This is a genomic window from Mucilaginibacter sp. Mucisp73, from assembly GCF_059491465.1.
In genome coordinates this window covers 4786597-4844267 of sequence record NZ_CP168507.1, presented here as the reverse complement: position 1 = coordinate 4844267, position 57671 = coordinate 4786597, and the positions used below count along the sequence as shown (strand labels likewise).

General features: G+C 44.3%; 31 protein-coding genes (1 of these 31 running past the window's edge). 16 read left to right on the top strand and 15 right to left on the bottom strand.

Annotated features, from left to right (window positions below; translation table 11 throughout):
* The first annotated feature begins 12 nt into the window (after window positions 1-12).
* The 4 genes from ACEN82_RS19905 to crtD all read left to right on the top strand — a co-directional run bounded on the left by ACEN82_RS19905 (window position 13) and on the right by crtD (window position 4116).
* Entirely contained in the window at window positions 13-795 is a 783-nt protein-coding gene (locus ACEN82_RS19905; RefSeq protein ID WP_176622324.1) for a hypothetical protein, read from the top strand.
* Window positions 796-804: 9 nt separating this feature from the next.
* A complete protein-coding gene (locus ACEN82_RS19900; protein ID WP_413320695.1) occupies window positions 805-1713 on the top strand; it encodes a LysR substrate-binding domain-containing protein in 909 nt (302 codons plus the stop codon).
* Between the two features lie 195 nt (window positions 1714-1908).
* Window positions 1909-2460, top strand: a complete 552-nt coding sequence (locus ACEN82_RS19895) for a type 1 glutamine amidotransferase domain-containing protein (protein ID WP_413320693.1) — start codon at window positions 1909-1911, stop codon at window positions 2458-2460.
* A gap of 180 nt (window positions 2461-2640) precedes the next feature.
* Complete coding sequence (gene crtD / locus ACEN82_RS19890; protein ID WP_413320691.1) at window positions 2641-4116, top strand: 1-hydroxycarotenoid 3,4-desaturase CrtD; 1476 nt, start codon at window positions 2641-2643, stop codon at window positions 4114-4116.
* A 103-nt stretch (window positions 4117-4219) separates the two neighbouring features.
* Here the strand turns inward: crtD and ACEN82_RS19885 are convergent, their stop codons facing one another.
* The gene (locus tag ACEN82_RS19885) at window positions 4220-7777 is read right to left on the bottom strand and encodes a VCBS repeat-containing protein (protein ID WP_413320689.1); all 3558 of its coding nucleotides are present in this window, start codon (window positions 7775-7777) and stop codon (window positions 4220-4222) included.
* 241 nt (window positions 7778-8018) lie between these two features.
* Here ACEN82_RS19885 and ACEN82_RS19880 point away from each other — a divergent pair, with 241 nt between their 5' ends.
* From ACEN82_RS19880 to ACEN82_RS19870, 3 genes are all read left to right on the top strand, one after another.
* Window positions 8019-9338 carry a vanadium-dependent haloperoxidase gene (locus ACEN82_RS19880; protein ID WP_413320687.1) on the top strand — a complete coding sequence of 440 codons (1320 nt, stop codon included), beginning with the start codon at window positions 8019-8021 and terminating at the stop codon, window positions 9336-9338.
* 385 nt (window positions 9339-9723) lie between these two features.
* Entirely contained in the window at window positions 9724-10455 is a 732-nt protein-coding gene (locus ACEN82_RS19875; protein ID WP_413320685.1) for a GntR family transcriptional regulator, read from the top strand.
* 396 nt (window positions 10456-10851) lie between these two features.
* Window positions 10852-11859: an IS110 family RNA-guided transposase gene (locus tag ACEN82_RS19870; protein ID WP_495644001.1), complete on the top strand. Its 1008-nt coding sequence runs from the start codon at window positions 10852-10854 to the stop codon at window positions 11857-11859.
* 624 nt (window positions 11860-12483) lie between these two features.
* On the opposite strand, the gene ACEN82_RS19865 is transcribed toward ACEN82_RS19870, so the two are convergent.
* A complete protein-coding gene (locus ACEN82_RS19865; protein WP_413321984.1) occupies window positions 12484-13749 on the bottom strand; it encodes a formylglycine-generating enzyme family protein in 1266 nt (421 codons plus the stop codon).
* 155 nt (window positions 13750-13904) lie between these two features.
* Here ACEN82_RS19865 and ACEN82_RS19860 point away from each other — a divergent pair, with 155 nt between their 5' ends.
* Window positions 13905-14933 (top strand): S66 peptidase family protein, encoded by a 1029-nt coding sequence (locus ACEN82_RS19860; protein WP_413321985.1) that lies wholly within the window; start codon window positions 13905-13907, stop codon window positions 14931-14933.
* Between the two features lie 3 nt (window positions 14934-14936).
* Here the strand turns inward: ACEN82_RS19860 and ACEN82_RS19855 are convergent, their stop codons facing one another.
* Entirely contained in the window at window positions 14937-16100 is a 1164-nt protein-coding gene (locus tag ACEN82_RS19855) for a hypothetical protein (protein WP_413321986.1), read from the bottom strand.
* 226 nt (window positions 16101-16326) lie between these two features.
* Between ACEN82_RS19855 and ACEN82_RS19850 the strand changes: the two genes are divergently transcribed.
* Window positions 16327-17106, top strand: a complete 780-nt coding sequence (locus tag ACEN82_RS19850; protein WP_413321987.1) for an SDR family NAD(P)-dependent oxidoreductase — start codon at window positions 16327-16329, stop codon at window positions 17104-17106.
* A gap of 263 nt (window positions 17107-17369) precedes the next feature.
* Entirely contained in the window at window positions 17370-18176 is an 807-nt protein-coding gene (locus ACEN82_RS19845; RefSeq protein WP_413321988.1) for a phytanoyl-CoA dioxygenase family protein, read from the top strand.
* Window positions 18177-18423: 247 nt separating this feature from the next.
* Here ACEN82_RS19845 and ACEN82_RS19840 read toward each other — a convergent pair whose 3' ends face one another.
* The 10 genes from ACEN82_RS19840 to ACEN82_RS19795 form a co-directional block, all read right to left on the bottom strand.
* Window positions 18424-20514: a CehA/McbA family metallohydrolase domain-containing protein gene (locus tag ACEN82_RS19840; protein WP_413321989.1), complete on the bottom strand. Its 2091-nt coding sequence runs from the start codon at window positions 20512-20514 to the stop codon at window positions 18424-18426.
* A 7-nt stretch (window positions 20515-20521) separates the two neighbouring features.
* Window positions 20522-21532 (bottom strand): glycoside hydrolase family 43 protein, encoded by a 1011-nt coding sequence (locus ACEN82_RS19835; protein ID WP_413321990.1) that lies wholly within the window; start codon window positions 21530-21532, stop codon window positions 20522-20524.
* 216 nt (window positions 21533-21748) lie between these two features.
* Window positions 21749-22819 (bottom strand): cellulase family glycosylhydrolase, encoded by a 1071-nt coding sequence (locus ACEN82_RS19830; protein WP_413321991.1) that lies wholly within the window; start codon window positions 22817-22819, stop codon window positions 21749-21751.
* A 199-nt stretch (window positions 22820-23018) separates the two neighbouring features.
* On the bottom strand, window positions 23019-24158 hold the full coding sequence (locus ACEN82_RS19825; RefSeq protein WP_413321992.1) for a sialidase family protein: 1140 nt from the start codon (window positions 24156-24158) through the stop codon (window positions 23019-23021).
* A gap of 34 nt (window positions 24159-24192) precedes the next feature.
* The gene (locus ACEN82_RS19820) at window positions 24193-24336 is read right to left on the bottom strand and encodes a hypothetical protein (protein ID WP_413321993.1); all 144 of its coding nucleotides are present in this window, start codon (window positions 24334-24336) and stop codon (window positions 24193-24195) included.
* The gene (locus ACEN82_RS19815) at window positions 24336-26408 is read right to left on the bottom strand and encodes a beta-L-arabinofuranosidase domain-containing protein (protein WP_413321994.1); all 2073 of its coding nucleotides are present in this window, start codon (window positions 26406-26408) and stop codon (window positions 24336-24338) included. The genes ACEN82_RS19820 and ACEN82_RS19815 overlap by 1 nt, the downstream gene beginning before the upstream one ends.
* Window positions 26409-26419: 11 nt before the next feature.
* Window positions 26420-28261 (bottom strand): glycoside hydrolase family 2 protein, encoded by a 1842-nt coding sequence (locus tag ACEN82_RS19810; RefSeq protein ID WP_413321995.1) that lies wholly within the window; start codon window positions 28259-28261, stop codon window positions 26420-26422.
* 92 nt (window positions 28262-28353) lie between these two features.
* The gene (locus ACEN82_RS19805) at window positions 28354-29052 is read right to left on the bottom strand and encodes a DUF3823 domain-containing protein (protein ID WP_413321996.1); all 699 of its coding nucleotides are present in this window, start codon (window positions 29050-29052) and stop codon (window positions 28354-28356) included.
* A 20-nt stretch (window positions 29053-29072) separates the two neighbouring features.
* Complete coding sequence (locus ACEN82_RS19800) at window positions 29073-31016, bottom strand: RagB/SusD family nutrient uptake outer membrane protein (RefSeq protein ID WP_413321997.1); 1944 nt, start codon at window positions 31014-31016, stop codon at window positions 29073-29075.
* A gap of 24 nt (window positions 31017-31040) precedes the next feature.
* Window positions 31041-34265, bottom strand: coding sequence for a SusC/RagA family TonB-linked outer membrane protein (locus ACEN82_RS19795; protein ID WP_413321998.1), 3225 nt, complete (start codon window positions 34263-34265; stop codon window positions 31041-31043).
* A gap of 194 nt (window positions 34266-34459) precedes the next feature.
* Between ACEN82_RS19795 and ACEN82_RS19790 the strand changes: the two genes are divergently transcribed.
* Both ACEN82_RS19790 and ACEN82_RS19785 read left to right on the top strand, forming a co-directional pair.
* A complete protein-coding gene (locus tag ACEN82_RS19790; RefSeq protein WP_413321999.1) occupies window positions 34460-38449 on the top strand; it encodes a hybrid sensor histidine kinase/response regulator transcription factor in 3990 nt (1329 codons plus the stop codon).
* A gap of 307 nt (window positions 38450-38756) precedes the next feature.
* A complete protein-coding gene (locus tag ACEN82_RS19785) occupies window positions 38757-40136 on the top strand; it encodes a right-handed parallel beta-helix repeat-containing protein (protein WP_413322000.1) in 1380 nt (459 codons plus the stop codon).
* A 135-nt stretch (window positions 40137-40271) separates the two neighbouring features.
* Here ACEN82_RS19785 and ACEN82_RS19780 read toward each other — a convergent pair whose 3' ends face one another.
* Both ACEN82_RS19780 and ACEN82_RS19775 read right to left on the bottom strand, forming a co-directional pair.
* Window positions 40272-47441 (bottom strand): cellulose binding domain-containing protein, encoded by a 7170-nt coding sequence (locus ACEN82_RS19780; RefSeq protein ID WP_413322001.1) that lies wholly within the window; start codon window positions 47439-47441, stop codon window positions 40272-40274.
* A 574-nt stretch (window positions 47442-48015) separates the two neighbouring features.
* Window positions 48016-49500: a glycosyl hydrolase family 28 protein gene (locus tag ACEN82_RS19775; protein ID WP_413322002.1), complete on the bottom strand. Its 1485-nt coding sequence runs from the start codon at window positions 49498-49500 to the stop codon at window positions 48016-48018.
* A 206-nt stretch (window positions 49501-49706) separates the two neighbouring features.
* On the opposite strand from ACEN82_RS19775, the gene ACEN82_RS19770 reads away from it, so the two are divergent.
* From ACEN82_RS19770 to ACEN82_RS19755, 4 genes are all read left to right on the top strand, one after another.
* Entirely contained in the window at window positions 49707-51587 is a 1881-nt protein-coding gene (locus ACEN82_RS19770; protein ID WP_413322003.1) for a glycoside hydrolase family 97 protein, read from the top strand.
* Between the two features lie 76 nt (window positions 51588-51663).
* Window positions 51664-52686: a substrate-binding domain-containing protein gene (locus ACEN82_RS19765; protein WP_413322004.1), complete on the top strand. Its 1023-nt coding sequence runs from the start codon at window positions 51664-51666 to the stop codon at window positions 52684-52686.
* A 483-nt stretch (window positions 52687-53169) separates the two neighbouring features.
* Complete coding sequence (locus ACEN82_RS19760) at window positions 53170-57309, top strand: hybrid sensor histidine kinase/response regulator (RefSeq protein WP_413322005.1); 4140 nt, start codon at window positions 53170-53172, stop codon at window positions 57307-57309.
* A 252-nt stretch (window positions 57310-57561) separates the two neighbouring features.
* A protein-coding gene (locus ACEN82_RS19755) for an RNA polymerase sigma factor (RefSeq protein ID WP_090534056.1) crosses the window boundary here: on the top strand, window positions 57562-57671 show its beginning. Its footprint extends 475 nt past the window's final position; only the first 110 of its 585 coding nucleotides appear in the window; its start codon is at window positions 57562-57564; the stop codon falls past the right edge of the window.

Genomic DNA, 57671 nt, shown 5'->3' with positions numbered 1-57671 from the left:
TCTTGTTTACCGATGAAAACCTTTAAGTTAATAATTGTTTTCTGCTGCTGTTTTTACTCAGCAAATTTGTTTGCCCAGAGTCCGCAGGCCATTGAAGCCGACCTGTTACGGATTTTTAAAAGGGTAAACTATTACGGTACTCACAAAAAAGAGTGGAAAGCAATTGATTCATTAGAAAAAATGAACAAGATCTTTGGCTTTAAGCTGAAGTACTATACCTCCAAATATCCCGGAACAATTAACTATCCCTTTACCGAACTGGTGAAAGAGCGGGTAGTGATAGCCACATCTGCCGATGGCTTGTTCCGTACTTATTCGTGGGATACCAGGCTGGGCAGCACCGGCTATGATTTTGACAATGTTTTGCAGTATAAGGTTAGCGGCAAAGTATCGTCATCGCTTAAAATGGATTCCGTTGGCAAAAAACATAACCCGGTTTACTGGTACTCCAAAATTTATACGCTTAAGGCGAATGCCAAAGTTTACTACCTGGCAGCGTATAATTCAGTCCGTTCAAGTATTGATGCTACCCAGGGCATCCAGTTTTTTACTATCGAAAATGGGAAGTTAAACGGTACCGTGTTACTGGTTAAAACCCCAACCGGGATGCATAGCAAGCTTTATTTTGATTATAACTTCCTTTCGGTAGTTAATATGAAAGTGATCCCGACTATTTATTATGATGCTAAAACACAAAGCATCCATAGTCCGTTAGTTAATGCAAAACGAGAGGTTACCCGCGACTATATCGTATATAAATTTACAGGTAAGTACTTTGAACGGGTAAAAAATTAACTTTGCCCCATGATCTCTTTCGCCCATCGTGTATTTATGGAAGTTGCTGCCAACCTGAGTTTCAGTAAGGCTGCCCAGGTGCTGTTTATTACGCAGCCGGCCATCAGTAAACATGTTAAAGCGCTTGAAGATCAATATAAAGTGCCCTTGTTTGAACGCAAAGGCAACAGTATTTTACTCACCGAAGCCGGCAACAAACTAAACGAATACCTGCAGCAGGCAACGGAGATAGAGCGGAAGGTGGAGTATGACCTTTCGGTATTAAGTAACCTGTCACAAGCTGCCGGGCATTTGCGTTTGGGCGCAAGTACAACTATTGCCCTGTATATTTTACCTTCGATACTTTCTGGCTTTCAGCGCGAATACGCCAATGTGGATGTACAGCTTGTAAACCGTAACAGCGAGTACATCCTGAACGCTTTGCTAAACCATGAGGTGGATATCGGCATTATCGAAGTTGATAACAAACTCACTACCGTATCATACAAACCATTTATGAGTGATGAGGTGATCCCGGTTTGCTCGGCTAAAAGTCCGCTGGCAGGCAAGTCATTAACATTAAAGCAGTTTGTAAAAACGCCCCTCGCCGTGAGAGAGCGTGGTTCGGGCACGTTGAATGCCGTATTAAAAGCCTTGTCTGCTTTGCATATTAAACCGGCCGATCTGTCGGTAAAGATCCGCCTTGGTGGTACCGAGGCTTTGAAAAACTTCCTGCTGGCCGATCAATGCCTTGGCTTTATGCCGCGCCCGTCAATTATCCGGCAACTGGCCGAAGGTGATTTGGTTGAAGTGCCTATTGATGGTTTGAAAATTAAGCGTGATTTCTTTTTTATCCGTCGTAAGGGGACAGAGGATTATGGGCTGACAAGTAACTTTATAAACTACGCGTTGCAGCATATTGGACACTCATCTGAATAATAAGTACACAAAATCGGCAGGAAAAAACTTTGTGTTTTCGCCTCTCTGCGAGAAAACTATTTAAGAAGCCTAATTCAAGATTGGTACTAATCAAGTTGTTATAGTCTCTTTTAAAATTCCTAAAACCATCCTTATTTTTGCCTGTATTTATATTGTATTTAATTTTTATAATCATTAATTAATAAATTATAAATTATGGCAAGTTTAAATGGTCGTAAGGTGGCAATCCTTACCGAAGAAGGATTTGAGCAGGTTGAATTAACAAGCCCAAAACAAGCCCTTGAGCAGGCAGGTGCAACAGTACACGTAATATCACCCAAAAGCGGGAAGATCAAAGCCTGGGATAAAACCAATTGGGGTATTGAGATCAATGTTGATAAACAGCTTAATGAAGTAAGCCCTGATGATTACGATGCGCTGGTTTTACCGGGCGGCGTACTTAACCCCGATAAGTTGAGACAAAATAAAGACGCGGTTGCCTTTGCATCTGCGTTTCTGGATGAGGGCAAACCGGTAGCGGCAATATGCCACGGGCCGCAATTGCTGATAGAAACAGGTATGATCAACGGGAGACGGTTAACTTCATACCCATCGTTAAAAACCGATCTTAAAAACGCCGGCGCCGATTGGGTTGATGAAGAGGTGGTGGTTGATAATGGCCTGGTGACAAGTCGCCGGCCGGATGATTTGGAAGCATTTAATCGCAAAACTATTGAAGAGATAGGCGAAGGCGTTCATCATGTGTAGTTTCTGAACCGGGATTTTTATAGGATTTTTTGGAGTACAGGATTTTTCTCTGGTTTAAAGAGATCTGATCAATGTGATTGGAATTTTATAAGATTTGACATTAGTTGGATTTTTCTAATAGGGTCAGAAAAAATCCTGTTAATCCTAAAAATCCCCCGAATCCCGGTTATCTTTACCCCCATGCCTCTTCCCAAAAAAGCTTTGATTATTGGCGCCGGTATAGCGGGTATTGCGACAGCTATCCGCCTGGCGGTAAAAGGATATCAGGTTGAAGTTTATGAGGCTAATAGTTACCCCGGTGGTAAGTTGAGCCGGTTTGAGCAGGATGGTTACCGCTTTGATGCCGGGCCGAGCCTGTTTACCATGCCGCAATATGTCGACGAGCTTTTTAAGCTGGCCGGAAAAACCCCGTCTGATTATTTCAGGTATAAAAAGCTGGATGTTGTTTGCAGATATTTTTATGAAGATGGTACGCGTTTAACCGCTTACGCTAATGCAGGCAAGTTTAGTGATGAGATACAGGAAAAGACAGGAGAACCTGCCGCAGCTGTAAAGCATTACCTTGATAACAGCAGTACGGTCTATAACGTTACCAACCACGTTTTTTTAGAGCGCTCCCTACATCGGCTTAAAACCTATCTGCGCTGGGATACATTTAAATCAATATTAAGGTTTGGTAAGATAGATGCCTTTCGCACTATGCACAAGGCCAATGAGGTCTTTTTCAAGGATAAAAGAATAGTGCAATTTTTCGACAGGTATGCAACCTATAATGGTTCAAACCCTTATAGCGCACCGGCCACGCTGAACGTAATCCCGCACCTGGAGCAGCATTTTGGCGCTTATTTTCCGGAGGGTGGGATGTATAACATAACTTCTTGCTTAGTGGCGCTGGCCGAATCATTAGGTATAAAATTTCACTACAATAACCCGGTAGCAGAAATTGTATTGCAAGGATACAAAGTAAAAGGGATCAAGACGAATGATGGAGTAGTTGAAGGGGATCTTGTGGTATCCAATATGGATATCTGGTTCACCTATCACAAGCTGCTAAGCAGTCATCCCAAACTTCATCCTCAAAAAATATTAAACCAGGAACGAAGCAGCTCGGCCCTGATATTTTATTGGGGGATCCGGGATCAGTTTAGGGAACTTGACCTTCATAATATTTTTTTCAGTGCTGATTACGAGGCCGAGTTTAATCACATTTGGCGGGAAAAGGAGATTTATCATGACCCTACCGTTTACCTTAACATCAGCTCCAAATATAAAGCAGACGATGCTCCCGAAGGCTGCGAAAACTGGTTTGTGATGATCAACGTACCTGCTAATACCGGGCAGGATTGGGATGCACTGATAGCCGGGGCGAGGGAAAATGTATTAAATAAGTTAAGCCGTTTGCTAAGTAAAGACATCCGTAAACTTATTGCTAATGAAAGCATTCTTGATCCGCGGAGTATCGAAAGCCGTACATCCTCATACCAGGGCTCGCTTTATGGCACCAGCTCCAACAGCCGGTTTGCCGCATTTTTACGGCATGCCAATAAATCCTCAAAAATAAAAGGTTTATATTTTTGCGGGGGAAGCGTACACCCGGGAGGAGGGATCCCGTTGTGTTTGCTGTCGGCAAAAATTGTGAGTGAGTTGGTTGGTTAAGGGAGGAAGATTGGAGTTTAAGTTACCAATATCCCCTCCTTTTGGCTATCGGGCACCCAGGGTTTAGCATGGCATGACGAATGTGTGCATGGATTTACAATTATTAACTCCCTTTCCTTTTCCTCCCGTTATAGCTTGTTATGATTACCTCTGCTGTATTAGCATCCAATTCCAATATCCTTGACGATTGCGATAGATAGGTTGATCCATAATAAAATTCGAGATGCTTTTTGCCTCCGTTCTTGAGCGTAATATCAGCATAAAAATCATCGGCCTTTAATTTAATATATCGTCTGGCAGAATTAGCGCCCGTTTTCCGGAATACTTTAATGCTATCCTGATTTTGGGTGGCTATTAAAACCTCGCCTCCTTTAGCCGATTGTACACTTGCCAGCCCTTTACCGTCGCCCGCAATATAAATGCCGCTATTAGCTACTGATAGCGGAGCAAAGCTGCCTTTTCCATTGCCTTTCATATATAAACCCATAAAGGCATCATGCCTGCCGGTAAAAGGTTCCATGCCAAAGTCGTTACCAGTCATTATCAGGTCGAGATTGCCATCGTGGTCAACATCTTCAGCTATCATGCCGTACACCGGGGCCATTTGTGCATCTTGCGGTAATGCACTGATACTAAAAGTACCAGTGCCTTTGCCGGTGATAAGGCTGGTGTTCATATCGGTTGCCTTAAGGATTACGGCACCTGCTTTGTCTTTTTCGCTCCAAAGATCATTCATGGTAGCATGACCAAAGCCGCGATAGCTTGGATATTTTTTGCGGATGGAGATCACCTGGCTGATGAGGTCATCGCGGGTATGCATGGGGAAGGGTTTCTGTGAGCCGTCCTCATCCTTCATAAAGCAAAATATCATGGCATCGAAGGAGCCGTTACCATCCAGGTCTTTACCCATAATGGTCATGGGTTGCTCAAATGATGCTTTGTAGTTTGAGTTTTGGCCCAGGTTACCGGCCACATAATCGATATTACCATCATTGTTGAAGTCGCCTGCAACTATGCTGTTCCACCAGCCCACATGATCATCAATGCCCGATTTGATCTTGCTAAGGCCATGGCCGGTGTTTTTGTAAAAGGTAACCGGCATCCATTCGCCAACCACCACCAGGTCCGCCCTGCCATCCTTGTCAAAATCCGACCAAAGCGCGTCGGTGATCATGCCGCCATGTATCAGGTCGGGGCAAAGCTGGCTGGTAACATCGGTAAATTTACCGCCATCGTTCCTGAGCAAATGGCTAACGGGTGATGAAGGGTAAGCCCCTGAAACCGACCTTGAACCTACAAAAAGGTCCAAATCGCCATCGCCGTCAAAATCAGCAGCACGTACACATGAACCGTTATCATATTCCACGGGCACCGCCGCAAGGTCGCGGGTAAAATGGCCTTTTTTATCGTTGATGTAAAGCCTGTCCTGCGCTGTGGTATGCCCTTTCTGAAATTCGTAACTACCACTTGCGATATACAGATCGGGGAAGCCATCGCCATTGGCATCAAACAATAATGCACCCATGTCTTCCTCTTCTTTAAAATCTTCGTGCACAAAACGGTTGTTATCCATAGCGAAATGACCGTTTGCATCCTGCACGAAAAATACCCCTTTGTTACCGGCGGAGCCTCCTATAAAAAGGTCATCATAGCCATTGCCATCCACATCGCCAACGGCAATAGCCGGGCCGTACTGGCTTAGCTTGTGCGGCAGGGTAGGCTGTATATTATAATCGATAGCGTCTTTTTCCTGGTGCACGTATTTTATGCCTGTTTGGTTGTTAGCCTCCTGAAACACCGGGATGATTTTGCCGGATGCCTCTGGCGGGAAATAGCCCGACGCGTTTTTATATTGTAATGTAAGTGTTTGGTTTCCCTTAACATTGGTAAGCAACTGGGTTTTACCATCGGGCCAGCGTACTCGCAATGAATCGACAAATGTAGTGGCCCCTATGCCAAAATGCCCGCGGGCATCATCCGTACTCATATAGCCGCGACAGGGTTGCTGGTCATAAAACTGCTGCTTGCCTTTGTAATAGATACGGATGGTAGCACCAATACCGTCAATATTTTTGCTGTCGCCCTGTAGTGCAACAGTTAGGTAGTGGTGATCTTTGGCTACCTGCGTTTTGCTGTTAGCCGTGTTTTCATAAATAAAAGCATCGTCGTCGATATTATTGATCACGAGGTCAAGATCGCCGTCATTATCCAGATCGGCATAAACGCCGCCGGTTGAAAAGGTAGGTTTCACAATTCCCCAATCTTTCGATTGATCTTTAAACAAATACCCGCCCGCATTCCTGAAAGCATAGCTCGGCGTTTTTACAACCGGAAATGAATCGGCAGCAGCTAAAGTAGTATTCTCTTTAACGGTACGGCCCTGATCGTTACTGTATAAGGCATGGTCAAGGTCCGTAACGTCGCGGGGATAACCGTTGGTGATCATCATGTCACGATAACCGTCGTTATCAAAATCGGCCACGAGCGGTGTCCAGCTCCAGTCGGTTTGATAAACACCGGCCTGGTAAGCTATTTCGCTGTATTGCGGATGACCAGCGGGTGTTTGCCCCTGATTAAGCTGCAACACATTGCGGATGTACTGGTGCTCGTATTTAAATTTGTTATTGTTGATATAGGTGATATAATTATCGCCTACAAGCATGGTTTTTTTACGCACATTTTCTTCGGGCAGCATCTCTAATGATATCAGGTCAACCTTGCCATCGTTATTGATATCAACCATATCCGATCCCATTACCGACCAGCCCGTGTGTTTAAAATACTCGCCCGCGCGGTTGCTGAACGTGCCGTTTTTATTGTTCACCCACAATACATCGTTCGATATAAAGTCGTTACCTACATAAACATCCGACCAGCCATCGTTATTCACATCGCATATAGAAACCGAGTTGCCAAAGCCCTCTATCAATATCCCGGCTTCTTTGGTTACATTGGTGAAGGTGCCATTTCCGTTGTTGCGGTAAAGGCGGTCGTTATTCTGGGCGCTGCCATCGGTTAATTTGGGGCGATAGGCCACCGGAGTTTCTTTACCTAAAAAGTTGGTGAGCAGGTACATGTCAAGGTCTCCGTCATGATCGTAGTCGAAAAATACGGCTTGGGTGCTGTAGCCGGTATCCTGCAGGCCATAGGCTGCTGCCGATTCTTTGAAGGTTGGCACGCCATCTTTATTAGTTGCCTGATTGATGAAAAGCAGGTTTTTGCGATGATTGGGATCGCTTTTAAATGATGAGCAGACGTATATGTCCGGCCAGCCATCGTTATTGATATCAACTACTGATACACCTGCGTACCAGTCGCCATTACCGGCTACACCCGCCGCGTCTGTAACATCTTTAAAAGTAAGTAAGCCTTTGTTAATGTATAATTTATTGGCAACCATGTTACCGGCAAAGTAAACATCGGGCAGGCCATCACGGTTAAAATCGCCGATACCAACACCGGCGCCATTGTACAGGTAGGGGTGGTTAAGGATGTTGATGCTGTCACTTTCGGTAATGGTATTTTTAAAATCGATACCTGTTTGTGAAGCATCGAGCAGCTTAAAGAGCGTTGGGCTTGATGACTTTTTTGAACATCCGGCACCTAAAAAAAATAACAATAAGGTAGATAGTTTAAACGCCTTGGGTAAACTTTTTATCATGCAAATATGGTTAATAATTGATTGATGGTTTATGCTTTGGTTAAGCTTTAACTTATTGGTTATAATGCAATAAGCCACCGTAAAGAAAACGGATTTTACAATTCCTGTTTCTGCAAATTGTATCAAAAGTTAGTTAATTACTATCGGGCCATACTTAAATATTGATTAACTGTTAGCTTTGATCTGAACCCCTGATTTGAGGGTTAGACCAATTAAACTGATCAAGCCGTTGCTGTTCATCATGATGAAGAGACTATATTTTGCATTTATCGTTATTATAACCTGCTCATCATGCGGTAAGAAAAGCTGGGAAAAACCGGCCGAAACCCCGGATTTTATCCACCGGTCTATCAAAGATGTTACTGATGTGGTAAGGCATGATATTTATTCGCCGCCGGTTGCCAGTCGTATTTATGCCTATATTAGTGTGGCTGCATATGAGGCTGCGCGAAATGGCGATGATCATTACCAATCGCTTGAAGGGCAACTGAAAGGGCTCGACTCGGTGCCTAAGCCTATAGCCGGTAAAAAATATTGCTTCACGTTATCGGCATCTCATGCTATTTTAACCGTTGGCAAGATCCTGGTGATGAGTGAGGGCAGGATAGAGGGTTTTCATGACAAACTGATGCAGGAATTTAAAAATACCGGCATGCCCGATAGTGTTTATGATAACTCGATAGCGTACGGTAAACTTATTGCCGACAGGATCATAAAATGGGCGGGTAAGGATAACTATAAACATACCCGCTCATTATCAAAATATGATGTGCAAACAGATGACGCAAGCTGGAAGCCCACCCCACCGGCCTACATGAAAGGTATTGAACCGCACTGGAACGAGATCCGCCCATTTTTGCTTGATTCGGCACAGCAATTTAAACCGGCTCATCCCTTTACCTTCAGCAACATCCCCGGTAGTAATTTTTACAAGCTGGCTATGGAAGTATATGATACCGGCAAGCACCTCACCGATGATGAGGCAACTATCGCCACCTTTTGGGATGATAACCCCTTTAAGGTGAATATCAACGGGCACACTATGTTTGCCACAAAAAAGATCTCGCCGGGAGGGCATTGGATCAATATCACGGCGCTGGCTTGTCGTAAGGCTAAGGCCGGTTACGTGAAAAGCGCCGAAGCTTATGCTTGTATAGCTGTAGTTATTGCAGATAGTTTTATAAACTGCTGGGACGAAAAATATCGGAGCAAGGTGATCAGGCCCGAAACTTACATTAACCAGTATATTGATCAAAGCTGGATGCCATTGCTGCAAACGCCGCCTTTCCCCGAGTATACCAGCGGGCATAGTGTTGTATCTACCGCATCAGCAGCCGTGTTAGGCAAATTATTTGGCGATGAATTTTCGTTCGTCGACTCGACAGAAATGGAGTTTGCCATCCCCGCGCGGAGTTTCAGATCCTTTAAAGCCGCGGCCGAAGAGGCTGCTATCAGCAGGTTTTACGGCGGTATCCATTATATGCCATCAATAACTAACGGTGTAGATGAGGGCGATAGGATAGGGCAATTTGCATTAACTAAACTGCATACTAAGAAGTAGCCGGAAGTATGGGGAGTAACTCTTTTAGCAAATTCATAAGGCATAATCAAGGCGAATTTATAAGTAATTAAAAGGTTATTTTCCATCAGTTGAACCTTTAGTCGAGGGGTAATTATGGGACAATTTATCATATTAAACAATGAAATAACCATTTGTATGAACATTTAAGCTATGAAGATCTGAAAGTAAATAATCGATACCAATAACTGCTGCATAGTTAGGTTATTAAAAATAGAGTAAGTCACTGCATCATTAAAGTTCCATACAATCTATAAATATCCTGTACGGCGAATTAAAACACTCGCTTAAACCATGTAAATACATAATTAACCTTTTTACTATCTTTACCCGTACTTATTCCTCATTAAGGTTAGTAAAAGCCGTTATGAAATTAGCCATCGACCATAAAAGCCCTATTCCACTCCATATACAGGCCGAGCAATTGCTTCGCGAACTGATCAAAGACCCGGTTTACCAGGCGGGTAAATTATTACCTAACGAGGTAGAGCTGGCAAAAAAGTTGGCTATATCCCGCACAACACTGCGCCAGGCTATTAATAAACTGGTTTATGAAGAACTGTTGATCCGCAAAAAGGGTTTTGGTACTAAAGTTGCCAACTCCAGGATCAGTTCAAAATCGATGAACTGGCTCAGTTTTTCGCAGGAAATGAAAGCGAGAGGTATTACCGTAAAAAATTATGAGCTGCATGTAAGCTGGGTATTTCCTGATGAAAGCACCGCCAGCTTTTTCGGTATCAGTACAGAGAAAAAAATTGTGAAAATGGAGCGGCTACGGGGTAGCAGCGACAACCCTTTTGTTTATTTCATATCTTATTTTCACCCGCGCATAGGCCTTACAGGTGAAGAAGATTTTAAACGCCCGCTTTATGAAATGCTGGAGGACGAATATTCTACGATAGCAAACCTGTCAAAAGAAGAAATCAGTGCGCTGGAAGCTAATAAGTTCATAGCCGGCAAGCTTGAAATTGAAACCGGCAGCCCCGTATTATTCAGAAAAAGATTTGTTTACGATCAGGGCGAACGCCCCATGGAGTATAACCTTGGCTATTACAAAGCCGAAAGCTTCATATACACTGTTGAAAGCCGCAGGACCTGATCCTGAATACTTATTGGCAGTGACATACAACCAGGAAACCCTCTTTAGAATCAGTTGATGTATGTATATCTTTTAGATATTAATTGAGAATCGAAGAAGATGTCATTTCCTTTAGATTAGCTTCAACAAAATAATAAGGGTTATTATTATTGTTGAAGCTTTCTTTTTGCTTCTTTTTCTTTGTTAATAACCTTAGATTTTGTGGATAAAGTTAACAGCGGTAAAGGCGCATTATTGTCATTTCCAGGCTTGTAGGCCTATCGTTCGATTTACTCCTTTACCGCTTGTTTTAAACTGTGGCATCAAATAGAAATTAGAGTTTACGAGGCTCATTAGTAAGGAATTGATGTAGTTTAAAACATGTTAACTGTTTACTAACATAAACAGGGTAAAGATATGGAATTTGAATTTTTCATTGGCATCGATGTGTCCAAAAACGAATTGGACTTTGCTGTCCAGCAAGGCAGCCGGTTTTTATTCCACCAGGAAATTGCTAACGCTCCGGCAGCAATCAATACATTTCTCAAGGAGTTGGGAAAGCTTCTTGGGTTCAGCTTAAGCAAAGCTATTTTCTGCATGGAGCATACTGGTATTTATAACAACCATGCTTTGGCTTGCCTACATAAAAAGAAGGCACACATTTGCTTAGAAGCAGCTACCCAGATCAAGAACTCATTAGGGAATATCCGGGGCAAGAATGACAAGGTAGATGCCATGCGCATCGCCTGGTATGCTTATAAGGAGCGGGAAGGACTGCGTTTATGGGAGCCTAAGCGCGAAGCTGTGCAGCAACTTGCCCATCTTGCAGCTACCCGGTTACGGTTAATAACTGTTAAAAAACAGTTGAAAGTGCCACTAAAAGAGCATGTATCTTTTAGTACCAGCAAAACCAGCAAGCAGAACATACAAGCCTGTAGCCATTCCTTAAAGGCGATCGAAGGGGACATAGCCAGGACAGAGCGGGCTATTGAGGAAATTATTAAAGCGGACAAAGAATTAACCCGGATATTCAAACTGGCAACTTCAGTAAGTGGCATTGGCAAAGTAACCGCCGTACAGGTCATTGTTACTACCAACGAATTCAAGGATATTAGCGACCCTAAAAAGTTCGCTTGCTATTCAGGCGTAGCACCGTTTACAGATGACTCCGGTAAGCTTATTAAAAAGGCAAGGGTATCGCATATGGCCAACAAAAAAGTCAAAACGCTCCTACATCTTGCCGCTATAGTTGCCATACAGCATAACCAAGATCTAAAACGCTTTTACGAACGTAAGGTATTGCAGGAGAAAAAGAATAAAATGAGTGTCATTAATGCAGTTAGGAACAAACTCATATTACGCCTTTTCGCCTGCGTCAACCAAAACAGACCTTACGAAAAAAATTATCAAAAATTAGTTGCTTAAATCATAGAAATCGAAGCGAACACTGGTGGGGCAGCGCGCAAGAGTGAGGAGAAATCTTCTACATTGTGCTAAGCTGCCATGCAAAAGTTTATCGCTCGTATAAGATTTCTCACTCGTTCCTCGTTTTGAAATGACAATTGTTTTTATTAGACGAATTCAATAGCCAGGACGGGTATAGCCACCTGTCACTTAAATTTAACAGCATTGGCATACTAACTAAACGGAAGAGACGTTAGAGCTGTACCATATTTTGCAAAAAAAACGGCAGTTTTTAAATTATTGCAATTCATTGCCAATTATCTATAAACCAATCGTTATCTATAAAAATATACCAATGAAAATAAAATTTTCATATTAAGATGACAATAAATGTAAATATTACACGTATATTTGTAACATCATGTGAATGGCTGACAGGCAGCGCCACCGGTTCGACTCCGGGTTTACATCTCTTCTCATAATTTAGGTTTATAATTGGTTAGAACGCATTCCTGCCCATCAGGAGTGCTTCTTTTTTTTATGCCCTTTTTGAAGCGGAGGGTGGAATGTTTAAAGCAGAAAGCTTTTGAACGTGTTAACCATTGGTCCCGATAAACTCTGATATATAAAATATCACGAAAAATATTAAAGTGCTTTTTGGGCGTCCTGTGTCGTATTATTACCATGCTTAACATCCTTTACACATCTAAAGCCAACGTGGTTTGTTGCCGAGCGATATTCGCCTTTACCTCTTGAGCCTACCATATAGCGGGTGCAGTACTGGTCGGTACATAAAAATGAACCTCCTCTTTGAACTTTCTTTTTTTGCCTCGGCTCCTGCGGATCTGAAGAATCAGAAGGCCCTTTAGGATTGCGCGCAACCATATTAGAATTAAAACTATTGTAATAATCATTGCGGTACCAGTCGGCACACCATTCCCATGCGTTGCCGGCCATATCATACAAACCGTAAGCATTCGCCGGGTATTTTTTTACCGGTCCCAGGCCGGTTTCACCATCTTCGGCATTATCATGATCAGGAAAAGATCCCTGGAAAGTGTTAGCCATCCAGCGTCCGTTCTGTTTTAACTGGTTGCCCCAGGGATATAGCTCACCGGCTTTACCTCCTCTTGCGGCAAACTCCCATTCGGCCTCTGTGGGCAGGCGTTTTCCGGCCCATTTGGCATAGGCAGCAGCATCTTCCCAGGCCACCTGTACTACCGGGTAATTTTCTTTACCTATCAAGTCAGAACCCGGCCCAAGCGGGTATTTCCAGTCGGCCCCGTTTTGGTATGACCACCATTGCGAAATATCATCTAATTGCACTTTCTGATGCGGAGGGGTAAAAACCACCGATCCGGCAACCAGTTTTTCGGCCGGTACACCCGGAAATTCAGCCTCGGTGGGTTTTTGTTCAGCCACGGTTATATAACCGGTAGCTTTTACAAATTTGGCAAACTGGTTATTGGTTACCTCGGTTTTATCCATGTAAAAACCATCAACAAATACCCGGTGAACAGGCCTGGCATCGTCCATGGCTTCCATACCGCCATCGGTCATACCCCTTGGATTAACCCCACCCATGCTAAAAGTTCCCCCGGGGATCCAGGCCATATCTGCATTGGTTTTGCCTAACGTTGTGTTAGCCACATTAATTATGGTAGGTTTAAATGCCTCACCTCCCTGGCGCATATATAAAATACTGTCTTCCCTGATCATCCCGTTTTTGGTACAGGAAATGGCCGCTTTAACTTTAAATCCGGCAGATGATGCAACAAGCCTTGAGTTTGTGGTATCAGTTTCATTTTTATGGCCGGAGGTGTGGCAAGCCTGGAAAACGAGAGACAATAGCATTAGGGTTAACCCTGTAAATAATTTAAGTCCGGTAAATGGGATATGCTTTATCTTCATCAAATTCAAATTTACTTATCTTTAGGTAAAAGCAGCTGAGGGGTTATGTAAAGATTATAGGATAATGAATTTTCCCTGCGAGGTATTCATTACTTATACTCCCGTTTTTTCATACTTTTATAAACGCTGTTGCATCAAAATGCAGCAGGTATAAAATGAACCGAAAACGCTTCATATCCTCCTTAGTCACGGCCGGCGCCGCTTTATCAACCTCAGGGGCATGGTCGGTTACTCCACCAAATCCCTATACTAAAGCCCGTCACAAAATCCCTCCTTATTTGCAACCCGGAGATACCATCGGCATTATTAGTCCATCGGGATATATGAGCCTTGCCGAAATCATGCCCGCTGTACAACTTATACAAAGCTGGGGTTTCAACGTAACAATAGGCAATAACACCGGCAAAAAGGATTTTATATACGGAGGAACAGATGAAGAGCGCACGGCCGACCTGCAGGAAATGCTTGATAACCCCGAGATTAAAGCCATTATGTGCGCAAGGGGCGGCTACGGACTGGTTAGGATCATTGACCGGTTAAATTTCAGGCAGTTTAAGAAGAACCCTAAATGGATTATCGGCTTCAGCGACATTACCGCCCTGCATTGCCATATCAACCGGAATTTTGGTATTGCAACACTGCATTCAAAAATGTGCAACAGTTTTCCTGATGACTGGGCAAAGGCCGACGCTATGCAGATAGCCACTATTCAATCCATAAGGCAGGCTCTTACCGGCGAAAGCCTTAATTATTCGTCACCTGCTTGCCCCCAAAACCGCTCCGGAAAAACCGAAGCCCTATTGGTTGGCGGTAACCTGAGCCTGATCGCGACGCTTTCGGGTACGCCGTCTGACCTTGATACGAATGGAAAAATCTTATTTGTTGAAGATACCCATGAACGCCTTTACAATATCGACCGCATGTTCTGGAACCTAAAGCAATGCGGTAAACTTTCGCACCTGGCCGGGCTAATTATAGGAGGCTTTCAACTAACGCCCGATATTGAAGGCGAAGAATTTGGCCACAGCATTTATGATATCGTTACCGAAAAAGTAAAAGACTATGACTATCCAGTTTGCTTTGATTTTCCGGTGGGTCATCAAAGAAACAATTTCGCCCTTACATGCGGGTTAAGGCACATACTTGAGGTTGGAACGGAAGGAAGTGTGCTTAAATCTGTTTAACCTTTATTTCAGATTTTCATCAAAATCAATAAAAAGATCGGCTTTATCATTATCATAAATACCACCTGCTATAATGCTTTGCCCGGTTGTTCCGGGATTGTTTCCCTGGCCCAGCGGCCATGAGCCTTTTGAGTTGGTAACCCCAAATCCGGCATAGGAAGCTGCCTGTAAAGCAAAATCGGTACAGTTATTTTTTGACAGGTGATACTCCAACCCATCGTATAAACGGGTGAGCTTCAGGATTCTTTTAAACCGGCGTTCGGTTATAAACTTGCCCATTACTTCATCCCACTTGTGCGCCTCATCATTTTTGAAAGTGCCCGAGGTTTCCGGCTCCCATGGAGTGGCTGAAAATATATTGTCCTTTTTAGGATAAAATCCGAAGGAAACAGAAACCGAGCTTGAATCGGTGTTGTACTTGATGAGGGTGATAAAAGTATGACCGGTGTTAGCCCGTACAAATACGGTCGGTTTACCTGGTTTTGGCTGTTTTACATGAAATAACAGCGCGTAAGCAGCCGCTTTTTTACCATCGTTAAAGGTATTCAGAATGCGGTTATAAGTGATAGACTTGCTCTTCTTTTCTTTTTTATCTTTTAATTGAACCGGGGTGTTTACAAATACTGAATCGTCATTTGCACTGATAGCCAACAATCCGCTGTTTAAATGTAACTGCCGGCTGGTTGTATCAGAAATAAGAGAATCCGGAGCAGCGGGTACAAGATCATTTCCATCCTTTTTAGATACCATCGCTTTAAAAAAACATTTCATAGCTAAAGGGTATAAATGCAGCCTGGCAAATACATTGGCAAGCTTGTAATATGATTTAACCTTCGCCTGGTTATAATTACTTTCGCTGGTATTATTGGCCGATAGCTCTTTTAAATAGCTCAAAACCTTTTTACGGCCGGCATGGGTATCCAACTCACTTTCCAGGTCTGTCTCAAAAGCGGCATCGGCTTTATCAATAACAGGTTTGTTTGATACCCCCGCAAGCAGCTTGGACGAATAACTGTCATCTATTATACTATGGGCAGATGTATCGGGCCGCAGGTTGAGCTTATATCTTACCGAAGCCGAGAGCTGGGCCGATGCAGGAAGTACAGATAACATAGAACCAATGACTACAAAGGCGCTGAATAAATATTTTGTACGATAAGCGGTCATGATCAATTTTAAGCTTGTGACAATTGTTGTGTTACAGATATAATAGCGGGGTAGGGGGCGGTTACGATTTACCGGCAACAACAATAACCTTGCTGGCTATAGCTTAAAAAACGAAAACGGGGCGGTATAGTTTTCATATCAATACAAACGTAATAATATTTTAAATAGTCTACAAGTTTAGTAGATTATTTTTATTTAAACTTGCAGTGCAGATATACTTATAAAAATGATGGATCAGTACGCTTTAGTTACGGGAGCAGGTAAAGGCATTGGGCGGTCAATGGCTATATTGCTGGCTCAAAAAGGATATAACCTACTGCTGGTTTCCCGGTCGGAGAATGACCTCATTGCCGTATCCGCCCAAATAAAAGCCAACTTTCATGTTAAGACTGATTATCTCGCGATTGATCTTTCGGGTGCAGGTGCGGCCCTCCGGATCTTTGACTGGGCTAAAAACTTAAATGTATCTGTATCGATATTAATAAATAACGCGGGACATGGCGCATGGGGAAATTTCGATGAATTGGATCTGGCCGCGCAAACCCGGATGATGCAGGTTAATATGAATGCCCTTGCCGAAATCTCTTATCATTTTATCCCTCTTTTAAAATTGCAGCAAAAGGCTTTTATCCTCAATGTAGCCAGTACCGCGGCTTACCAGGCGGTACCAACGCTGGCTGTATATGCAGCCACGAAAGCATTTGTTTTATCCTTTAGCCGGGCTGTAAGATATGAGCTTAAGGAGACGCCGGTATCAGTAAGCTGCCTTTGCCCCGGCCCTACAGACACGGGCTTTGCCCACACCGCAGGGATGGATGCCCTGGCCGAACTGGCAGCAAAGTTCAACATGACTGCTGATGAAGTTGCAGCCATCGGGATAAAGGGAATGTTCAACAAAAAGGCTGAAATAGTCCCTGGATTTTTAAATAAGCTTTCGGCTGCAGTTGCAACATACAGCCCTAAAAGCCTGATTGAACGCGTAATCGCCGGACTTTACAAGCATTAAAAAAATATTTTTATAAATATTTGGTATGATTAACAATTTGTTTACATTTGTATTGTCTACTAAAAAGATAGATTTAATATACATTGAACAATACGCGCAACATATTATTTGCATCTCCAATGCGAATGCCCTTGATAACAAGGGTCATGTGCAGCTGTTGTTGTTAATTTTCCCTTAAAGGATCCGCTCCTTTCTTCCACCGCCCGGGCGGTACCCAGCGTTTACAAATTCATTTCCAGGTACAATAATATCTTTTCCACCACATGGCAGCGTCATATCAAAAATTCACCTTAGGCTCAACAATTACGCCCGAACAACAAGCTTTTTTTAATCAGCACGGTTTTATCCATTTTAAAAATTTCATTAAGCCCGAAACTGTTACCGACATCATCAACGCATCAAAACAGGTTGAAAATACCTGGATCAGCAACAAAACTGAGAAGGTGAATGGCGTACCTATTAAATATGGTAAAGATCTTGACGGGTCGCCTATTGTACAGCGCTTTGCTTTTATTAATCAGCATAATAGCCTGTTAGATGAATTTACTAAAGATCCGCGTTTCCAGGTATTACTTAACCTTATAGGTGAAGGATCCCGGCTGGGAACTGATGAAAAAGACGGCATGGTTTTTAACCACTACGTTAACGGCCCCGAAAGCAGTTTTACCAAAATGGGATGGCATACCGATGGCCTGCGCGATATTTTTCACGGCCAAAAGTTAAACCCGATGCTGAATGTTGGGATTCACCTGAGCACTTTAAAACCGGAGAACGGCGGTTTACGCATCCTGCCCGGCACACATAAGCAAAACCTTTACCAGATGCTTTTCCGTAAAAAATATTTCCTTGATCATGATACCGACGAAAATGAGGTAGCTATTATCCCAACTGCCGGCGACCTGACCATACATGATGGCCGCTTATGGCACCGCGTAGCCCAATCAACCGTTATTGGTGAGGAAAGCCGCCGCAGGGTAATATATATCCCCATTATTGCAGGCAAATATGAGCCCAAGCATGCCGACAGCCCTACCGCTTTTTATCAACGTTTTGCAAGTATTGTTAAGTAAAAATTTATGTTAATTGCCTTATTCATCAGCTATCTCATCCGCACCGGGAAAATTACTGCCTTTAAAAGTTTTTTTACAGACCGGGCTTTGGTTAAAGTTCCTGTAAAATAGAAACCATGTCTTTGCGAGGAGCCGCATGGGTGAGAGCATCTGGCGCGACGCGGCAATCTCGTAGCTATACAGATCGGATACGCATGGCTACGAGATTGCCACGCTGTGCTCGCAATGACATTTTTTATTAGATTCTTTATTTCAACCAAACCGTTTGTGTATAAGCACCATCAACGGCAGCATCCCATACTTCAAGTCGTACCCATTTGCGGCCTTTCATGTTTAACACTTTACTAAATGTTTTTGTGCCGAAAGCCTGGGTTGATGTAAGATCGATGTGCTCACGATAAACCCGCTTCCCATCTCCCGAAATGATTTCGGCAAAATTGAGCGGGAATGTCCAATTGGTTTTAAAATTGACGGTACATTTACCATTGACAGGGAGGGCGATGGTTTCGCCGGAAGAATGGCCGTTTACCGTAAAATCTTCTATCAAAACTTCGCCGGTAGTGGAAAAGAATTTTCCCTGTTCCAGTACATCAAGCACAGGTTGCCAGCCATTTTTATATTGCGGCTGTTTGGCAAGTTTCAGGTAGTTTACATTGAGGTGTGCGTACATTTCATTTTCAGGTTCGATGCTGAACAGGTCGGCTTCAGAGAGTACTTTCTTTTTCAGCCCCCAATTATTCATATCATCCATCAGGTCAAATACACGTTTGCCCAAGCGAGGCTCTGAAAGATCAGCAGGTAAAGCTTTCCAGGCAGCTCCTAAAAATCTGTCGGACAGGTAAAAATCTTCCTTCTTATAAGCATCCGGGAAACCGGTTGATCCCTTTGTACGGGCATGCGCTGTCCAGGCCAAACCATTTTCGGCTTTAAGCAGGTTCAGCATATCGGCTTTGTCACCAATGTGGTAAACTTTGCCATGTTCGGCATCGGTACTTTCAAAAGGCGTACCCGCCTTGCGCGACATGATCCAGTAAACCGGCTTAGGGAAAAATGCCAGCCAGTGCCCGCCGAAAAATTCATTAGGCTCTTCGCCGGGCAGCAGTAAAAAATTAGAATCAGACAAGCGGTTACACTGATCAAACAGCGCTTTTAATTCTTTAAGGCGCTGCTCGTCCGGTCCTTTAGGGTGCGCTGTGTAATGAAACTCAGCCAAATGAACTATGTTGATGCCTTGACGCTTTAAAATCTTCACAAAGAAGGGACTATCAGGCACAGGCTTACCCGCCAGTACAACGCTCATGATAAACTCGTTATGAAAATGACTTGCCATGGTTTTATAACCCGGCAAAGGTTTGTAACTGTCATCATGGGTGAATTGCTTTACGTTATTCAGCAAAGCGTCTGCTCCATCATTACCCAGCAGGCAAAAAAAGTTAAACCGTTGTTTGGTTCCCGGAGGGGCGTTAAACCAGGGCACGAAACGTTTATCGCCCTGTAATTCCTGCCTGATACCAAGCCCAAAACCAGGAAGCAAACTGCAGTAATTGTTACCGTACCATACAAACTTGAGATTGAAAGCTTCATCCAACGGATAAAAATACTGGTGCGGTGCAGGGAATATGGCTATTGCGGCATTATCATTTGCGCCTATGATGGTGCGGTATTTTACAGCGAGGTTTTTAGCTGTATCAGGCCGTTCAATCTGATCTGTTTGCAGGTGTTCATACACATCGCTGTAATTGACAGCTTTAACCGGGTTGGTTTTCGCTACCAAACCTGCATCATACAAAATGGCAGTTGAGTCAATTGGTGTTGATACAACCGCAGCCACATTAAATAGGGGCTGGCCGTTATAGAGGGTTATCTCCAGGTCGCCTTTAAAATTGGGGGCTTCTAATCCGGGCAGTGTAATTATAGTGCGCGAGCCTTTACTACTTACGCTGATGCCCTTTTTCTGAAAATTCACCTTATAGGAATGGTGCGGCTTCAGCGGTACTTTATCAAAAAAGATGTTCCAGCCGTTTTGAGAGATAAGGTCGCGCTTGCCTTCTGTGAGGATAAACTGCGGATCGATATTTTCAATTACCGGCTTGTAAATACCTCCTTTACTTAACTGTACGCTGGTAAATAGCGGTTGGCCATTTTTTAAATTTAAAACAAGTTTAGCCTTGCTGTTAATCCCTGCCGGCCAGGTTACCGTTACGTTTGCGGTATTTGCCATTACACTTACGCCGGCCGCCGGTTTATAGTTTTTATAGCCTGATACCTGCGCCTCGGCATTTAAAAAAGTCAGCAATAGCAATCCGTAAAGTGCCAGATGTTTTAATTGATAAACCATATTATTACTATTTAGTTACTACCGGCCAGCCATTTTGATATTTGATAGGGCTGATACACATTACCCTTCCCTTTTCCTTATGGGCTATTTCAATTGCATGATAAGCTATAAGTTTGTTTCCCTTTTCGTCGGTAAAAATAGAATTATGACCAGGAGCCGTGTAAACAACATCTTTAACCAATATAGCGCTATTGAGGGTTTTATCACTTTCACCCAACCTTAAAAACGGACCAAGTGGATTATCTGCTTTAGCAATCATTACAGCATAGTTGGCTCCGGTACCACAGCAGTTATCGCCCGAATAATACAGGTAATAGGTTCCGTTATCATAATCAAGCCATGATCCTTCAACCAAATTACTGTAGCTTTTATCCTTGCCCGGTTCAACTACAACTGTTGGCTGTGAACCTTCTTTAAAGTCCGACCAGTCATCTTTCATTTCCTGTACCCGCAATGGCTGAAAGTCCGATCCCCAGTAAAGAAAATGCTTCCCGGTTTTAGGATCAACAAAAGCTTTAGGATCTATACAGTGAAAACTCGGGCCCCTCATAAATGGTGTGCCCCTATCGGTAAAAGGCCCAAGCGGGTTGTCAGCATAAGCTATCCCCATCCATTTGCCGGTCAACTCATTTGGATCGGCAGAAAAAAACATGACAAATTTGTTGAGTTTGGCGTCGAAGAAAACATCCGGCGCCCAAAAGTTTTGAGTATTAGTAGCCCATGAAGGTTTTTGAGGCAAAGCGTCACCCGCATATGTCCAGTGTTCATGATCGGTTGACCAGGCCACCTGGATATTGATCATCTTTCCATCACCTCCCGGCGATTGAGTTGCGTAAGCATAATACTTGCCATTATAACTGATCACCGTAGGATCGGGGAAATTCCTGTCAAGCACAACATGGATAAGGCCACTATAGGGCGTTGGCTGCTTAGTTGGCTCAATTTGCTGTGCATGGCTGCGACAGGCGGTTATAGTGCCGAACAGGCCCAGCATCAGGTAACTAAAAAACTTCTTCATAGGTGTAATTGGTTTGAGGATGATATTGGCGAGAAACAAGACTTACGAAGTTTTTAAAACTTCGTAAGTCTGCAATAAAACTGCATTTCAGATGATAAGCAGATTTGTGTGATAGGTTAACGCAGGAGACGAACAGGAATGGATGCATCTCTATTTAAAACGGCGGTTTCAGCATTCGAAAATTCATCTGCACATCTGAAATCCGTACATCTAAAACTATCTTCCGGTCAATTTCTTGATCAGGTTTGTTTCTTCCGGGATGTAGGCAGTACCATCCTTACGGAAAATATCATGGAACCACAGTTTAGGTTCTTTACCATCAGGCATGGGAGTATCCCAGGCGTAAATGGTATTGGTTTTACCGCTTACAAAACCCCAGTTTATAGCGCCTACATTTTCTTTTTTAAGCATTGGCAATACCGTGCCGAACAGACTGTTCCGCGGGCGTGCCATATACTCAGTACAAATCAACGGGCGACCGTTCATTTTCAGGAACTGTACAGTTTTCAGGTGTTCAGCTTCCGGGGTATAGTCATGATAAGTAATAACGTCTGAGTTAGCTATCTGGAATTTGTTCAGGTCTTCCAGGTCCCAGCGCCAAACACCGGCACTAATTGGCTGACTTGGATTTACCTGCCTTGCCCATTTGAACACACTTTTCAACAATGGCAAAGTTTTGTTGCCTTTATCCGAGTTGCCCGGTTCATTGTACAAATCCCAAAGCAAAATGCGTTTGTCATTGGCAAAACGTTTCAAAACATCCTTCACGTATTTTTCAAGAACCGGCGAATTCGCCGCGTTATCAGATGCCGGTTGGCCCGGATCCTGCATCCAGCCTGAATTGTGAATACCTGGTTTTGGCTCTGGTTGTTTACCTATTTTAGGCACTTTGTTCCAGCAGTCATCAAAAAACACAAACATGGTTTTTACGCCGTGTTTACTTGAAATGGCAAGGTATTCGTCCATGCGTTTTTTGAAACCTTCATGATCCTGCTCCCAGGCTAAATGATGCAGGAAAACGCGCATTACATTCATACCAATACCTTGCGCATAGCCCAATTCCCTGTCAATAGTTTTCGGATCGAAAGTATCAGCCTGCCACATTTCCAACTGATTGATGGCCGTACTTGGAATAAAATCGGCACCAACCAGCCATTGCTGCTGCGCATACCATGTTTTTGCCTTCTCCTGCGACCATATTTGTGCCGGCGCCTTTTGCTGCGCCATTACCCTCATCCCCAATGGCATTGCCAAAGCAAGCGCCAATACTTTTAATTTTGTTTGCATTTATCTGTATTTAATAGTTTAATTCAGTTTATCTATTTTAATTCAAGCGTCCATGCTTACCTGCCAACCACACGCCGCCGCTCGGCTCCAACCGAGTGGCAATTATCCCAAGGCCTCTGGCCTGCTACTCCAAATTCGGCGGCCAGAGGCCGCTTAATAACTGCCACCCGGCTGGAGCCGAGCGGCAGCTAAGATTTGCTTATTTATTCTTTATCACTTTTCCCTTTATCATCCATATCTCCGTCCCTTTCCCAAAGGCATTTGTTGATGTTAACGCGATAATGGTATCATCATTAAGCACACACAACGCATTCCACAATCCGTGTTTGTTAAGCGGAATATCAAATGGCGTTGGTACACTCACAAAATCTTTAGCATTACTATCACCTAAAGCTACCTGCATACAGGCTTGCTCCCAGTTATGGTTACGGTTTTGCGTGCTTTGATAGGATAGCACAGTTTCGCCACTGTGCAGTTGCCTTAAGTAAGGCGCTCCTGCGTAAACCGTATCCTGCAATTTAGGGTTGAGCGCGTATGTGCGTTCAGCATCATCTGGCCCGACTGTTTTTTGCCAGTTTTGGCCGATGCTGTTGCGGATGATAGACGGTTTAAAAGTTGCACCCGCGTTATCCTCTATCGAAAACACGATTTCATTTTTTCCTTTCAGGATGACGGGCACCGGCATCCCATCCCGGTGATTTGGCCTGAAGGAAACTATTTCGGGCTCTTTTGTCCAGCTTAAACCATTATCCTTTGACCTGAATATAGAAATATTTTGCTCGTTTGATTTGGTGTAAACACCTTCGTTTGAAAAGAACAACTGGATCTCGCGCGATGGCAATTGAATCTGCGATGGCTCCCAGCAGCCATCATCAAAATTGCATTGTGCTTCATAGATCAGGCGTTCATCCGTCCATGTTTTGCCTTTATCGTAGCTCTTTTTTGTACAGATAGCAAAATGTTTGGTTGTATCCCAATTGCCGTTTACTTTATGCGGGCGCGGGTTGTATGATGCCAGTAAGGAATGATCTTTTAATTCTAATATTTCAGGCACCGCCATATTTACACCCGGTAGCGGTTTGGCAATTATTACAGGTTGGTACCAGCTTTTGCCAAGATCGCTGCTTGTAATACACTCAATGCCCCCGGCGCTTTCATAAACGCAAAAAAGGTTGCCATTACTCAGCTGGATCATGCGGGCGTAATTGCCGTTTTTGCTCCCCACCTGTTTTAAGGTGGTTTGATCCCAGGCAATGGTTTTGTTGTTAACGGCATAGTGTTGCCCCAGAACCATCACCGGGGCAAACACACCCATTAACCAAATGAATATCTGCCGCATAACCAATTATATTCTTTTTATTTCTGTCGATATTTTATTTGACGTCTGCCAGCCAAAAACTAAATGGCTTATCCCTGTCACAAACCAATGTTTCACCGTTAAACTCCAGTTCGGCAGCGTGGATGGACGTGCGCTTGGTTGTGTAACTGTAAGCCCTATCGGCATCTGTATTGCTCATTATTCAGCAACCGGGAAAGCCGAGATCCTTAACCTTGCTCCGCCCATAGGTACCAATGTTAGTTCTTTAGCAGGTTCCTCAGTTTTAACCGGACTTTGCGGCAATACCCCGCATAAACCTGTTTCGTCTATCTTCCAACCGGGCAGCTGTTTACCTTTTGCTTTCAGTTCTATCGGCGCATTGGTATTGGTGAACGGATTATTGTCCTTTGGCCATGCGCGGTGAATAACTTCTATTGATTTTTCAGGATGCTGTTCATCTATAAGCAAACCATAGTTCCATGGCGATGCAGCGTAGATGTTATAAGACGGCCATTTTTGAGGGTTAGCACCGGGTTGCCAGTGCGAATCGCCCTGAGCATCTTTCAGGTTATCTCCTTTGGTATATTGCTCTTCTATTTTCAAAGAATAGGTAAGCGGGCCATAGCTAACACTTACGCTATTTTTGTTTTTAGCCCATTCTTTCACCTTAAGCTGCATTGGCAACTGAAGCGTTACTTTATCGCCATTTTTCCAGTTTTTTGCCAAACGGATATAATCGCCAGTTGAGGTGTTTACATCTACAGCTACGCCATTAACTTTTACCGATGCGCCTTTGCACCATTCAGGTATGCGCAGGTAAAGCGGAAAATCGACTGTTTTTGGCGTAGTAACCGTAAAGTTGATCTGATCCTGGAAAGGATAGTGGCTTGTTTCAGCAATACTTACTGCGGTACCGTTACCAACTTTTGCGTTCACCTTACCTTCGGTGTAAAGTAATGCGGCAATACCATTATCAGGGGTAGCCATCCAGCTGTTTTCGGCATAATATACCCAACCAGCAGCGTGGTTATGCTGGCAACAACGGCTGCCGAAAGGATTCATCATTAAAAACGGACCTTCATTGGCAATACCCGGATGATGGTTTTTACCATCACTCACCACCATGTTAGGTGCAGTTAGATAACGTAAAGCACGATAATCGGGCATAAAGGCAGCCGGGAAGGTATTGAAAGCTACGTCCTCGCAGTTTTCGGCCCAGAAACGATCGCCGGTATTGCCCAATAACATCTGGTCGGATGTCATTTGCTCTACCAAACCACAGGTTTCTACTGCCTGGCGCGGATCATCGTAACCTTTACGGGCATTTTCATCAGCACCGAACATACCGCCCGGAACCTGGCCATAGATATCACGGATCAGTTTAAAATCATTGTATGTAGCATCCAGATCTTTTTTATCGTGGCTTTGCAGGTAATAAGTTGCCGGCTCACGGAAACACTGCGCTACGTTAACATTATGCCAGTTGGGCAGGTTATTGGCCTGGCGCCAATTGGCAGTATTTTTATCAAGCTTGGTAGCTAAATCAAGTAAAAATTTATCACCAGTACGGTTGTATAGCCAGTAAACACTCAGCATATTGTCACCGCCGCGGCTGTTTTCCCAGTAATCTTCCAAAAACTTATTATCAGGCGTAGCTAACTCATACTTAAAATACTTGGTCATGAAAGGGATAACGCGCGGATCTTTGGTGTATTCGTAATATGATTGCAGGCACCAGAGCATCGGCATGTTAGTCCAAAGGTCACGGTTGCCGTTATGTTCAACCGCCGGACCAAAATCGCCGTTATCGCGCTGGTTATTCAATACTGCATCAATCCAAAATTTGGTTTCGGCAATCATCTTTTTATCCTTCAACGTGTAGGCTATATCCGCATAGCCCTTTAACCAATAAGGCAGCTCTTCCCAACCGTATTCACCTTTGCCCTCTTTGTTAAGCCAGGCATTGTTGGTTTTCGAAAGCCATACGCTGATCTCGCCAAGGTTACCGGTTAAGCCGTCGCGCTGCAGCTCCAGCATTTTTTTGAGCCAGCCACCAGCCTCAATGCTACCGGTAGGCAATTTGGTAAAATATTGCCTTTGCAAGGGAGCGCGGTTGTTTACATAAAAAGCATTCGCGCCTTTATTGTCTACTGTTGTAACCGTTGTTGCTTTCACTCCCTGGGCACTTGCTGTTGCAAAGCCAGCACATATCATAGCTACGGAAAGACAAACCTCCCTGCGCATTAATTTTATACTGTTTTTGATAGTCATACGTAAAGATATTATTTCGCTAACGCCGGATCGTACAGTTTGCTGTTGGCTTTTTGTAACAATTCAACAGGCATTTTAATCACCTTGCGATCATAGGTCATGAAGCCGTTCACTTCGCCTTCCACATCTGTTGTTTGGGTATACACCGCTGCCGAAAGGCCAACTTTAATCAATTCTTCCAGTCTATCGGTAAAGGTTGAATATCTTTTAAACAGGTCGTCGCCATTTTTGAAATTTTGATACCCCCAGTTTTTGTTGGCTTGCCAGGTATGGCCATCAACCGGCCAGCCCAAACCGCCAAACTCGCCAAGTACAACGGCTTTGGTTTTACCGAAGATCTCGGGACGTGGCATAGCAGGGTGCGGATAGTTATGCAAATCGACAATGTTACCGGTATCGTAGAAGTTGCCACCGCTGGCACTGTTCACCAAACGTGACGGGTCTTTTTTCATCGTCCATTCGGTGATCTCCACAGTTTTAAACTGCCCCCAGGCCTCGTTAAACGGAGTCCAGACTACGATGCATGGATAGTTATATAATGAGTTAATGATAGCGTTCCACTCTTTGCGATAGTAGCTTTCAGATTCGGGAGTACGTTGCTGGTCGGTAGCACGGTCAAGCACACCAGGGCGGTTTTCCCAGTGGTTGCCTAAATCGCCGCTCGGCATATCCTGCCAAAGCAGCATACCTGTTTTATCGCAGTAAGCATAGTAACGCGCAGGTTCAACTTTAATGTGCTTACGGATCATGTTGAAGCCCATTTCCTTTAGCTTGTCAATATCAAAACTCATAGCCTCATATGTTGGCGGGGTGTATAAACCATCAGGCCACCAACCCTGATCAAGCGGGCCATATTGAAACACAAATTTGTTGTTCAGCAGCATCCGTTGAATGCCGTTAGCATCCGCACCAAGCGAAATTTTACGCATAGCGAAGTAGCTGCCAATCTCGTCGACAGCTTTATTGTTGCGGATAACTGCAACCTTCAGGTCATATAAAAACGGATCGGTAGTTGACCATAAATGCTGATCTTTGATATCCAACACAGCAGTTTCGCCGGCATCAATCGTTTTTTCGGATATAAGGGTTTTGCCATTCCAGGCGCTGATCTTCAGCTTATCGCCCGGCTGGCTATTTGAAATTTCGGCGGATACCGATAGTGTGTGATCGTCAATGTTGGGGGTTTGTTTGGTGGCTTCAATGTGTGTTTTAGCTACACCTTCCAACCAAACAGTTTGCCAAATCCCGGTAACCGGGGTGTACCAGATCCCTTCGGGCTTTTTAACTTGTTTACCACGCGGCTGCGGACCATCATCTGTCGGGTCCCATACGCTTACGGTAATTTCTTGCTTTGAACCGCCTTTTAAATAAGGGGTAATATTAAATGTAAAAGGATCAAAGCCGCCTTCATGAATGCCGGCGCTTTTACCGTTTACAAAAACTTCGGTACGCCAGTCAACCGCACCAAAATGCATCAGTACGTCTTTACCTTTTAATGTTTTGTTTAAGCTGATGGTGGTTTTATACCACAACATGCTATCCTTACCCACCGTTTTACCCACTCCCGACAGGGCAGATTCAACCGCGAAAGGCACTAGGATCTTTCCTTCATATTTGGCAGGCCCTGTGGTTGCTTTAGGCACTATGGCATAGTTCCATAAACCATTGAGGTTTTGCCAGTTGCCGCGTACCAATTGCGGGCGCGGATATTCGGGTAGCGGTGCCTTAGGGTCAACCTTTTCGGCCCATGGGGTAGTGATCCTGTCTTTTATCAAATGCCATTCGCCTTGCTGTGCATTGGCAGATAGATAAGTAGTAATAAAAAGAGACAGGCAAAGCGATAGTTTCTTCATCAGTTAAAAAGTAGAGATGAGTTATTATATTAATTTAAATTATTGCATAGGGAAAAAAGGCCCCGCTATACAGCGGGGCCTAATTATAAAACTTAGTAAGTAACTTTTACCACAGGCGAGAAGATCATATCTTCCACACCGGCAACCCTAAGCCCTACACGGGCAAACACATAATTTTGTGTGGGCGTGATAGTAGGGATATTTACATTGATGCTGATACCATTCATGCTTGTTATAGCAGAACCGGCAACTTCAGTAGCAGCAATATTATCACTGCCCGATACAAACTGGGTTTTGTTGATATATAACACCACCGAGCCTATTTCTTTAGCATTGGCATCAGTTATAACTTTCTGCAGATCAAACACAGCGTTAACTATTTTATTGGCAGCTGTTATTTTGGCATTATTAATAAGATAATAAGGCGTTACCTCAACATCCATAGTTTGGCTGCCGCTAATGGTAACGGCTATTGTATCCCTTTTCCCGGCACTTACTTCCTTCCACATAAAAGGCCCCTGGTTTGCGGGAATCGTGAATTTGTAATTACCGTTGAATAATAGTGTCGAATAGCTGCCATCCTGCTGAAAAGTACCCCTGATAGGTGCATTTTTACCGAAGCCCGGCTGATAAAGCTCAAAAGGCACCTGGTTATATTCAACATTTATAGCCTGGCCTTTATATGTGAGGCGGCCGGTGAGCTTTGATGCGGGCGCTTCATAGTTGTCCTTCTTGCAACCCATGGTAGCAAGTAAGAGCCCTAATATGATATGATGAAATTTTATTTTCATGATGGTTAATTTATTAATACCTATTGATTTGGTTGCTTTACAATTTTAGGGTTTGCAGATAAAATATCATCACCAATTTGCGAATAATAGTTACCTGCCTGGAACTTATTGGCGCCCGTTACCGCACTTGGTTTCACCTCCTTAAAGATCCACTTACCATTATTGGCGTTGCCCGGATTGTAGTATTTGTATGGCCATAAACCAAAAGGCTGTGTATTATGCTTGGTAGCGCTGCCGATGTTGCTAACCAGGTCGGCAACTGACATTTGGTTACCATCCCAAACTTTGGTAGCAAGTCTCCAGCGTTTCATATCATACAATGTGTGACCTTCAAATGCAAGCTCAACCCTGCGCTCATGTACTATCCTGTCAAAAGTAAGTAAAGCCAAAGGAGTGGTTAAGCCTGCACGTGACCTTACCTGGTTAATATAACCAAGTGCGGTACCTGTTTGGCCAAGTTCAAAGGCGGCCTCCGCAGCATTCAATAACACTTCGGCATAACGATAACGGATAAAGTTAACATCGCTTCCGCGGCCGCGACGGCCAGAGCCTACCGTTGGATCAAGATACTTACGGATATAAAACCCGGTTTGCGTACGAAACTCCAATCCATTAACAGGGCCGTCTTTGCCAACAACCTGGATATTTTTACCAAGTCCCGGTACATCCTGTGTTATAGTAGCATCGCCGCTGCTTATCACTGTACCATCGCCAAGCTGGTAGCCTGCAAAAACCTCAGTCCTTTTACCTTTGAATAAGCCGTTTGGTAACAATACGGTACCCGCAAGTCGTGCATCCCTGCCTGCAAAAGCGTCAAGCTGGTTGGTATAATACACAGGATTACCTCCCGCATCTTTTGTTGCAATTGGCGCGTAGGTATTATCCAGCTTTTCAAAAGCCTCAACCAGGTTCAACGACGGATTTAAACGACCTGCGTCCAAACCTTCGTCGGATATTGAGAATGGCTGATCATTAGTGGTAAACCCGTGTACTTTACCGCCGTTGGCTTTAAAGTCCTCAACAAATATAGCTTCCTGGTTTACACTGCTTTTATCAAGGAAAATAGCAGCGAAGTTATCGCTCAGGTCAGGAAGTACTTTGTATAACTGGTAGCTGCCTGCCGAACCGTTAATAATTTCCTGGGCAGCAGCCAGTGCTTTGGTATAGTAACCATTTGATAAGGTTGAAGGGATACCAACTTCATTTCCCGGTAATGATACCTGGGGGGTGGTAGCGCCATATTTTGCAATTGAACCTGCATATAGTGCAGCCCTTGCTTCCATGGCTAATGCTGCCGCTTTAGTTGCCCTTGATTTTTGGTTAACATCTGCCGGGAGTATTGATTTAATAGCCTCTGCTTCGCTGATAATAAAATCATATACTTCTGATTCTTTGGCACGCGGCCTTTGAAGCGGGGTAACGTTACCCGAGTAATCATAAGCCAACGGATCGGTAATTAACGGAACGCCGCCCATGCGTTTAACCATTTCAAAATAATAGTTAGCACGTAAAAAACGGGCCTCGGCGATAAAACGCGCTTTATCACCTTCGGTAAGTTTGGTGGCCGCGGTTGCACGTTGTATAAAAAGGTTCAGGTCGCGGATATAACCATAATCCCATATCGCCCATTCGCCATAACCCCAGCCTGTACGCTGTACAAGGAAGCTGCTGCCATTTTCTGAAGGGAAAGCCTCGCTGAAATCAGCAAAAGTACGCCATCCAGGCTCCCTGTCACCATTGGGTGATTGCGGATATTCTCTTGACGGATAACCATCCAAACTTGAGAAATCACGTTGCCTGTCATAAAGATCGCCAAGGATCGAAAGCACCAGCGCAGGGTCTGAGAACGCCAGATCTGTTGGCAGCACCTGTTTAGGCGGCACATCTAAAAATGAACTATCTTTTCTGCACGATCCCGCTACTACCGAGATTGCCAGCATTGTTATAATTGAAATCTTTTTCATTTGCTTTTAAACTTTAGGAATTAATTAAAAGGTTAAATTAACGCCGAAGTTGAGTACCTTACTTTGCGGAAACTGTAAACCATTATCATCGGTAGTTTCCGGATCAACGCCATACTGTTTCAGGTTATCAAATGAAAACATGTTGTACGCGTTAACATAAAATCTCGCTCTCCTGATCTTCACTTTCTTAAGCATATCAGTCGGCAATGAATAGCCCAGTTCTAAAGTCCTGGCCCTTAAATACCTTACACTATGCAACCAGAAAGTTGAGTTACGCTGGCCGTTTAGCTCGTAATCGCTATGACCAAAACCTGGGTTCACCCTATTTGCAGGATATTTACCCGGTACCCACGGACTGTTTAAATCAAACATATCCTGGCGGTGCCACCTGTCTTCAAATATTGAGTTCAGGTTACCATTGTTCTGGAACGCCCAGCGGGTTTCATAATTCTGGAACCAGGTATAACCTGCCCCCCCTGAAAAATCAGCATGGAAATCAAAGCCTTTATAAGCAGCACCAACTGTAAAGCCGAAGTTGATATTAGGCTGTGTACCATAACCGAAACCTATAGGGCGCTCGTCATACTGGTCAATTTTACCATCACCATTCTGATCTTTATACATAAGGTCGCCCGGCAACAAGGTACGGTTACCTTTGCCATCGTTGTTGATAGTATAGTTGTTGATCTGCTCCTGCGATGTAAACTGACCGATAACCTGGTAACCCCAGTCGATATGCGAGTACCTGTTTTCGGTCGAGTTACGGTATTGATCCCATGAGTTAAAGAATAGCGGGTTATAGCTTTGCAGGTTTTTTTGGCGGGTGTAGCCAAAGTTACCGCCTATATTATAGCTTGCTTTGCCAATTTTACCGTTATAGTTAAGCGAGATCTCAAAACCGCGTTGCGAATCGCTGCTCGCGTTTTCCTGCGGCAGAGAGTAACCTATTTCAATAGGTACCACAACATCATTTTTAGTACCTAACAAGCCGGTACGTTTACGATAGAAGTAATCGATAGTACCATTCAGCGAACTGTTAAACAAGCTGAAATCGGCAGCAACATCGGTAATTTTACTTTTTAGCCATGAAATACGGGTTACAGGGATCCCTTTATCCCTTGAAGTGATAACCGCGTTGCCATCAAAAATATAAGTGCCCTGGTTGTAGTTGTAACCTGGCAAATAAGCATATGGGGCCACAATAGGATTAGCTGAATTTCCCGGATCACGGTCGTCACCTAACACACCGTATGAACCACGGAATTTCAAATCATTCAGGATACTGTTTTCGCCTAATAGTTTTTTCATGAAACCTTCCTGTGTGATGCGCCAGCCGGCAGATACACCAGGGAAATAACCCACTCGTTTATCAGGGGCAAACAGGTATGATGCATCCCGCCTTGCCGAAGCTTCTAAATAATAGCGGTTGTCATAGTTATAGTTTACACGGCCAATGTAACCTATGCGGGTTTCGGTATTATCGCTGTCCTGGTATTGATCGGCTGTTGGGAAGTAGATCAATGGCAGGTTATTTGAAATTGGCGAAGCATGGATCCAGTTACGTAGGTGTTTTAACTCGATACGTTCAGAAACAAACGTAGCGCCAATGGTATGTTTACCAAAACTGTTGTTATAATTAATTTGCCACTGGTAAGTTTTGGCAAACTCTTTACGTTGCTCACGTTCGCGCCATGGGTTGGTGCTGCCGCCGGTTACATCATAGGTATCGGTAGCAGGCCTGTAGGTATACGCGTTATAAGTATACTCCTGGTTATTAAGTAAGTAATCGGCAATATAGTATGAATATAAGCCTTTTACGTTTAAACCTTTCACGCCTGGTATCTGATATTCAACACCGAAGTTGCTTTGAAGCACACGCCAGTCACTGTGGTAAAGGCCTGAAAGCTTTTTGTTAAGGAAGGCATAGTTTGATTCGGTATGGCCGATATCATTAAGGTATGCCGGGTTATCGTTGGCATAAGGGCGCTCAAGCGGCGTATTCCTTAAAACGGCAAAACGGGCAAGGAAGTAATCATCACCCCCCGGTACGCCAGGGTTTTCGCGGGTTTCGATACGGCCGTTAATGTCCAGGCTTACTTTTAAACCGTTGGCCACTTTAACCGAAACGTTCGATTGGATATTTGAACGATTAAATTTATACTCTTTACCCAACTGAGAGTTTTGATAAAGGTTAGTTGCCGAAACATAGTAGTTAACCCTATCGTTACCGCCGGTAAAATTGGCATTCACCGAGTTTTGCGGGGCATTGTTATTGCTTTTCAAAACATAATCGCGCCAGTTAAAGCTTTGGTAACCTTTTTCGGTGCCGGCTTTATACTTATCAAGCTCGGCTTGGGTAATACTGGTTGAGCCATTGCTGTTAACCTCGGCATCAGCGCGGTAACGCATGTAATCATATGAATTGGTTAACACGTTGGGGAACCTGTACCAGTTTTGGTAACCGGTGTAAGCATCAATATTGATGCGGGCTTCACCAGCGCCTTTTTTGGTGGTTACCACCACTACACCGTTAGCCGCACGTACACCGTAGATAGCTGCCGAAGCGTCTTTCAATACCGAGATACTCTCCACATCGTTAGGAGCAAGGTTGTTAAACTGGCCTTCATCCTGCTGGATCCCGTCAATTACATATAAAGGTGTACCCATGTTACGGATCTGGATACTGGCGCTTGCACCGGGCCTGCCTTCAGACATCCTGAAAGTTACCCCCGGAATTTTACCTGCCAAACCTGTACTTACTGTCGAACCGGCATGTACGCGGTCGAGGTCTTTACTGGTAACTGTTGAAATGGCACCTGTGATAGATGCCTTCTTTTGCGTACCGTAACCCGTAACAACCACCTCCTGTAAAGCCGAGTTTGTGGCACGCAACCGCACTTTTACGGCTGTTTGGCCGTTTAACGGTAATTCGAGTGTAGTAAAACCGATGTAAGTAAAAACTAAAGTGCTGTTTGCACCTGGTACGTTAATGATGAAATTGCCTTGTGCATCGGTTGTGGTGCCCCCCTGTGTGCCCTGTACCCGTACGGCTACGCCGGTAAGTACCTGGCCGGTGGTGTCAACCACGTTACCTGTTACCTTAATTTTATTTTGCGCGGATGCGCTAAACGAAAAAAGGAAACCGGTCATGATGAAAAAAGCGATTAGCATTACTTTGGGGCTCCATTTACTGGGCGGCCACTGCACATGAGGGTTTCCCCCATGCCTGAGTAGTAAAAATTTTCTCATAAATGATCTATTAATTGGTTAAGTTTTGATTTTAAAAATGTACAATTGACATATCTAAAATCATGTTGTAAAGAAAAAGGATTTTGGGCCCGGCGCTTAACCAAATCATATCAATACTTAGTCAAAAAGTATCAATTTTCGGGAGAAGGGAAACGCTGCAACAGATTGGTTATATTTGCGTTAAGCTGATTATTTTGAAACCACTATACATATTTCTATTATTTTTTACAGTATCATGCGGTATTTGCAATGCCCAAACCTACTACTTCAAGCATTACCAGGTTGAGCATGGGTTATCGCATAATACCGTTTACTGCAGCATGCAGGATAGGCGCGGCTTTTTGTGGTTTGGTACTAAGGACGGCCTGAACCGTTTTGATGGTTATACCTTTAAAACGTTCAGACATAACCCTGCAAATAAGAGCACCATCTCCAACAACATGGTGCATACCCTGTGCCTTGATAAAGAAGGTACGCTTTGGATAGGTACCGACGAGGGCCTTGATAAGTATGATCCCCTGTCAGAAACATTTACACATATCAATACGGCAAATATTAACGGTGTGCGCAGTATCACTTTTGATGAACATGATAATTGCTGGTTTGTAGCCGGAGCTTCATTAATAAGATATAACACAAAAACCGGCGAAAGAACTGATTACTGGCCTTCGCAGCATTTTGAGGCTACGTCTGTAGTAATCATTAATGGTACAGTGTGGGCTTCTTCTTCAACCGGCGCAATGGAGAAATTTGACCGGGCAAGCCGCACTTTTACCGCTTACAACGTGTTTAAGCCAACTGATAAAGTTACCTCAAAGTTTATTGAGAAGATTTATTATGCCGGTAACAACAAAATATTTGTAGGTACCAATAGTCATGGTTTTAAGGAATTTAATGCTGAAACCTATACCTACAAGGACCTGCTTAACTACAACCCGGATAAAACGGCTGTTTACGTGCGCGATTTTTTAAAATACAACGATACAGAATATTGGATAGCCACAGAATCGGGCGTATTTATTTATGACCCGGTAAAGGGCACATTTCTTAATCTCAGAAAGCATTTCAATGACCCTTACTCCATATCGGATAATGCCGTTTATTGCCTTTATAAGGATTCGGAAGGCGGGGTTTGGGCAGGCACTTATTTTGGCGGCCTCAACTATTACCCTAAACAATATTCAACCTTTAACAAATTTTACCCCGACACTGAGCCAAATTCCCTTAAAGGAAACGTGGTGCGCGAAATTACCAAAGACATGTATGGCAACCTGTGGATGGGCACCGAAGATAACGGGTTAAACAAATTGGCTCCCGATAACACCTGGACCCATTATAATCCCGGCGGAAGTGCCAGCATCTCCAATACTAACATCCACGGTATATTAGCATTAGGCAATGAACTGTTTGTAGGTACTTTTGAACGGGGACTGGATATCATGAACATTAAAACCGGCAAGGTTGAACGCGTTTACCTGGCCGGAAGCAGAAATAATGACCTCAAAAGCAACTTTATAATTTGCTTTTGCAAAACCCGCAGCGGGCTCATTTTTGTTGGTACTACCCGTGGCATTTACAGGTATAATTTGGCAAGCAAGGATTTTACCCTGATAGATAAATTACCCCCATATGATTTCATTTACGCCATAACCGAAGACCATAAGGGCAAAATTTGGGTTGGCACCGTAAGGGATGGTATTTACTGCTACAATCCGGCAAACAATACAAGCACTAAGCTAAACTATCGTTACCCCGTTAAAAATGTGCTTAACACCACCACGGTTAACGGCGTTTTTGAGGATAGCAACCATAAATTATGGTTTGCTACCGAAGGTTTGGGTTTATGGAGATACGATCCCGACACCGATAGCTATAAGTTTTATGACACCAATAACGGCTTTCCGAGTAATTACATTTTCAGGCTTGAAGAAGACATCCATAAAAATCTATGGATCAGCACTACCCGGGGGCTGGTTTGCTTTAATGATAATACCGGAAGCATCAAAATTTATACAAAAGCCAACGGTTTGTTGAGTGACCAGTTTAACTACAACTCGTCTTTTAAAGATGCCGACGGTACCATGTATTTTGGTTGTGTACGTGGTATGGTTAGCTTTAACCCTGCCAGTTTTAAGCAAAATTACTTTGTAGCCCCGGTTTATATAACCGGTTTCCAGGTGCACAATAAAGAGATCTCTGTTAATGGCGCCGATTCATTATTAAAACAATCTATCATCACCACAAAAAAGATCAACCTTAATTATAACCAATCTTCATTCAGTATTGATTTTGCTGCGCTGAGCTTCCCATCGCCCGAAATGACCCAATATAAATACACGATGAAAGGTTTGGATAAAGGCTGGACCGACCTTAAACGCAATCGAAAAGTTTACTTTACGCAATTGCAGCCCGGTCATTATACCTTTGTAGTAAAAGCGGCAAACAATAACGGCACCTGGACCCAAAAAGAAACAAGTATTGAAATTAATATAGCACCTCCTTTTTGGGAAAGCGTTTGGGCATACATTGCCTACTGCCTGTTGTTTTTACTAACAGGTTACTACCTGCTCAGAAGCTATCACCGTAAAACCCGCGAGAAAAATAAACGTATTATCGAAACCCTTGAAAATGACAAAGAGAAACAGATCTATAATGCCAAGATCGAATTTTTCACTAATGTGGCCCATGAAATCCGTACGCCGCTAACCCTTATTAAGGGGCCCATGGAAAAAGTGATCAGGCGGGCGGAGCATGTTCCGGATATTCAAAACAACCTGAAGATCATGGAAAAGAATACCAACCGGCTGCTCGATCTTACCAACCAACTGCTTGACTTCAGAAAAACCGAAACCAATGGCTTCAGCCTCAGCTTTGTTAAAACCGATATTATGGATCTGCTTGCCGATACCTTTTTGCGGTTTAAGCCCATGGCCGAACAAAAGAACCTCAGCTATACCTTTATACATCCGGCTAAAACTGTTTATGCCTACGTCGATATCGAAGCCTTCACCAAAATTATAAGTAACCTCATCAATAATGCCATCAAATACAGCACTTCTGTTGTTGAGATCGAACTGCTTGATCACCCGGTTAACGATCCTACCTTTACCATCGAAATAAGGAATAACGGGCACCTGATCCCTTACGAAATGCGCGAAAAGATCTTTGAGCCTTTCTTCAGGATGAAGGGGTCGGAAAAACAAATTGGCACCGGAATAGGGCTTTCTTTGTCGCGCTCGTTAGCCGAATTGCATAAGGGCTTATTGGTGTTGAATAAATCTATTAACGATTTTAATATATTTAACCTTACTTTGCCTGTTCACCAGGAAAAAGAATTCGACCTTCATATTACCCCCGATGAATATGAGCAGGCAGACCTAAGTAACAGAGAGGAGAATATTGACTTTATGAAACCAGTTATACTTTTAGTGGATGATAACCCTGAAATACTTGATTTTATTTCGGATGATCTGAGCGACAAATATTCGGTTATTAAAGCCCTTAACGGACAGGAAGCGCTGGATATGATAGCCATAGAGAACATTCAGCTTATAATAAGCGATGTAATGATGCCGGGAATAGATGGGTTTGAACTATGCAAAACCATTAAAACCAATTTCGATTACAGCCACATCCCCATTATACTGCTTACTGCAAAAAATACCCTGCAAAGTAAAATTGAAGGCCTGGAAGTTGGTGCCGATGCCTATATCGAAAAACCGTTTTCGCCCGAACATTTGCAGGTGCAGATAGCTAACCTGCTTATTAACCGTAATAAAATTAAGGAGCATTTTGCGAGCTCGCCGCTGGCGCATATCAAGTCGATGGCGTACTCAAAACCTGATGAAAGTTTTCTGGATAAGTTAAATGGTGTTATCTACAAAAACATCCAAAACGCCGAGCTTGATGTAGAGCAGATAGCTAACCTCATGAACATGAGTAAACCAACGCTGTACCGCAAAGTTAAAGCTATATCCAATCTTACTATTAATGAGCTTATCAATATCACCCGCCTTAAGGCTGCCGCGCAATTACTGGAAGAAGGTGATTATAAGATCTATGAAGTAGCCAACATGGTAGGTTACAGTTCTCAATCACACCTGGGCCGTAACTTCCTGAAACAATTCGGTACAACACCAACTGAATACCAGCAGGCTAAGCGCAGTAAAGTAAAACAGGTTTAATCTTACCAGGATGGACCATTGGGGCTAAGTCAGCGACAATGGTCTTTATATAATCATACGGGCGTCCGGGAGGGTAATTCCACTCAGTTATAAGCTGCAAGCCTTTTGCATCGGCGATAGCCCTATGCAAGGCATGTGCTGTTAAAGCAACCCCCTTTTTTACAATTTTTGTTTATTACCGAAGTCCCTGAACGTTGCAAGCGGGCGATTTAATTGTGCGGGCAACAATATTTGAAAAAATAACGTAGAACTGCCGGTTCCGCACAACAGGGACAGGTTGATTATCAAAACTCTTTCAGATTAATAAATGAGAAATAACAATTACTTACTAAGCATGATAGCTGGTATGCTGGTAATATCATGCTTGGCGTGTTCAAAAAGTATAAACAAAATTGAAACACCGGCAAGTTCAATTCCGGAGCAGGATGGAAAACTGCAAAGTTTGAAAACCAAGCCGGTAACTACCTATACTTATACCGTTAAAACTACCGAGTGGATGGTTGACGGTACAAATATCCCCGCGGGCGCTATAATATATATCCCCGCCGGTGAACGCGGGGCTTTGCTGCTTAAAAACTTTAAAGGAACAGCCGCCGCTCCAATCTTAATTGTTAACCAGGGGGGAAGGGTGTCATTCACTGCTGAAACTACCGCCTCGTATGCATTTAAGACACAAAACTGCCAGTACTTTAAGGTAATGGGAAATGGCGTTTCCTCAATTAAGTACGGGTTTGATATAAACGGCGGCAACATCGGTATGACGATGGACTATCTGAGCTCGGATTTTGAGATTGCGAATGTTGAGGTGCGTAACAGCGGGTTTGCGGGGATCATGGCAAAAACCGATCCAACATGCGATGCTGCAACCTGGCGGGGCAATTTTACCATGAGTAATGTAACAATTCATGATAATTACGTTCACAAAACAGGAGGGGAAGGCCTTTATATAGGAAATTCTTTTTATCAGAATGGCGTTTCAACTTCCTGCGGTACAGTTTTACCTCACGATATCGTGAATGCCAGGATCTACAAAAACCTTGTTGACTCTACCGGTGCCGAAGGGATCCAGGTTGGCAGTGCTACGTCGGGGTGCATGATCTATAGTAACACCGTTAAAAATCCGGGGATAAGTCCGTTTGCTTCTTATCAAAATAATGGCATACAAATAGGAGAAGGTACCGGCGGCCAATGCTATAACAACCTGGTTAAGAATGCGCCCGGCAACGGCATCATTGTTCTTGGCCTTGGGGATAACCAGGTATTCAATAATTATATTATTGACTCAAAAGCTTACGGTATTTTTGCTGATTCACGATATACGCCGGGCCCGGATTTTCAGTTTATCAATAATACCATTGTAGGCTCTGTTTTAGGCGGTATAAAGTTAAACTCCGAAACTATCCCCATGAATACCGTTATTAATAATGCTATCATACAATCGGCATCGGTACAGCCGATAATTTTAAAAAGCACCAGCGTTAAACTTACCGAATCAAACAATTATGTAAACACAGATGTAAGTGTTTGTGGGTTTGTAAATTATAATGGAGATGATTTTCATTTACAACCTTCATCGCCGCTTATCGATCAGGGGGCAAACGTTTTATCATACGGCATAAAATTTGATTATTATAATGCTGTACGCCCATCGGGTACTGCTTTTGATATTGGGGCTACCGAGTATTAATATTTAATAAACCAAGCGTTTCTGTCGGGGGTAAAGGGAATTTCTGTAAAAGCAAAGGGACGGCAACACTGCCATCCCTTTTTGCGTTTTAAAGTTTTTAGCTTTAAGCTTTGTGCATTCTGCTTTTAGCTAAAATCATGGGCTTACTATCATGCGCAATGGTGCCAGATTGTTGATTTGAACAAAGTAAACACCGGTCATATACGAGCGGGTTAACTGAACCCCAAGGTTACCGCCAAAACCACGATATCTGCCGCTTTGCATAACCTTGCCAAAATTATCCCGGATAACCAGGTTGATCTCTTTCTGCTCCAGGTCGGGCGTTAGTTTAATGTTGAAGCTGCGTGCAGCCACCGGGTTTGGGTAGATCACATTGTTTTGAACAGTACCGATAGGTGCACTGTTATCCTGTACAATACCGGTTTTTTGACCTATGGTTGAAGCCAGCGAATTGCTGCTGAGCAATGTAGGTTCCGTTCCATAAATCAGCTGATCTTTATAATAAACGGTAATATGGCTGTTAAGCGCCATAGCAGCTTTAGCAGCAAACGAATAATCATTGGCCTCGTTAAATGCCGACCAGTCTGTTTTATTAACCTGGTATTGAATGTTACCGGTATTACTTAAGGGGTAAAGCGAACCGGCCGATGGATCGATGGTTAATTCAAGATAGGTGTCTGCCCCGGTTAAAGGGGGACTTAAAGTAACAAACCGGTTGTTGATTTTGCTGTTGCCCAGTTTGGCATAGCTTACCGAGAAATTCAATCCTGCTGTGCCTTCGCGGCTAAACCAATAACGAACGGAAAGATCGCTGTAATTGACAGGCACGTTTCCGGTATTGTTAAGCGCCAGGTAGGTACTGATCGTATTTCCGGATGTGCTTTGATTTTGGTTTTGATAAGATACAGTAAAAGCCGTGGTAGCTGTAACTGCGGCCGGCTCGGTACCGTAAATTAACTGCCCGTTGCGGTAAAGGGTGATATGGCTGTTTGCAGCATAGCTGCCGGTGTATGGCAGGTACGAATAATCATCGGCCTCCGAAAAGTTTGACCAGTCCTGGTTGGCAAACCTCGACTGAATAACCCCGGAATTGCCGCCTGCGCTGAGCTGGCCGTTATTCAGGAAACCATATTCTATATAACCCAGAGCGCCTGTGCGTGGGTTGGGTAACTGAACATATTTCATGGTAACGTTACTGTTCCCCATTTGGGCATAATCAATCCACGAATTGATCCCGGCATAATTTTCCGCGGTAAACCAATACCTCATGGTCAGCTCGTTTAAATTAATGGCGACAGAATCCTGGTTAACAATTTTCAGAAATGGCTTAATGAGATTGTTTACAGGCTGGTTGTTATCACCGTCGGAGGATTGTACCTGTATATTGTATGGCAATACGGTGAAGGTTTTGCTTGAGGCTGTCGTATCAAAACGAGCGTTGCCACCTTGCTGCGCTGTGATAGCACTGCTGCCCGGGCCTACAATATGCAGCTTATTATTGATTATCGTAGCTACATTTAAGTTTGAGCTGGTGTAAACAACCGTAAGCCCGGAAGTAGCTGTCGCATTCAGGCTGACATCTGCATCGCCGGGCCTGCTCAGAGGTAACGCGGCAAAACTGATGCTTTGGCTCAGCTTGTTAACGGTAAGCGTTTGTGTAACCGGTGATGCCGCAAGATAATTAGCATTCCCACCCTGCGAGGCGGTGATCACGGCTGTACCTGCACCGTTGATGTGCAACTTTGTGCCCGCTACCTGAATTACAGTACTGTCCGAACTGCTATAGCTTACCGCAAGGCCAGAACTGGCTACAGCGCCGGCCACAAAATCGCTGTCGGCAACTGTTTTTGCAGGGATCGCATTAAACGTAATAGTTTGTGCTTTTGGGCTAACGGTGAGGTTTTGATTAATAGAAGTAGCTGCTTTAAAACTGCTGTTTCCGGCCTGGGAAGCCGTGATGGTTGTTGTTCCGGCCGCTTTAATGTGGATGGCGCCATTGATCACACTGGCAACAGTAGTATCTGAACTGCTGTAAGAAACCGCTAAACCTGATGAAGCTGTTGCAACGGGCACAAAATCGGCGTCGCCAAATGTTTTTCCATCGATGGAGGCGAAGGTTATTGTTTGATCGCCCAATACATCGGCAGCAATTTCGGTGCTGCTTAACGCCCTGCCGTAGATCTTGAAATTATCAATGGAGCCTTTGAACATCGGATCGGCAAACTGCGATTTGCCCAGATAATTTTGCGTGGTGCTACCGAGCGCCGATGGTTTGATGGTAATGTTTGTTGAGGAGGCAACTGATGTACCATTTACGTAAAGTGTAGTAGTGGTGCCCGCCCGGGTTACCGCCAGGTAGGTCCAGGTATTTAGTGGGAAGGTGTAATTGTAATTGATATTCTGCTCTGCTGCTGAACCATTTTTGGTTGCATAACGAATGGTTGACTGGCCATTGGTTACCGCAGCCTGAACGGTAAGGAACATGTATTGAGTGGTGCTTGAGCCAAAGTCGAAAACACGCATCCAGGTACTTAGGGCGTCCATCCGCACCCAGGCAGATATGGTAAAATCGTTCAGTGTACTGAAAGTACCGGCAGGCAATGTTGCATAAGCGTTCGCCGAACCATCAAGCAGCAAAGATTTTCCATATTTACCCGCAGCACGACTTGCTGTTGCCGCGAGTGCAGCATGATTGGCGCCCCAGGCATCAATGCCTTTGCTGCCGCTTACCTCATCAAATTGATAAAAGTCGCGCTGCCCGGCATTGGGTTTAGCAACCACTTCTGTGCTTTTGGTACCTTCGCCGGTACTGTCTGCAGGGGCTATCACATAAAAATAGGTTGTGCCATTGCTTACATTGCTGTCGGTGAAGGTAAGGTTACTAACCGAGCCAAGTGCAGTATATGGCCCGCCGGAAGTTGTTGAACGTTTAACGTTATAACTGTAGCCTGGAAGTGATTGCCATTCAAGGATGTTTTTGGCATCGCCCGCGGCAACTGTCAAAGAGTTTACAGCACTGCTAAGTACCGTGAGTACCAATGTTGAAGTACCTGTTGTACTGCCGTTGCCTGCCGACAGGCTTACATTAAAGGTGCCTGATTCCGTTGGTGTTCCTGAAATTTTGCCTGATAAAGAATCAATTTGTAACCCGGCCGGCAATCCGCTGGCCGAAAAATGGTTGGGCGACTTAATTCCGGTTACCGTATAAGTCATAGGTTTTCCTATCAGCGTGGTATCCGTTGGCGCGCTGGTGATAATTACCGGTAATGGCCGGTCGTCCAGCAGCACAACGTCATTGCCCGTACCGCCTTTATAGCTGATGCGCAGTGTAAAACTACCAACGGTTACCGGAGCAAGTTCGGGCAAGCCTTTAAATGTACCGGATATTGCCGCACTTCCGGTGTTATCAATGATAGTGAACGAACTTCCCTGGGCCAGGCTTGTCGAGTCGATAGCCGTGATCTGCAGTTTAGGCTGGTTCACTAAATTAACAACGGCTGTACTTACCTTATCACTGGTGGCCGAACTGGTGCTTAACTCCGCTTTATAGGTGGCATCGGCATTCATGGTGAGGGGGCCTACTTTTATGGTGCCTATGGCCTGGTTACCGGGTGCCAGTACCGCGCCTGAACCCGAACCGGTACCAATAGTAACCGATGCTGTGCTTTTGCCGCTGCCGCCAAACGTGCCGGCCACTGCAAACAACGGACTGGTGAATGTGCCGCTGTTAGGGTCGTTATTGAGCAAATAAGTGCCGTTTTTTATCGTCGTTGTTCCGGAATAAGCCTGGTTACCGGTAAATGTCAGAATAGCTGTTCCAACTTTCTCTACGTTCATACTGCCGGTCATCGTTCCGCCGTAGGTGGTAGTTATGTTCAGTGCACCGATGCTGATGGTTGGGCTGCCGCCACCATCTGTACGGATAGCACCGCGGCCGCTTAACGCACCAAAACTGATAGTGCCGGTAGGGAACATGATGCCCTGGCAATCATTACCGTTGGCATCAAGGTTCCATGAAGCATTCGCGCTGCCTGACTGGGGTACTTCAAAGCGGGTACGTGAGTTGCCGCTGCGTAATTTGGATACAAAGTACCCGGTGAAGCTGCTGTTATCGGCAAACAAATGTAAACCGGCATATACGTTACCATCCTGAATAATTGTTCCGCTTCCGGTAAGCCGCCCGTAAAGGTTCAGTGCATTGCTGGTTTGGTAAAAATAACTGGTTTTTCCGGCAGCGATTTCAATATCGTTGTATAAGGTAGCATCGCCGTTGGCCGAAAAAAGCGCGCCGCCGTTCATGGTGATCTTTCCGGTGCCAAGCGGCCCAGATGTTGGGGCGGAGGGCGCTCCTGTACTTGTTCCTGATACTTCCATGCCATAAACCGGCGGCCAGCTTTGCCCGTTTCCGTTGAGGATAGTACCGCCGGAGTAGGTGTTATTGCCTCCTGCATACAGGAACCCGATACCGTTCTTGAGCAGGCTGCCTGAGCCTGTTATTTGCCCGGTTAATGCTATGGTGCCGCTTACGTTGGGGGTGTTTACATTGAGTAATGTATCGAGTGTTACAGGCATCTTCAGGGTTTGGTAGCCCGAACTGTTATTAACCAGGTCATTTCGCAAATGAATTGCTGCGCCTTCAATGGTATAGCTGCCAGCGTTTGCATTAAACTGAATCCTCGAGGCTACAAGGTTTGGGATGTCGTTGGTCAGTACGGTATCTGCACTGTTTTGAAAAGTAATAATTGCGGGATTAACCGGTGTCGCGTTTTCCTGCCAGTTCCGGGCCAGGGTAAGCGAGTCGGACTCGGGCTGCTGGCTCCATGTTGAAGTGCTTGAGCCGGGTACGCCAAATGTTTCGGCCGAATTGGAGCTTTCTTTGGTTTGGCCAACAGATGAAACAACATAATAGTATGGGCTTCCGTTGCTTACATTCAGATCCGCGTATGCCGTAGTTGAAACATTGGCTACGGTAGTATAAGGACCGCCACTTATGGTAGCGCGTTTTACATTATAAGTAGCCGCCCCTGCTGCTGCATTCCAGCTCAAGTCAACCTCCTTGTTTTTATTAACAGCTGCAGGCTGCGCCGGGGCAGCCGGTGGTACAGATGAAAAAATAACATTCGAGTTTCCGCTTTCCAATGTTCCGGCAAGCGCGGTCACAACATAATAATTGTTTACCTCGGGTACAGGGCTGGCATCAATATATGATGTGTTGGTTATACCTGATTGTATTGTGGTAAACGGCCCGGTGGATGATGACGACCGTTTTACCGAATAGCTGGTAGCATTGGCTGAAGCTACCCAGGTAATATTAATTTGTGTAGAATTAACAACAGATGCTGCAGCCGAAGCCGGCGCTGCCGGCGCCTGGTTATTGACCACATTCAGCATGAGCGTTGCCGTGCCGGTGCCGCTGGCATTAGTGGCGGCTATGGTAATTTCGCTTTGCCCTAACGCGGTAGGTGTGCCCGAGATGATACCGGTGGCCGCATCAATGCTAAGCCCTGCCGGCAAGCCGCTGGCACTATAAGAAGATGGATTAGCACTGGCTACGATTTTATAACTGAAAGGCCCACCACTGGTAGCTGTGGCTGTGGTAGCACTGCTAATCTCCGGAGAACCGGCAGGTGCAGATTGACTATAGGCCACATTACTGAACGTGGCGGTATTTAGTGCCGAGTTATTACTGGAAAGGGTATAAAATCCGGCATACAAATCAGTGGGGAAACCTGTTGCAGAATACCAGCAACCGAGACCGGTCCAACTAATGCCATCCTGCGAATGGTATGTAAATATGCGGGTGCCTACACGCTCAATTTTTAACCACCAGGGGGCTTTGGGTTGGTAGTGGTTTCCGGCACCGCCTGTCGCTTTAAGGAAAATATCATAAAAAGCTGAACCGGGCGCCAGCGATTGGCGTAGCATGACCCCGCAACCACCGGTATTTAACGACATATTTTCAACTTTAACTACCAGTCCGGCATCGCCGCTAATTTTCTTAAAGTTGAAGCTAAAAGCATTACTGGTGGAAGTTCCGGCGCCTTGAAGTGTCCAAACCCCGTTATTATAGGAGGCGCTGCCCGCCAATCCGGTATTACCGATATCAATATTGGTAAGGTTGCTCACCGGCTGCACATGATCAGCAGGATAGTATACCTGGGGCAGCTTAACCGCGGTAGATGTGTCTGATGATTTCAGATATAAGAAATTGCCGCCGGCCGGAGAATAATTGGTGGCACCGGGCTGCATTAACGCGGCTCTCATCCTGTCGGTATTAGGGGTAGGTATTCCCTTGCGTACAGCATAAGCGCTGTAAATAAGATTAGTCATATCGCCGGTCCTGGCTCCGGGCTGAATTCCCCAGCCGGTCCAATAACTTGCATAGCCCCCCAACGGGATAAAGGTCATTGCTGCTCCGTCAAAAGCGTATTTATGATACAACTCACCGATAGCCAATACCCGGTTATCCAATTCTGCAAACATATCTGCACCTTGCTTGTAGGCAACTTCCGCGCCCCAGGCCAGTGCTGCTGCCTGCACACGCCAATGGTCGTCCCGGCCCGAATCTCCTACTTCACCACCGGGCAATGAATTGCGCATCCCACCTCCGGCATCCATCCGGTACACTTCCACCGCCTGGTTAAACCGGGTGACATCATCACAAAAAACCGAGGCGGCAAGGGCAATTTTTAACTGGAGAGCTCCTTTATTCGCATCGCGCAAGGGGCTTGGTACCCAGGAAGTTGGAAACAAAACATTGGCAAAATAACTTTTTACATGCTGTGTATTGGCCGCGGTCCAACCGGGGAAAGTACAACGTAGAATTTCAGCACCTACGCCCCAATACTGTGCATAGTCGCCAATATCCAGCATTGATTCTCCGCCGCCCCAGGTAGTATTGGTTACTGCCCAGGCATCGAGCAGGTTTGTAGCTTTACGGGCATAAGTAGAATCGCCTGTAAACCACCACATCCAGGCCAGGTTGTGAACAGCCTGCATATCATCAATCCAGGCGCTGTTGTTGAGGTTGGGCGCCCTCGTAACCGTTGCAAAAGGCCCCTTTTGCCCATAGCCCAATTGTGAATGCGAGTCGTTTTTAAATGCATTATAACCGGAAAGCCATGGTTCGCGGCTAATGTTGGCTTTCAATTGATCCAAATCGGCCCGGTTAAAAGCCACGCCAGGATGGACAAAAGGTTGGGCGCGGACACCCATCGTGACAAACATCGACAGCGAAAACAACAGCAGCCTTATCCGCCGGTGCGTACCTGTCAAATAATTACAAAGCGTAAAAAGTTTTTTCATGGTTTAATTGTTTAGGTAAACATATTTACTGCAGTTCCGGTATGTTTGGAAGTCGTGTAAGGGCGTGGAACAAAACAGTTTTATAATCGGACACACCAAAGACAATGACTGCTGTAAATGATACTCACAGCAACGTAGTTTTTTTTGAAATTGTTATGACGTTAAAGCGCTTGGAATAAGCTGCTTTGTGTATGGGTAAGTATTGTAGAAGTAATTAAAGATTCTTTCAATTCCTTTCTTGAGCTATTGTCTGTACACTCCTTCAATGATTTATTATCAATTGAAAAACGATGTCATTTCGACGAACGCAGCGTCGGGAAAGTGTGCTGGGGGAGGAGAAATCTTCTACACCATGTCCGCGAGTTTTTCACGTTACTTGGCATATCGTATAAGATTTCTCTTTCGCTCGCTCGCTCAGGCCTCCACAGCTCTATTGAAATGACATTTTCTTTTAGTTGAAAAGAAGTGTACACAACAGTAGTTTCCCAAGAAGGGAATCGCACAATTTAATACCTTAAAAATATTAGTGGAGATATAAAAGATTGCACATAAGGACAGGTAGTCAATCTTACCCTCAATCCTTCCTCAAAAACTGGATCCCATCCACATGTTCACCCACAAATATGTTGGCCATATCGCTTGTTTTATAAAAGCCGGGTTTGCCCGGCATTTTATCATAGATCAGGGTACCGTTTATCTTCAGATTTTCAAAAATAACGTTCCTGATGCCGCGTTTGTCATCGTAGCCGGCTATAACAGACATATTAGCCCGCTTCCCGTTATAATTAACATTCCTGAACAGTATATTCTCGATCCCCAGCCCGGGAGAGGTGTTATATTTTCGGTTGTACATCACCCTTAAATTAAACAATTGCCCTTTGCGGATATCCTCAATCTCCACGTTTTCAAAACTGGCGTTCCTGATCAGGTTGCTGTCGCCGGCATTAAGTGCTATGCAGCCCTGGTAATCAAGCTGGTTTTCATTGTGGTCAAGCACAGTCATATTCTGAACCCGGATATTTTGTAAGGTATCCAGGTGGTCAGTGTCGCCGTGCGTACCTATCAGTAGCGGGTGGGCTACATCTGCCCATAAAATGGCGTTGTTAACTGTAATATCGGAGGTATTGCCGTAATAATTCCACCGGTGACCGTAAATGGCGATGCAATCGTCTGAATTTCGCATGTATATATGATCAAGCTTAATATCCTGACTGCAAAAGATGTCGATACCATCGGCATTACCGGTTGCAGTGAAAGCTTTGAAATTACTTATACTCACATGCTTTGATTCGCCCATCAAAATAGAATAACCCGTTGGGAGCTCAATAATCCCGTCAACAGTGACATTATTACTGTACTGGATAATCAGATGATCGTTCCTGAATTTGGATGGCGTTGCTATAGTTTTTTTTATTGAGCTGCTGTCGTTTTGTACAGGATGCTGTGTAAGAATACCACGGCCGCAGATCCTGACGTTTTCCGCATGATCTATAATTAATGATCCTTCAACAATGGCGCCGCCGGCTAAATAAACGGTTTTACCTGAAGGAACGATCATCCGGCCTATTTTATGGATGCCCGGGCCAAAATAAAGCGTTTGCGCATCGGTTTTTGTGGGATGGCTGCTTTCTATAGCGTTGGCAAAAATTTGCAGGTTCTCAAAAATGTTACCGTTTACCTCTAACGAAACGTATTGCGAAGCGCTTAATTCAAACTCGACAATGTTGCCTTTAACCTCGGGCTTGATGCCGTATGCAGTAGGTCTGATCCTTACTTCTTTGATATTCCCCTGGTTTAGCTTAACCCGAAGCTTTACCGAACCGGAACAATCGAAATAAGTAAAAGCGGTTTTTTTAATAATGCGCTGCGCGTCAAAACGAGCCGCGACATCGACGGTATATACATCTACGGGCTGCCAGTTGCCTGTGCCCTGCCGCACATCTACTTTAATTGTATGATTAACTAAGTTACTTTCGGGTGCCTTATAAGTTATGATTTCTGCTTTGACTGTTTTTAATAAAAATACGACTGCACATGTAAGCACCAGGAATTTGTTCATAGAAATTTTTATAGTGTATAGAGGAAGACAATAAATGCGGATTCTCATACTCAATAAAAAACTATATGGAAAAAATAACTGCATTTGGCGGAGATAATGTGCCCTAATGAGATACCCTGAACAATTTGATTAAATCACTAATCTCTTTGAGTATATTTAAGAGCATTGCTTGTCCTTATTACTGTTGTTGCCCCGTATCCTAAACAATGAAGAATAAATACCTTTTTTTTACCTTTTTTTTAGCCCTTTCTCCCTTTTGCAATAATACTGTGTCCGCAAAGCAAAAGGTTGTTGCACTGCTTTATTCACCAGATAACCGTACGCGGGCGCAATTTTCACTGGATGAGCAGGGGCAGCTGTATTATCGGCTAATTTTCAACACACGGTTAATTGTTAACTGGTCGCGTTTGGGGATCGAAACTACCGGTTCTTCATTAGTTCGGGGTATCACGTTAAGGGGATCGGCCAAAAAAGAAATCAATGAAAAGTTTTTGTGGCCGCTGGGAGAAGATGCCAGCCTGGCAAACCATTGTAACGAGCTCACGCTTCATTGCACCTCTGGCAGGGGTAATTATGATATTATCGTAAGGGTATATGATGGAAGCCTGGCGTTTAGGTATGTCTGTAAGCAGGCTGGTGATAGCATTGTGCAACTTAAATCGGAGCTAACGGAGTTTAACCTTGCAACAAGCTATCGCATTTACCAGTATCACGAAGAATCTGTTTTCAGGCCGGTTATGGTCGATTCATTGCCGGGTACCAGTGACCTCCCTTCAACGCTCACAGCCGCACAGTCATACATAAGTATCGGCGAAGCCGACAACCGCAATTACACCAAATGCGTATTGGTTCACGGCAGCCGCCCCAATAGCCTGGCGTTACAATTTTATACGGATACCCTTTACCGCGACCACCGCGTTCAGTCCGTTCGGAAGGATTCGTTGATCCGGTTCACCGATAGTCTCATTACTCCCTGGCGAACCATTAGTTGCAGTAGTACTGCCATAGGTTTACACGCGTTTAGTCAGCTTAGTCTTAAACTGGTTAAACCGCTCAGTAATGAGGTGCCCGATTATGTAAAGCCCGGAAAGGTTTTCAGGGTACCTATCAATACGCAGGGCGCCCTTGATGGAATTGATTTTGCTCAAAAAATGAACTTCCAATACATTTTGGTTGATGCAGGCTGGTATGGTGCCGAATTTCGAACTACCTCTGATCCTACCAGATACTTACCTGATTTCCACTTGCCGGATATCATTGCTCATGCCCGGCAAAAAGGCATCGGCGTTATTTTATATGTAAATTATGTGGGGCTCAAAGCTAAGATAGATACCATATTGCCGCTTTATAAAAAGTGGGGAGTTAGCGGGCTAAAGTTTGGGTTTGTAGACGGCGGCACGCAGAAAGGCCTTGCCTGGCTTGATTCGGCCATGAAAAAAGTAAATGATTATGGCATGGTACTTAACGTACATGATCATTATAAACCCACAGGTTTGAGTCGTCGGTACCCGTATGTGCTGAGCCAGGAAGGGATCAGGGGCGATGAAAACAGTCCCGATGCTTTCCATAATACCGTATTGCCGTTTACGCGTTACCTGGCCGGCCCTGCCGATTTTACCTTTTGCTACCCCAACAAGGTGAATGATTACAGTAAAAATATCCGGGTAAGCAAAGCCCAGCAAATGGCCCTGACCATTGTATACTTTGACCCGTTGCAGGCAATTTTCTGGTACGGGCGGTCGCAGGATTACAAGGAAGAGACGGATATTGATTTTTTTAAATATGTGCCCACAGTATGGGACGAAAGCAAATATGTGCAGGGGGAAATAGGCGAAGGTATTACCGTAGCACGCCGTAAAGGCCGTACCTGGTACCTCGGTAGCGCTGCAGGCCTTCAGAAATGGGGAGGAAGCTTCAAGCTCGATTTCCTGGAAAAAAATCAGGTATACACCGCTACTGTTTATGGCGATGACGGACAGGGCGGCATACAGGTAAAAAAGGTTGAGCTTAGGCACAATGATGCTTTTGTTGTTGACCTGGATGCAAAAGGGGGCCAGGCGGTTATCTTAAGACCTCAAATAAAATAGGGGGCGGAGATGTTGTTGTGCTGCGTTATTAATGATTGTGTTAGTTTGACTTAAGGAGGATCCTGCTTTGGGCGAAATGAAAAAAAAATTGGCTTTGAAAGATATTGCTGCCGCGTTAAAAGTGTCAGAAGCATCTGTTTCCTATGTTCTTAATGGCAAGGCGAGGCAATATGGCATCAGCGTGGCGCTGGAAAATAAAATACTGAGGTTTGTTGAAAAGGTAGGTTACCGGCCAAACCGGCTGGCAGCCAGCCTGCGGACAGGAAAAAGTAAAACGGTGGGCATGATTGTGGAAGATATCAGCGATCCTTTTTTTTCGGCCATTGCCAGGGTTGTGGAAGAGCATATTTATAAAGAAGGTTACCGCGTTATTTATGGCAGTTCTGAAAATTCGACCGTTATTGCCCGCGACCTGCTGCAAACTTTTAAAAATTACCAGGTGGATGGGTATATCCTGGCACCTACTGCCGGCTTGGACGATGATATCAACCAGCTTGTAAAGGAAGGTTACCCGGTAGTGGTGTTCGACCGCGCTTCGGCTGATCTGCAATGTTCCAAAGTACTTGTCGATAACTTTCGCGGCAGCGAGGCTGCTGTTTTGCATTTGATAGATAACGGCTTCCGTAACATTGCCATGGTTACGCTTGAGGCCGGGCAGGATCAAATGAACGAACGTGTTAACGGTTATCACGCGGCCCTCCAAAAACACGGGTTGCCGCCTATCCTAAAAGAAATTATCTATAATGAAGATCCACACAAAACCATCCAGAACCTTAAAAGCCTGCTGAAAAGTAAAAAGGATATAGATGCCATTTTTTTTGCGACCAACTATCTCGCCTTAAGCGGCCTGCAGGCCCTGAAAGAATCAGGACTGATAATTACCAGGGACATCGGTGTTGCTGTATTTGATGATATTAACAATTTTGCCCTTTTTAATCCGGCCATAACCGCTGTAGCCCAGCCAATTAAAGAGATCGGCCTCAGGGTTACCAAAATTTTATTGGAAGAGCTTCAGGATAACCACATGATCGATTCGCAAAATATTTTATTGAAAACCAAACTGATCATAAGGGAGTCATCCGCAAGGTTACCGGTGTAATTTATCCGAAATAAAAAAATTAAAAAAATGAGTATCAAACCTGTTTGGGATTGTCTTTGTTGTAACTCTCCCCTAATAAACCGTTCGGTTTAGCTAAGTTGGTTATAATAAGGCTTCTGAAAGGAAGCCCTTTTTGTTAAGGATAAACAGCAGGGAATATTGAGGAAAATGATCGGTTGGGGCACGGATATAATCCTTGTTCTTTATTTGTCAGATAATTATATTTTTGTTTTGAGTAAATGTTACAGGGTGCAGACATGATAGTGTATCGATTTATGAAAAAAAAGCGAAACGAAGCGGAACCCTTAGGGCTATTTCAGATAAAGAATCCGAAAGCAGACGAACAAACGATCAAAAAAAGCTGGAATTCAATAGTTCAGAAAATAAATCAGGACCCTAAAAAGAAGCGCCAGGAGTAATGTTTAACCTGATGGGACAGTTTTTGAAACACGAACCAAACGTTTCGCGGCACTTATATTCAAATTGAACAGTATTCAACAACCGGTATCCTCCCGTATACGGCCATTTAAAGCAGCCGCACGTTGGTGTAGTGTAATTATTTTAGGAGCACTGATTTTAAACAGCAATGCCGCGGCGCTTGCTTTGCCCAATATTCAGCGGCTTGGCCTCAAAGACGGGCTTTCCAACAGCGAAGTACGATGTATTTTCCAGGACCATTCAGGCTATATGTGGTTTGGCACTTATGATGGCCTGAACCGTTTTGACGGATATGACTTCCGCATTTACCGCAATCAGCCCGAAAAGCAACATTCAATTATTCATAATTTTATTAATTGTATTGCAGAGGATGCGGCCAATAATTTATGGGTAGGTACGCGCCAGGGCATAAGTATCTTAAACCCGGTAACAGAAGAGTTTTCTCCGGCCTATGCAATTTTGGCCGGCAAAGAAACACCCGTGACATCCTTTATCAGGGATATCAAAACGGACCGCTCCGGGCGTATTTTCATTGCCACTCTTTCCAACGGCCTTATTGTTATGGATAAGGGCAAACGAACCGGCCATGTTATACCATACTATGAAAACGGAAAAGCTGTACATGGTTATAACGTTAGCGCGTTGTATGTGGGGCCAGGCGACCAAATCTTTGCGCTGATCAGCGGCACGGGCCTTTTTACATATGATGCGGTACACGGTACTTTGAAGTTACTGAACACTTCGGTTACCGGCGCTACCTGTATTTATCCCGAAGGCAATGGTTTATGGGTAGGCACAACCCAGGGTCTGCACCATTATGATTTCAAAACTGGTCAATATGACCGTCTTTTAGATGAGTTTAACGGGCCTTTCAAATCGGGCAGGATAACGAGCCTGCAAGTCATGCCCGATAGTACACTTTGGGTGAGCACTGACGGCGGCGGGATCCAGATCCTGAATAAAGGGCGCGACAAGATTACCTATCTGCCTGCGGGGAGTGACGAGCACTCACTTTCAAGTGGTGCTGTTTATGCTTTATTTTTAGACCGCGAAGGCAGAAAGTGGATCGGCACATTACGGGGCGGAGTAAATGTTATTGATGAGGTAAAAGAACGTTTTATAAATATCAGGCATAATGAACTGAACGCCAATAGCCTTATCAGTAACTTTGTTAAATCATTATATGAAGCCCCAGATGGCAGGCTGTGGATTGGTACCGATGGCGGCGGATTGAGCATTTGGGACCGGCAGGCCCATCACTTCACCAATTTTCGCCATGATGCCTCACAGCCGGGTACCCTAAGCTCAAACTTTGTAACCAGTATTGCCGGGGATAGGGAAGGCAGGACCTGGATTGCCACTTATGGGGGCGGCATTAACCTGTACCAGCCGGGTTCCAATACATTCACTACATTTCGGGGTGTAGACAGGCAGGGAGCTGCCAGCCGGATAGTGTTCTGGTGCCTGTACCTGGACCATGCTGGAAATCTTTGGGCCAGCGGCTTACAAGACGGGCTGTTTCTATATGATAAGCATAATAACCAATTCAGGTTGTATGACGCGGCTCTGACCAATATCCTTTCAATGGGCGAAGACCTTTTTGGAAACCTTTGGGCAGGAAACTTTGAAGGTGTTTATAAGATTGATCAAAAAAGCAACGCACATAAGTTTTACCCGGTAGGTAAAGCGGTAAGATCAATGCAGAAAGCAGGCAACGGCGACATGTGGTTGGGTACAGAGGCCGGCTTGTTGTATTTTTCAGCATCTAAGGAAAAAATCATTCACCACTATACCACCAGTAACGGACTTAGTAATAATACGGTGCTGACCATTTTGGAAGACGCGCAAAAGCGTTTGTGGCTAAGCACTTACAACGGGCTTTGTCGCTTTGATCCCAAAGCCGTTAGTTTTACCAATTTTTTTGAAAGCGATGGCCTGGCGAGCAATGAGTTTAACTTTAACGCGGGCTTAAGGCTAAACAATGGTCAGCTTGCGTTTGGGGGGATCAATGGTGTCACGATGTTTCATCCGCAGGCAATCCTGCCCCTGCATGATATCCCCAACATTGTTATAACTGATATTAAAATTAACAATAAGCCCATAAGTACTTATCCGGACTATGTGAAGACGGATGCTGGAAATGTTATCCGGTCGTTAGAGGTTCCCTACGATCAGGCATCAATAGCCGTTAGTTTCGCAGCTATCGAATTTACCGCGCAGGATAGGATCGGTTACCGTTATATGCTCCAGGGCTGGGACAGGGGATGGGTTTATGCAGGGCGGCAGCGTAACGCGCTTTATACCCGTTTAGCGCCCGGTACGTATACATTTAAAATTAACTGTACCAATGCCGAAGGGCAATGGATCAACCGGGAAATCCATCTTCATATCATTATTTTGCCGCCCTGGTATCGTACCGTCTGGGCTTACCTCATTTACGCGATGTTGCTTGCGGCAGTTGTTTACTGGTACCTGCGTTATAGGTTTAGGGAAACGCGGCTTAAATATGAAGTACAACTGGCCAATGCCGCCGCTGCACACCAGCGCGACCTACAGGAAAAGGAACGCGAATTGAATGACCGGCGCGTAGAGTTTTTCACGGGCGTTTCTCATGAGTTTCGTACGCCCCTTTCGCTCATCATCAACCCGTTAAGGGATTTGCTTGCAAAAATTGGCCCTGAGAACCGTGCGGAACTTAATATTGTTTATCGTAATTCAAGGCGCCTGTTAAGCCTTGTTGATCAGTTGCTGCTGTTTCGTAAGGCCGATTCGGGCGTTGGGATCCTGCAAATTGCGCCAATGGACATTACCCTTGTTTGCCGGGAGGTATTTTTATGTTTTGTGCAGCAGGCCAGGCTTTCGGGTATCAGTTTTGAATTAAACGTGCCGGAAGAGCCGGTACTGATTTATGGAGACAGGGAAAAGATCGAGATTATCCTGTTTAACCTCATATCCAATGCTATTAAATATACGCCGGCCGGGAAAGCCGTGCGCGTTGGCTTGCAACCGGGACCGGATGAGGTGGTGATCAACGTGATTGATAATGGACCGGGAATATCTCCGGAAGCAGGGAAGCATATCTTCGAAAAGTTTTACAGGTCAAATACGCATGGACAGGCGGCAAAAGGAGGCTTTGGGATCGGTTTATTCCTGGCCCGCCAGTTTACCATAGATCACGGCGGTTCATTAACATTTGAAAGTGAGCCGGGCAAAGGTTCTGATTTTTGTTTAATCCTGTTGAAGGGTACAGCTCATTATTCGCCGGATGTGGTGGCGGCAGCCGATGCCGCTGATTTATCACCTTTGCTTAGTGAAATGGTTGAAGACCAGCCGGCAATAGCTGAAGCCGGCCGAATTAATGATATTGATTTTGAAGCGGATAAGATTTTTACCGACAAGCAAAGGATCCTGGTTATTGATGATGACAGCGAAATCAGGTCGTACATTTGTTCCGTTCTTGAAAGCCGTTACAGGGTTTACGAGGCAGACAATGGTTTGACCGGTTTACAGAAAGCGAAAGAAAAGCAGCCCGATCTTATTATCTGTGATGTAATGATGCCTGGTTTAAATGGCATTGAACTTTGCTCAACCATTAAGCAGGACCAGCAATTAAGCTATATCCCGATGATTTTACTAACAGCCAGCTCATCTGCCGAAAATAAGATCAAAGGGCTGGAAAGCGGCGCCGATGACTATATTTCCAAACCTTTTGATAAAGATGTACTGGTTGCGCGCATTGCCAATCTGCTGCAAAACAGGAGTAACCTTCAAAGCTATTTTTATAATACCATTACCCTGAAATCGGTTAACGTCACTATTTCGGATGAGTATAAAAACTTCCTGGAAAAATGTATCGAAATTGTTGAGCAGCATATTACCGACGAAAACTTCAACATCAAAATACTGGCTTCAGAGATCGGCATGAGCCATTCAAATCTTTACCGTAAAATTAAGTCGCTGTCCGGTCATACCGTTAATAGCTTCATCCGCTACATACGCCTCAGAAAGGCGGCTGAGCTATTGATCCAGTCGGATATGAATGTTAATGAAGTGGCCATTGAAACAGGCTTTAACAGCATTAAATACTTCCGCGATCAGTTTTTTAAACTGTTCGGCGCTAACCCATCAGACTTTCTTAAGCAAAAAAGACCTGTATTTAAGAAAAATAAAAATATAATTAATTGATATTTAGATATTTATGTATATTCTCTCCATTGCTTAATCAATTGAGTAAATTGATAAATTGCCGAATTTATACCGCATAAATGACCAATTTGAGTCCCATCTGCCGAATAAAATCTATTCATATTAGCTTATATAAACCAGTTATTAGAACCATAGGCAAACTTACTTAATCGATTATGTAAATCGGTTTTCAGCTTAGGTTCCTAAAGTCGGTAACGACCAATTTAAAGAGAAACCAGTTTTAAAGCCAATATGAACAATTGTAACCAGCTAACTACATGGTGGGAAGAAGCCCTCCACGGAAATGTCAAATCTTTTGGCAGGATACATGACGAACTGTATTCCGGTTTGTATTTCTACCT

Coding starts and splice junctions, on each gene's coding strand:
- ACEN82_RS19905 (WP_176622324.1), top strand. CDS start 13: ATGAAAACCTTTAAGTTAATAATTGTTTTCTGCTGCTGTTTTTACTCA.
- ACEN82_RS19900 (WP_413320695.1), top strand. CDS start 805: ATGATCTCTTTCGCCCATCGTGTATTTATGGAAGTTGCTGCCAACCTG.
- ACEN82_RS19895 (WP_413320693.1), top strand. CDS start 1,909: ATGGCAAGTTTAAATGGTCGTAAGGTGGCAATCCTTACCGAAGAAGGA.
- crtD (WP_413320691.1), top strand. CDS start 2,641: ATGCCTCTTCCCAAAAAAGCTTTGATTATTGGCGCCGGTATAGCGGGT.
- ACEN82_RS19885 (WP_413320689.1), bottom strand. CDS start 7,777: ATGATAAAAAGTTTACCCAAGGCGTTTAAACTATCTACCTTATTGTTA.
- ACEN82_RS19880 (WP_413320687.1), top strand. CDS start 8,019: ATGATGAAGAGACTATATTTTGCATTTATCGTTATTATAACCTGCTCA.
- ACEN82_RS19875 (WP_413320685.1), top strand. CDS start 9,724: ATGAAATTAGCCATCGACCATAAAAGCCCTATTCCACTCCATATACAG.
- ACEN82_RS19870 (WP_495644001.1), top strand. CDS start 10,852: ATGGAATTTGAATTTTTCATTGGCATCGATGTGTCCAAAAACGAATTG.
- ACEN82_RS19865 (WP_413321984.1), bottom strand. CDS start 13,749: ATGAAGATAAAGCATATCCCATTTACCGGACTTAAATTATTTACAGGG.
- ACEN82_RS19860 (WP_413321985.1), top strand. CDS start 13,905: ATGAACCGAAAACGCTTCATATCCTCCTTAGTCACGGCCGGCGCCGCT.
- ACEN82_RS19855 (WP_413321986.1), bottom strand. CDS start 16,100: ATGACCGCTTATCGTACAAAATATTTATTCAGCGCCTTTGTAGTCATT.
- ACEN82_RS19850 (WP_413321987.1), top strand. CDS start 16,327: ATGATGGATCAGTACGCTTTAGTTACGGGAGCAGGTAAAGGCATTGGG.
- ACEN82_RS19845 (WP_413321988.1), top strand. CDS start 17,370: ATGGCAGCGTCATATCAAAAATTCACCTTAGGCTCAACAATTACGCCC.
- ACEN82_RS19840 (WP_413321989.1), bottom strand. CDS start 20,514: ATGGTTTATCAATTAAAACATCTGGCACTTTACGGATTGCTATTGCTG.
- ACEN82_RS19835 (WP_413321990.1), bottom strand. CDS start 21,532: ATGAAGAAGTTTTTTAGTTACCTGATGCTGGGCCTGTTCGGCACTATA.
- ACEN82_RS19830 (WP_413321991.1), bottom strand. CDS start 22,819: ATGCAAACAAAATTAAAAGTATTGGCGCTTGCTTTGGCAATGCCATTG.
- ACEN82_RS19825 (WP_413321992.1), bottom strand. CDS start 24,158: ATGCGGCAGATATTCATTTGGTTAATGGGTGTGTTTGCCCCGGTGATG.
- ACEN82_RS19820 (WP_413321993.1), bottom strand. CDS start 24,336: ATGAGCAATACAGATGCCGATAGGGCTTACAGTTACACAACCAAGCGC.
- ACEN82_RS19815 (WP_413321994.1), bottom strand. CDS start 26,408: ATGACTATCAAAAACAGTATAAAATTAATGCGCAGGGAGGTTTGTCTT.
- ACEN82_RS19810 (WP_413321995.1), bottom strand. CDS start 28,261: ATGAAGAAACTATCGCTTTGCCTGTCTCTTTTTATTACTACTTATCTA.
- ACEN82_RS19805 (WP_413321996.1), bottom strand. CDS start 29,052: ATGAAAATAAAATTTCATCATATCATATTAGGGCTCTTACTTGCTACC.
- ACEN82_RS19800 (WP_413321997.1), bottom strand. CDS start 31,016: ATGAAAAAGATTTCAATTATAACAATGCTGGCAATCTCGGTAGTAGCG.
- ACEN82_RS19795 (WP_413321998.1), bottom strand. CDS start 34,265: ATGAGAAAATTTTTACTACTCAGGCATGGGGGAAACCCTCATGTGCAG.
- ACEN82_RS19785 (WP_413322000.1), top strand. CDS start 38,757: ATGAGAAATAACAATTACTTACTAAGCATGATAGCTGGTATGCTGGTA.
- ACEN82_RS19780 (WP_413322001.1), bottom strand. CDS start 47,441: ATGAAAAAACTTTTTACGCTTTGTAATTATTTGACAGGTACGCACCGG.
- ACEN82_RS19775 (WP_413322002.1), bottom strand. CDS start 49,500: ATGAACAAATTCCTGGTGCTTACATGTGCAGTCGTATTTTTATTAAAA.
- ACEN82_RS19770 (WP_413322003.1), top strand. CDS start 49,707: ATGAAGAATAAATACCTTTTTTTTACCTTTTTTTTAGCCCTTTCTCCC.
- ACEN82_RS19765 (WP_413322004.1), top strand. CDS start 51,664: ATGAAAAAAAAATTGGCTTTGAAAGATATTGCTGCCGCGTTAAAAGTG.